A 57,671-nucleotide genomic window follows, 5' to 3' on the forward strand; every position below is an offset into this window, starting at 1 on the left:
CATGCCCGCGGCCCCCGGGTACGCCGTACGCCACTCGGGCATGCGCTCGCGGAGGAAACTCTGCGTCGAAGCGGCAAGCTCCTGGAAGAATTCCGAGCTCGTGCGACCGCACCCTGGGCAACTCGTCACGGTCGGAAGGAAGGAGCGCAGTCCGAGGCTCTGAAGAATCTCCTGAGCGACGACGACCTCTTCCGTGCGGGCCGCACCGGGCGCGGGCGTGAGCGACACGCGAATCGTGTCGCCGATCCCTTCTTCGAGCAAAACGCCGAGAGCCGTGCTCGAAGCGACGATCCCCTTCGAGCCGATCCCCGCTTCGGTGAGCCCGAGATGAAGCGCGTACGAGGAGCGCTTCGCGAGCATGCGGTAAAGGCGCAGGAGTTCCGGCACGGTCGAAACCTTGCAGGAAAGAACGATGCGGTTTGCGGGAAGGCCCAAGGCTTCGGCTCCCTTCGCGCTCGAAAGGGCGCTCTCAACGAGCGCCTCAAGGAGCACTTCCGAAGGATCCGCCGGCTCGGGGCGGGCGTTGTTTTCGTCCATCATCCGCGCCAGGAGTTCCTGGTCGAGCGAGCCGCCGTTCACGCCGATACGCACCGCGGCGCCGTAACGCTTGGCGGTTTCGATCATCACGGCGAAATTTTCCGCCGCGCGGTCGCCTTTGCCGACGTTCCCCGGATTGATGCGGTACTTCGAGAGCGCGGCCGCGCATTCGGGCACTTCGGTGAGAAGCTTGTGGCCGTTGTAGTGGAAGTCCCCCACGAGCGGCACGAAGCATCCCGCCCGATCGAGCTTTTCGCGAATCTCGACGACCGCACGGGCCGCTTCGGGCGTATTGACCGTGAGACGCACGAGTTCGCTCCCGGCACGCGCGAGCGCGAGCACCTGTTCGACCGTCTTCTCCGTATCGGCCGTCGAGGTGTTGGTCATCGACTGAACGACGACGGGACGTCCCCCGCCGATCGTGACCGTGTGATCCTTCCACTTCACCTCGACCGCGTGGGTCGGGTGACGTCGCAAGCCTTCCGTACGAATGGTTGTCATTGTGCTTTTCGAATACGTGAAAAAGGCGGCGCAAACGCTGCGCCGCCGTGGTGAAGTCGGACCGCCGCTTTACTGCAGGGCGAAGCGCGCGACCCCGTTGCGGATCGCGAAGGCGTAGTCGTAGGCCTTGCCGTCGACGGAGAGCGTGAGAGCGCGACCGTTGCCGATCGTAAAGCGCGACCCCGAGGGGACGTCGACCGTGTGCGAGTCGCCCGCCTTCATTTCTCGGGCGACGATGCGCTCGCCCGCAGGGCCCGTCACCTGCACCCAGCAGGAGGCGGTCGTCGCAAGCGTCACGCGGTGCACGACCGGAGCGGCGGGATCGGCCTGCGCGGGTTCTTCCGCCGCGCGGGCGGGCGCGACCGAAGCCGTCGAAGCCGTCTGCGCGGGCTCGGCTGCGGGAGCGGCCGGCGCAGCCGGAGCTGCGGACGAAGCAGGCGCGGCAGGCTGAGCGGCGGTAGCGGCGGGCTGAGAGGCGGGAGCCGGCGTCGGAACGGGCGCGGAAGCAGCCGGAGCCGTCTGAGCCGGGGCGGTTTCGGTCGTGCCGGTCGTGCCGGTCGTGCCCGACGAGCCCGTCGCGGCGGGCGTCTGCACTTCGTTCACGCCCTCTTCGACCTTTTCGGCTTCGCTCAGAACGTTCGAGCCGAAGCGGTCCGTGTAAAGGCCCCAGGCCCCGGCGGCCACGATGAGGATGAAGACGAAAAAGAGGCTCACCTTGAGACCGCGGTGACGCGAATTCGAGCGGATGACCTGTTCTTCGTTCGGGTTCGCAACGGGCACCTGACCGACGTTGCCGCCCGTGCGCCCGTAGCGGGCGTTGTAGTCGGCCTGAAGACGCGCGGGATCGAGACCGAGCTGCTGGGCGTAGCCGCGAATGAAGGCGCGCACGTAGACGGGCTCGGGCAGCTGCGACATGTCTTCGCTTTCGAGCGCTCGAATCTGCATCACCGAGAGACGGCACTTCACGGCCATATCGCCGAGCGAGATGCCCGCGGCTTCGCGGGCCTGCCTCAATTCCTCGCCGAACCCCTGGGTTGCGGCCTTTTCCACGATCGTCGGATCTTCTTTCGTCATGGCGTCCATCTCATCGGTGTGGACGGATTCTCGGGGGGATTCCGTCCTGGTAATTGGTTTGAGGTTCCCTCTGTCGGGGGGTCGGCGCTCAGCGCGTACCGAGGCCCTTTTGCAGGATGACGGCCGCTTCGGCCTTTTGCTGCGCGAGGCGTTCGGCGCGGCGCGTGCGGTCGCGCACTTCGCCCGCAAGCTGCCCGCAGGCGGCGTCGATGTCGTCGCCGCGCGTCTTGCGCACGGTCGTCACGATCCCCGCCTCGTTGAGGCGGCGGCAGAAAGCAAGCACGCGGTCGCGTTCGGGCTTGCGAAGATCCGACTGCGTGAAGGGATTGAAGGGAATCAGGTTGAACTTGCACGGAACGTTTTCGCGCCGCACGAGTTCGATCAGTTTGTCGGCCTCGTCGAGACCGTCGTTGATCCCGCCGAGCATCACGTATTCGAACGTAATGAAGTCGCGCGGCGCCACCTTGAGGTAGCGACGGCACGCGGCCATCAGGTCGGCGAGGGGGTGCTTGCGATTGACGGGCATCAGCTTGTCGCGCAACGCGTCGTCGGCCGCATGCAGACTCACGGCGAGAGCGACCGGAGCCGCTTCGGCGAGCTTGTCCATCTGACGCACGAGGCCCGAGGTCGACACCGTCACGCGGCGTCGCGACAGACCGTAGCCGTTGTCGTCGAGAAAGAGCTTGAGCGCGGGAATCACGTTGTCGAGATTCTGGAGGGGTTCCCCCATGCCCATCAGCACCACGTTGCTGATCACGCGATCGTTGGGATCGGTGATGCCGCGATCGCGTCGCAGTTCGCGTTCGGCCCACCAGAGCTGACCGACGATTTCGCTCGTACGCAGATTGCGATTGAACCCCTGTTTGCCCGTCGAGCAAAAGAGGCACCCCATGGCGCAGCCCGCCTGGGTCGAGATGCAGAGCGTGCCGCGGTCGTCCTCGGGGATGAACACCGATTCGACCGCGTTTCCGTTACCGACATCGAAGAGCCACTTGCGCGTGCCGTCGGCCGATTTCTTTTCGGCAATCGGCTGCGGAGGCTCGATTTTCGCGAGCTCGGCGAGCTTCGCGCGGAAGCTCTTCGCAAGGTTCGTCATCTGCTCGAAATCGCCTTCGACGTGACGATGCAACCACCGCGCGAGCTGCGTCGCGCGGAAGGCTTTTTCGCCGTGCGAGGCGCACCAGGCAGTGAGCCCCTCAAGGTCGAAGTCCAACAGATTGACGCGGTCGTCCTCGCGGACGACCGACGTCGCGGCACCCGCCGCGGCGGGCTCTTCTCGGATGTCGGTCACGGATAGTCCTTTGGCTTGGCCTTTACCGGATTAGCGGCTGTGAACGGCGAGCGTCGGGAAGAAGTAGGCGACTTCGACGGCGGCCGTTTCGGGAGCGTCGGAGCCGTGAACGGCGTTGGCGTCGATGCTTTCGGCGAAGTCGGCGCGGATCGTGCCGGGGGCGGCCTTCTTCGGGTCCGTGGCGCCCATGAGCTCACGGTTCTTGAGGATGGCGCCTTCGCCTTCGAGCACCTGGATCATCACGGGGCCGGACGTCATGAACGCAACGAGGTCCTTGAAGAAGGGACGTTCGCGGTGCACGGCGTAGAAGCCTTCGGCTTCGGCCTGGGAGAGCTGGCGCATCTGGGCGGCGACGATCTTGAGACCGGCGTTTTCGAAACGCGTGTAGATCTGACCGATCACGTTCTTCGCGACGGCGTCGGGCTTGATGATGGAAAGGGTGCGCTCAATAGCCATTTTGTTGACTCGCTTAACTTACGGTTGAGAATTCGACGAGACGGACAACGGGGCGTAAATGGCCCGTTCTCCCAATATTCGGAAGGCATCCGTTCTCAAACGGGGGATTTTATCACGCGCCATTCGGGCTCCCCTCCTCCCTTTGCGCTTTTTTCGCTTTGTTACGGGGGTCCTTTCGGCCGCGTTCGAGCCGATTGCAGGCGTTGCGACGCGCTATTCTTGGTAGCTCCCGAACACGTTTCGCGCCCCGCGCGTCAAAGGAGCAACATGTCGAACGAAAAAAACGTGGGAACCACCTTCGCCGACAATCTCGGCACCGCGCTCGGCGGCTGCGTGCGCGATCAGACCGTCGTGCTTTTCAACCGCGACGTCGCGGCCTCGGCGGGCGTGAAGCTTTGCCCGATTCCGTTTGCAGGCGAAAAGAAAAAGCGCGGCTTCAAGATCCGCTGGGCCGCACTCCTCGCGGGTGCGGGCCTTTGGAGCGCGATCACGGAAATCCCCGAGCTCGGGCGCGAGACGCGTCTACTGAACCGCACCGAGCGCGCCCTTGCGGTCTACGCGGACGAGGCGCTCGAGGGACGCCTCCTCGGCAAAGTTTCCCCCGAAGAGCGCGAAACCTACGAAGCGCTCCGCAAGGCCTTTCTCGCGCTGGCGCGTCGTCCTTCGACGCGCGCCGAAGACTTCGCGAAGGCGTTTCTCGACGCGGTGCGCGCCTGGGACCCCGCAAGTGCCGCAAACCCCGAGCGGGCGCTTCGCGCGACGACCCACCGCGTAACCGAAGCCGCGCACATCTTCTCGCGCCTCGCGCAGAGCCTGCGCGAATCGCCCTACGCCTACGACCCGAACGCCTTTGCCGGGAAGGCGTAAGCGCCCGTGAGGAAACGCACTGCTTCCAACACAAGAGACAGGAAACCCGACGCAAAGAAAAAGCGGTCGCTCGGCGTAGGAGCGGCCGCTTTTTTCATGCGAAGCCCGAAGGCGCTTTAGTCTTCCTCGCTCTCGAGTCGGATCTTCACGTTGTCGTCGCCCTGAGCGGCGATGCGCTTTTCGATCGACTCGGCTTCTTCGGAAAGCTTCTCGGGCTTGGGACCGGGTTCGAGCACCGCGATCGATTCGACGTGGCCCGTGTGCGGGAACATGTTCATGATGCCCGCGGCGCGGATGTGCCAGCCGCCTTCGTGGTGCAGAACCGCGCAGTCGCGCGCGAGCGTCGCCGGGTTGCAGGAGACGTAGACCACACGAGCGGGGCGCACGTCGGTGGCGGCGAGAACGCGCGAGAGCGCGAGCGCCCCTTCGCGCGGCGGGTCGATGAGCACCCGATCGATCCCGCCCATGCGGGCGTTGAGTTCGTTCCAGTCGTCTTCGCACCAGGTAAAGAGGTTGCGGGCGACGAATTCGGTCTTATCCTTCAAGCCGTTGCTCTCCGCCCCGCGGCGCGCGCGGGCGACGAGCCCTTCGGAACCTTCGATGCCGATCACGCGGGCGCTGCGACGCGCGAGCGGCAGCGTGAAGTTGCCGAGACCGCAGAAAAAGTCCGCGACCTTGTGCTCGGGCCGCACGTCGAGAAGGCGCACGGCGCGCCCGACCATCGTCTCGTTAAGGGCGTGGTTGACCTGCGTGAAGTCGGTGGGCTTGAAGGCGATGCGCACGTTGAATTCGGGGAGTTCGAGACCGAGCGCTTCTTCGTTTTCGGGACGAACGGCGTGAGCCGTTTCGGGGCCCTTTGGCTGGAACCAGATGTCGACGCCGTGCGCGTCGCCGAACTCGAGCATCGCCCGGCGGTCGGCTTCGGTCGGTTCCTCAAGAATGCGGAAAACGAGCGCGGTGCGGCCGTCGCCGCCCACGGCCACTTCGATCTGAGGCATGCGCTGACGGATCGAGAGCGAGGCGACGAGTTCGCGCATCGCGGGAAGCATGTCGGAGATTTTCTTCGGAAGAATCCGGCACTCCGTCATGTCGGCGACGTACGAGGAGCTCTTTTCGTGGAAGCCCACGAGGACGCCGCCCTTTTTCGCCACGTCGCGCACCGTCAGGCGCGCGCGGTGACGGTAGTTCCAGGTCGGACCGTAGATCGGCGCAAGAACGCTTTCGGGGCGCACCTTGCCGATATGCCAGAGCGTGTCGAGGAGAACCTTTTCCTTATAAGCGACCTGAGCGAGCGGGTCGAGATGCTGCATCGCGCAGCCGCCGCAGCTCCCGGGGCCGTGACCGAAATTCGGGCAGGCGGGCTTGACACGCTGCACGCTCTCGCGGTGTACCGCCGTCACGCGACCCATTTCGTAGCTCGGCTTATTGCGAATGCGCTCGTAGGTCACGCGTTCGCCGGGCAGCGCGCCCACGATGAAGACGACCTTGCCGTCCCTCTTCGCCACGCCGCGACCTTCCTGGTCGAGGCGCTCCACGTCCACGGTGAAGTATTCCGGGGTTTTCTCCTTCGATCGACGTCCCATGAGTCGGATCTCCTTGCGCTGCGTTTGTGTCGGGCGGTACGGATGCCAAGACAACCGGCGGGCCGCCCGCCCGGTCCGGTTGTCGGAAAAATCGGAGGCGCCATTGTGCCAAAAAAGAACGCCCGCGTGGCGTGCGGGCGCTCTCGGGAAAGACTCAGCGACGGGGCGCGAGGTACTTCATGGGATCGACGGGCTTGCCGTGATCGCGCACCTCGAAGCGCAGGAAAGGCCGCTTCGCATCGGTACCACCGAGCTCTGAAATCTTCTGACCGGCCCTCACCTTGTCGCCCACTTTCACGACGATCTTCGAGTTGTGGCCATAGGCCGTGACGAAGGTTTTCGTGTGCTGCACGATGACGAGCTGCCCGTAACCCTTCACGCCGTCGCCCACGAAGAGGACCGTCCCGTCGGCGGCCGCAACGACCACGTCGCCCACGGTGCCGCCGATATCAAGGCCCATCTTGTTTTGCGTGTAGGTGGCGAGCACCTCGCCGCGGGCGGGCCACAGAAGGCGCGTCCCCGGCACGATCGCGGGCGCCTTTTCGGGCTTCGGCGAGGCGGCCGCAGCGCCGCCTTCGGCGGGCTTCGCGGGCGCGTTCGTGATCGCGGTCGTTTCCTCAACGCTCGAGCTCGGCGTACGCACGACGGTCGAGGGCGTTTCGGCGGTTTCGGGAGCTTTCGCCGCGTCGTCCGTATCGGTCACGCGGTTGACGCGCACCGACGAAGACACTTCGTAGGGACGCGGCTCCGTTACGGACTCGGGCAGGCGCAGGGACTGCCCGATACGCAACTGCGTCGGATCCGTAATGGCGTTGAGACGCGAGAGCTGCCCCGCATCGAGCCCGTAGCGCACGGAAAGGTTGTAGATCGTGTCGCCCGGGGCCACGACGTGCGTGCGGCCCGAATCGCGAACGAGCCCGGGGGCGCTCGAGCCCGCGGACGTGCCCGCGGAATACTGCGAGCGATCCACGACGGGCACGGTGCTCGGATCGATCGTCGAGCAGCCCGTGAGAACGAGCGCGCCGAAGGCCGCAAGCGCCGCGGCGGAAAGTTTCAAGTTGCGGTTCATACACTTCGACGCCCCGGGGTTCCCTTGTTCATTGTGTTCGTTCGGGAACCGGAGCATCACCTCCTTGTTGGAATTCAATCGTTGTCGACTTTTGCAGGAAGTTCGGTCGGGGTCAGTCGCGCTTCGGGCTCAAGTCGCCCGCTAGCCACCGGCCCGTGCGTTCGACCTCGCGGTGCGCGGTGAGGTCGATCTGCAGGGGCGTCACCGACACGTACCCGTGCGCGGTCGCCCAGAAGTCCGTCCCTTCCGCGGCGTCGGCGGGTTTGCCGGCGGCGCCGAGCCAGTAGATCGGGAAGCCCCGCGGGCTCATCTCTTCGATCACGGGTTCGGCGCTCATGCGGCGCCCGAGGCGCGTCGAGCGAATGCCCTTCACCACGTCGTAGGGGAGGTTCGGCATGTTGACGTTGAGAAGCACGGGATCCGTCGTATCGCGCTCTTCAAGATAGCGCTCGACGACCGTCTCGGCAATGCGGGCGGCGGACTCGAGCTCGGCCCAACCCTTGTCGATCTGCGAGAAGGCGATCGAAGGCACCTTGAAGAGGTACCCTTCGATAGCCGCTGCAACCGTACCCGAATACATCGTGTCGTCGCCCATGTTGGCGCCGCAGTTGATCCCCGCAACGACGAGGTCGGGCATCTCGTCGAGGAGCCCCGTCAGCGCCACGTGAACGCAGTCGGACGGAGTGCCCGAAACGACGTAGAGATTTTCGCCCGGCATGTGTTCGACCGTGAGCGGGCGATTGAGCGTGAGCGAATTCGAAGCGCCCGAATGATTGTGGTCGGGCGCCACCACCGTGACGCGCCCGAAGCGGCGCATGGCGCACGCGAGCGCCTGAATGCCGGGGGCTCGGTAACCGTCGTCGTTCGATACGAGAATGTGCATGGCTTTGAACCGTTCGAGAGTGCGGGCCGCGTTCCCTTTTGCATGACAATGCGCCCGAAGTCGGGCCGGGATACGCGGGCGAAGTCTGTGGAAAGTGTCCGTGATTCTAACGGAGCCTGCCCCTCCGGGCGGCGCGCGAAGCCCGACCGTCACGGATCGGTACGATTTTTGACGAAAAAGGCCAGGTTCGGGTTCGAAAAGAAAGCCGCCCGACAACGTGCGTCGGACGGCTTTCGGGGGCTTTCGGCGGCCCGGCCGCGGACTTTCGCATCAAGCCGCGATCAGCAACCGCACTCCGTGCCGAGGAAGTCGAGCGCAACGCGCACGTGCAGAGCGGCGCCCTTCACGAGCACGTCTTCGTCGACCGTGTAGCGGCCGTGGTGCTGCGCCCAGCACGCGCCGCACGCTTCATTGCGAACGCCGAGGAAAACCATCACGCCCGGAGCCTTTTCCTGGTAGCGCGAGAAGTCTTCGCCGCCCATCGTCGGGGGATAGTCGTAGAGGCAGTCGTCGCCCAACACCTTCTGCGCGCTCTTACGGACAAGCGCCGCCATCGCGGGGTCGTTCACCGTGGGGGGCACGAGCTCTTCGTAGGTCACTTCCGCATCGCCGCGCATGCTGCGCGCCGTTTCGCGCGCGATGCGTTCGATCTGTTCGGGGAAACGGGCGCGCACTTCGGGGCTGAAGCAACGGGTCGTACCGATCATTTCGGCCGTGCCCGAAATCACGTTGAATCGCGTGCCCGAATGGAGTTCCCCGATCGTCACGACGGCCGTATCGACGGGCGAGGTTTCGCGGCTCACCACCGTCTGGAGGTTGAGCGCGATCGAAGCGGCCATCACGGTCGCGTCCGCGCAAAGGTGCGGCTGCGCGCCGTGGCCGGCCTTGCCGAGCACCTTGATCGTGAAGCGGTCGCCCGAAGCCATGGTCGGACCTTCGCGCACGGAAATCTTCCCGGCTTCGATGTCGGACCAGACGTGAATGCCGAACGCGGCGTCGACCCCGTCCATGGCACCGTCTTCGACCATCTTCTTCGCGCCGAGACCGATTTCTTCGGCGGGCTGGAAGCAAAGACGCACCGTCCCGCAGAGTTCGGAACGGATGTCGGAGAGCATCTTCGCGGCCGTCAGGAGCATCGAGATGTGGCAATCGTGACCGCATGCGTGCATGAGGCCGGGACGTTCGCTCGCGAACGACAACCCGGTTTCTTCCGTGACGGAAAGCGCGTCGATGTCGCCGCGCAGAAGAATCGTGCGCCCCGGACGCGCGCCCTTGATCGTGGCGAGCGTGCCCGTGGGCATACCGCAGACGCGCCATTCGACGCCCATTTTGTCGAGTTCTTCGCGAATCTTGCGGGCGGTGTCGTGCTCTTCGCCGCTCGCTTCCGGATAACGGTGGAAGTGGCGACGCATTTCAATCTGGTACGACTCGTACTTCTCTTCGAGAGCCTTGAGATCCATGCTGATTTTCCTTTCTTTTCGGTCCGCCCGACGGGTCGGGGCGGCCCCTCTCAAAACAAGAACCCGGGCGGAAGCGTCCGGGTTCGAAAGCGGCGACGCTCTCAGAGCATCTTCGCGAAGATGCCGGCGATCACGACCGACGTGATCGTCACGGTCGCAAAGCCCCCGACGATCATCGGCGGGAAGATCTTCGACATCAGGTATTCGCGTTCGTCCTCGGTGGCGGCCATTTCCGCGCACATCGACTCGGTGATGATGGCGTTGAAGGGGAAGCCGTAGAGGGCCGTCAAGCAGTTGGCGTAGCCGAGCCAGACGGGAATGCCGAGCGCGCGGGCGACGATCCAGGCAACGACCGCCATGCCGAGGATGCCGAAGACGATGAGGGTCACCATCGGGCCGATGATCGCCACGAGCATTTCGGGCGTGCAGTCCTTGAGGCCGTCGAAGATGAACATCATGAGCGCAAAGAGCATGATCTGGTAGGAGTTCGCCTTCGTGAGGATGTTGGGCTCAAGGAAGCCGAGGCGGCAAAAGAGAACGCCCAGGACCAAGCACCAGATCGCGCCCGAAATCCCCGTGACCCCGCCCGCGAGCATCGCGAGCCACGCCACGAAGCCGAGCTTCACGAGCATGACGATCGGGGAATTCCATTCGTCAGGGAGGTGCAGAATCGCGTGCTTCTGCTCTTCGGGAAGCTTCGTCACCGCCTTGATGTCGGTTTCTTCTTCGGCGACGTCGGCCTTGACGCGCCCCGAACGGTATTCGGCGAGAAGACGCGCGCCTTCGCGCTTCAGACACACGGCCGTCAGGGGATAGCCCGCAAAGCCCTGAATGCAGTACATCGAAATCGCAAAGACGGCGGCCGTCGTGAGGCCCGCTTCCTGCGCGGCCTGCTGCATCATCGTCGCCGCGACGATCCCGCCCGTCAGCGGCGGCAACCCCGCGATCACGAGCGCCCGGTCCATGAAGAGGGGGCAGACGAAGTAAGCGACCGCACACATCCCCGCCAGACCGCACACGCAGAGAATCACGGTCTTCCACTGCGCGAGGAGCGCTTCGAGACTGATCATCGTGCCCATATGCGTGATGATGAGGAACATCGCCACGGTGTTCGCAAAGGGCATGAGGTGAGCTTCGGTCACGAGCTCCTTGGGCAGAATCGTCCAATAGCCCAACAGCAAAACGACGGCGGACACAAAGACGGACGGCACCCAGGCGCGCGTGAGTTTCGCCACAACTTCGCCGATGATGACGACGATGCCGCAGATGATGAAGGCTGCCATGAAGTTGTACATGGGGTCTCCCGGGAAAATTGAGGAATCTTTTTTCGACGGGTGCTCGTCGAAGCTACGGAAGGGCTCCAGCAAAAAGACGGCCTTGCGGCCGTCCGTATCCCGTCGTTCATTCGATTGTAGGGGACGAACCTTCCCACCCCCGACCGCCCCTCCTACGACAATTCTTTTAGCGCGGTTGCGTGCCGCCAACTTCGCCCGTTTTGGCGTTGCCGCGCGCCTCGCTTCGCAGGGTTAGCTCCTTGGTTTGCAAAGAAAAAGCCTTGCAAAAGATCGGGTTTTGCAAGGCTCGGTTTCGCTCGGGGACCGTCAGAATTTGCTGAAGGTGCGCGCTTCGGGAAAGCGCATCGAGAAGGTTGACCCTTTGCCCGGCGTCGACTCGATGGCAAGGGTCCCGCCGTTGTGGCGCAGGATGTGCTTGACGATCGCAAGCCCCAGACCCGTGCCGCCCGTGGCGCGCGAGCGCCCTTTGTCGACGCGGTAAAAGCGCTCGGTCAATCGGGGGATGTGCTTTGCGTCGATCCCGATCCCCGTGTCCGTTACGGAAAAGCACGAGCCCGTGCCGTACCGCCCCCATCGCACCGTAATGCTGCCGCCCTCGGGCGTGTAGCGTACGGCGTTCGAGACGAGATTCATCGCGGCGCTGCGCAGTTCGTCGGCGAAGCCCACAAGCGAGACATCCTCGATTTCCACGAGGAAATCGTGCTTGCCCATGGAGAGGGCTTTCCCTTCGCGCACCACGTCTTCGACGAGCTTCGGCATGGCGACGACGTCGGGTTCGTCCGTCGACCCTTCGTCTTCGTTCTCAAGGCGCGAGAGCGTCAGAAGATCGTCGAGAAGCATCCGCATGCGCTTCGTTTGTTCGCGCATGAGCGAGCGGTGGTAGGCGAGCACCTCGCGGTTCGCTCCATCGTCGTCCTTTTCGAGGTCCAAAAACCCGCTGATGACGGTGAGAGGCGTGCGGAGTTCGTGGCTCACGTTCGCGACGAAATCGCGGCGCACCTCTTCGAGGCGTCGCCCTTCGGTGACGTCGCGCGTGACGATCATCGTGTGGCGCGCGTCGGGCGCAACCGCCGCCACTTCGAGGATGAAGTTCGTGCCTTCGGGCTCCGTCACGAAGGGAGCCTTGTAGTCGCGCGTCAGCATCCACTGGCGAAGCCGCTCGTCGTGAAGCACGTCGAAAAGGGGCTTCCCGACCACATCGGGCGTGAAGCCCAGGTGACGAAGCGCCATGTCATTGAGCCACTCGATCTGGTTGTCGTCGCGCAGAATCACGACGCCTTCGGGCAGGAGTGCGAGCGTTTGACGGTAGCGGAAGTCGCGGTCTCGGATGCGTCGGGCTTTTCGTTCGTCTTCGTGCACGAGCTCGCGCCACATCAGGACCGTGAGCAAAAGCAAAATCGTCGTCCCCGCTCCCCAGAGCAGAAGCGCGGCGTCGAGACTGCCCGCAAGGCCAACCGCAATCGCCGCGGCCGCCAAAACGCAAAAGCCCCCGATGAGAGCGAACCCCCGGGAGCGCATGAGTTCGATGTCGACCCTCCGATCGGGCAGGCTCATGCCGTATCCGTTCGGATTGGGTTCCTGTGTCAGATGGCTCACGATCCGTAATCCTTGGCTCGATACCCGACCCCGCGAACGGTCTCGACGAAATCTTCCGCCGACGTACCCGCCAGAATCTTACGGAGTCGCAACATGTGAACGTCCACCGTCCGTTCGTCGACGAAGGCCGTCTGCCACACCGATTCCAGAAGCTGAGCGCGCGAGAAAACGCGACCGGGCTTTTCGGCAAAAAGCTTGAGAAGCTTGAATTCCTTCACGGAGAGACGAACGGGCTTGCCGTCGATCGCAACTTCGAACTTCGATTCGTCGATGCGAATCGGCCCGCAAACGACCGCGGTCTCCCGCGGTTCCGCGCGCCGCTCGGCTCCGTCCTCCGCCTCGTTCGGGCTCGGACGGCGCCGCAGTTGCGTGCGGATGCGCGCGACGAGCTCGCGGGGCAAAAAGGGCTTCACGATGTAGTCGTCCGCCCCCGTCTCCAGGCCGCACACGCGGTCCGCTTCGGCCCCTCGGGCTGTCAGCATGATGACGGGAATCGACGACCAGGCGCGGTCGCTGCGAAGCTCCTTGAGCCAGTCGAGCCCGGACATGTCGGGCAACATCCAGTCGAGGAGGATCAAGTCGGGGCGCGAGGCGGCGAGCGCTGCCCGCGCGGACGCGATATCTTCGGCGCGGTTCACCCGGAACCCTTCGCTCTCGCACACGAAGGCGACGAGTTCGCGGATGGCCGTTTCGTCTTCGACGATCAGAAGTTCAGGCATTTCGGTCGGGGAAAGGTTTTCCAACGACGTCATTCTACGGCCTTTCACGCTTGAGTCGAGGTTTCGTGACGGATGTCGACGCCTTCGCGGATGAAGACGACCGCTTCGGCGACGTTCGTGAGGTGCGCCCCCACGCGTTCGAGCGACTTCGCGATGCGGATGAGTTCGAGTCCGTCGGGAACGTCCGTGCGACCTTCCTTCAGGTGTTCGACGAGTGCCACGACGGCCGCATGCACTTCCGAGACGACGACGGGCTGACGCGCTAGCACCGCGCGGGCCTTTTCGACGTCGAAGTCTTCGACGGCAAGGAGCGCCTCGGTCGTCATGACAAGGAGATGCGCGTGGATCGTAAGGAGCGCGTCGCGCGTCGTGAGAAGCTGCCCTTCGAGGGACGAACTCATCTTGCGCACCCCTTTGGCGGCGTTTCGCACTTCGTCGCCCATGCGCTCGAAGTCGATCGTCATGCGCAGGCACCCGAGCAGCATTCGAAGATCGATCGCCTGGGGCTGACGGCTCGAGAGAATGCATTCGATGAAGGCGTCGAGATCCTTTTCCTGACGGTTGATGTCGACGTCCGCAGCTTCGATTTCACTCGCTTCCCGGTGGTCGAGCTTCAAAAGCACGAGACCGACGGCGTCGAGCTGACGACGCACCGCACGCCCCATTTCGAGCATGTTGTGCCTGAGTTTGTTCAATTCCTCGTCGAAGCGTTTGATGATGTGCTGTTCCATGGTGGTTCTCCAAATCAGCCGAAGCGGCCCGTAATGTAGTCTTCGGTGGCCTTCTGCTGCGGGCGGGTGAAGATCGTGCGCGTGTCGCCGAATTCGACGAGTTCGCCGAGGTACATGAAGGCGGTGTAGTCCGAGATGCGGGCGGCCTGCTGCATACTGTGCGTGACGATGACGACCGTGTAGTCCTTCTTCAGTTCGTCGATGAGCGTTTCGATGCGGGCGGTCGAAATCGGGTCGAGCGCCGAGCAGGGTTCGTCGAGCAGGAGCACTTCGGGCTTTACGGCGATGCCGCGCGCGATGCAAAGACGCTGCTGCTGACCGCCCGAGAGCGACGTTCCGGGCTGTTGGAGCTTGTCCTTCACGTCGTCCCAGAGCGCCGCCTTGTGGAGCGCCCAATGGACGCGCTCTTCCATGTCGGCCTTCGAGAGCTTCTCGCGAAGACGCACGCCGTAGGCGACGTTTTCGAAAATCGACATCGGGAAGGGGGTCGGGCGCTGGAACACCATGCCGATGCGGGCGCGCAGATCCGTCACGTCGATGTCGCGCGAGAGGATGTCGAGGTCGCCCATGTGGAGGTACCCTTCGGCGCGCTGACCGGGATAGAGATCCTGCATCCGGTTGAAGGAGCGCAAAAGCGTCGACTTGCCGCAACCCGAGGGGCCGATGAAGGCGGTAACGCACCCTTCGGGAATCTTCATCGTGATGTTTTTGACGGCGTGAAAGTCCCCGTAGTAGAGGTTCAGGTCACGCATTTCGATCTTGGCCGGCGGCATTTCGCGCGGCGTTGCGGAGTTGGTCGTATCCATTTTTCAACTGAATTTCATTCGGGTGTACGGTCAGCGGGAGCGGCGGCGTTCGCGCAGCCAGATCGCGGCCGAGCTCATGACGAGAACGAGGAGCAGAAGGACGAGAGCCGTGCCGTACTGCAAGGGGCGCGTCGCTTCGATGTTGGTCCCGGAGGTCGCCATGACGTAGATGTGGTAGGGAAGCGCCATCACGGGCTCAAAGAGCGATGCGCCTTCCTTCGGGGTGAAAAAGACGCTGCCCGTGTACATGATCGCGGCCGTTTCACCCGCGGCACGCGAAAGCGCCAGGATCGACCCCGTCAGCACGCCCGGAAGCGCGTTGGGAAGAATCACCTTCGTGATCGTCTCGAAGCGCGAGGCGCCGAGCGCGAGACTCGCTTCGCGCCACTCCTGGGGCACCTGCGAGAGGGCCGCCTCGGTCGTGTTGATGATGATTGGGAGCGACAAGACGGCGAGCGTCAGGATCCCCGAGAGGAGACTCACGCCGAAGCCGCAGAAGACCACGAAAAAGGTGAGGCCGAAGAGGCCGAAAACGATCGAGGGAACGCCAGCGAGGTTCGCGATCGAGAGGCGCGTGAGCGTCACCCAGGCCGAGTCCTTCGCGTACTCGTGCAGATAGACCGCGCTCATGACGCCGAGCGGCAGCGCGATCACCAGAGCCCCCGCCGCAAGGAGGAAGGTCCCGACCAGGCAGGGCCAGATCCCCCCTTCCGTCATCATGTTGCGGGGCGCTTCGGTCAGAAACTCCCACGAGAGCCCCGGCAGGGCTTCGACGACGATCAGACCGATGATCGCAAGGAGCGAACCGATGTTGATGATGGCCGCCGCACGCATGAAGCCGAAGCCCATGCGTTCCGTAATCGTGCGGCTCGTGCGATTCGTCGAAATCATGCTTTGAGACTCATGCGGCGGGTGAAGTACCACGCCATAAGGTTGAAGACAAACGTGAGGAGGAAGAGAACGAGACCCGTCGCATAAAGCGCGTGGTAGTGTTCCCCGCCGACCGCGGCTTCGGCCATTTCGGCCGCGATGCTCGCCGTCATCGGACGCACCGGGTCGAAGATGCTCTCCGGAATGATCCCGGCGCCGCCCGCCACCATGAGCACCACCATCGTTTCGCCGATCACTCGGGAAATACCGAGCATCACGGCGGTGCCGATGCCGCCCATGGCCCAACGGAGTTCAACGCGAACGAGCGTTTCCCAGCGCGTCGCGCCGAGCGCGAGACTCGCTTCGCGCAGACCCGCGGGCACGTTTTTGAGGGCGTCCTCGGAAATCGACGCGATGGTCGGCACGCACATGAAGGCGAGCATCAACGCGGCGTTCGTGAGGTTGAGGCCCGAAGCGAGGTTGAAGGTGTTTTGCAACCAGGGCGCAACCACCACCATCCCGACGAAACCGATCACGACGGAGGGAAGCGCCGCCATCAGTTCGATGAGGGGCTTGGCGATGCGGCGCACGGGTTCGGGCATCCCGCAGTGCATCGCACAGGCGGTGAGCACGCCGAACGGAACCGCGATGAGGGTCGTCAGAACCGCAGCGGCCAAAGAGCCCGTAACGAGGGCGCCGATCCCGAAGACGGGCAGTTCGTCCGTCGGGTACCACTCGGTCGAAAAGAGAAAGTCCGTGAGGGAGACGTCGCGCAGGATCGGGAACGCTTGGGTGCACAAAAAGAGCACGATGGCGGCAAGCGCAATGACGCTTACCGCCGCCGCGGCTCCCAGCATTCCCCGAAAAGCCCGGTCCACCCTAAGCTTTGCGGGAAGAGCCATCCGTTATGCTCCCGAAAATCAGAGCGTGGGAACGAAGCCCGACTTCTGAACGAGGGCCTGACCGTCCTTGCTCATCATGAAGTCGATCACGGCCTTTGCATCGCCCTGAGGTTCGCCCGAGGTGAAGAGGTAGAGGTCGCGCGAGATGGGCCAGGTCTTGTTCTTGGCCGTTTCCATGGCGGGCTTGACGCCGTCGACTTCAAGACCGTGCGTCTGGTTGTCGAGGTAGCCGATGCCGATGTAGCCGATCGCGTTCGGGTTCGAGGTCACGGCCTGAACAACGCCGCCCGAGGAGCTCTGAAGCAGAGCGCGGGGCGAAACGCGGGTCTTGCCCATGACGAGTTCCTGCCAGGATTCGAACGTGCCCGAGGAGGAGTCGCGACCGATCACGACGACAGGAGCGTCGTTGCCGCCGACTTCCTTCCAGCTCTTGATCTTGCCGGCGAAAATGTCGCGGAGCTGATCCTTCGTGAGGCCCTTCACGGGGTTGGCGTTGTTCACGACGGGGATGATGGCGTCGTAAGCCACCGTGAAGCGGACGGCCTTGGCGCCCTTGGCCTCGAGGGCCTTCGCTTCCTTGTCCTTCAGGTCGCGCGAGGACATGGCGATGTCGGTCATCTTGTCCTGAAGCGCCTTGATGCCGTTGCCCGAGCCCGTGCCCGAGATGGTGATCGTCACGTCCTTGTGAGCGGCCATGAAGCTTTCGGCCACCTGCTGCATGGCGGGAAGAACGGTCGTCGAACCGTTGATCGTCACCGTGCCGGCGTACGCCGAACCCATCACCATCATGCCCGCGAGGGCGCCCATCGTCATCAACTTAGCATTCGTCATTTTGACTGTGTCCAATCTGTTCGTTTCATTGGCGGCAACCCCGGCCCCATCGACCGGTTGAGTGCTCTTTGTCGCCGCGAAAGGAAGTATGGAGATGCGGTTTGACGACCCCGTGACGAGTTGATGACGTTTTCGTGACAGGGCGGGGGTCGGATCGGACGCAAAAAAATGAAAGGGGCCGATCCGAAGATCGGCCCCTCTCGAGGAATTCTTGTGGTCGGGGCGGCGGGATTCGAACTCGCGACCCCTTGCACCCCATGCAAGTGCGCTACCAGGCTGCGCTACGCCCCGACAACCAAGGCTGTGAATATTACCTGAGGTCTCGGAAAAAAGCAAGGCGTCGATTCGATCGAGCGCTCGCTTCCGTTCAGCGCTTCGGCTTTTCGTCCCAGGGCCCCGACTGAGGCACGAGATTTTCCGTCACGCGGGCGTTCAAGGTGCCCGAGGGATGGAAGGTGACGACGCGACGCTCCGTGATGATCACGGTTTCGCCCGTCTTCAGGTTGCGCCCGGGGCGCGCCACCTTGTCGCGAACGGAAAAGTTCCCGAGGCCCGGAATCTTGACGGTGTCGCCGCGGACGAGGTGTTCGGAAATCAATTCGAAGAAGCCTTCGACGAAGCCCTTGGCGGTGGGGCGGTCGATGTCGAAGTGCTGCATGAGCACTTCGGCCAACCCCGCCTTGTTGAGCGTGCTGCTGCCCGAGGTCTCGGGCGTATCGTAGTGAAACATGAAGGTTTCCTGGCAAAAAACGACGTGCGGACCGGTCCGCGAAGACCGGTCCGCACATTTTACATAGAAATCAACAGTTAAGAGCGAAGATGTGCACCTTCGCGCTCCAGCACTTCGAGAATCGCCTTCATGGCCGCATCGGCCTCTTCTTCGGTGACGGGCTCTTCGCCGCGCGCGACGAGTTCGACGGCAAAGGCAAGCGACTTCTCACCCGCGGCCTCCGGATCCTTCGGACGGTAGAGGTCGAAGAGTCGGAAGTCCGCCACGGGCGCGAGACGCGGGTCGGCCACCTGCGCGTTGTGCACGGCGCGGTTGAGGCGGGCGACTTCCATGTCGGCGGGCACCACCACGGCGATGTCGCGCGTCATGGGCTGGAACTTCGAGACCGGACGATAGACGGGGAGTTCCGTCGTAAGAAGAGGCTGCACCTCGATGTCGAAGACGATCGGCGCGTGCGGCAGATCGTACGTACGGCAGGTGCGCGGATGCAGTTCGCCGATGAAGCCGATGCGCTTTTCACCGATATAGACGGCGGCGCTGCGGCCGGGATGAAGGCCGGGGAAGCTCGCGCGAACGAAGCGCGCCTTCAGGGGCGCAACGAGCCGCTCAAGGTCGCCCTTCAGGTCGAAGAAGTCGACCGCACGGGCGGGAACGCCCCACTGCGGATTCACCGCAGGACCGTACGCAAGGCCCGCGATGTGAAGCGGCTGACGCACGCCCTTCACGGTCCATTCGCCGTCGTCCACCGCGGGATCGGGCAGGAACACGCGACCGAGTTCGAAGACGCGAACGCGCTCCGCACGACGGTTGAGGTTGTACTTGAGGATGTCGACGAGACCGCCCACGAGCTGCGTGCGCATCACCGAGAGGTGCGAAGCGATCGGGTTGAGGAGCTTGATCGGCGTTTCGTTCGCGGCGAAATCCTTTTCCCAGGCTTCGGGGACGAACGAGAAGTTGATGAGCTCCTGGTAGCCGAGGTTCGCCATCGCGAGACGCAGGGCGTGCGCCGAACGGGAGTTTTCCTTGGGCGACTTCATCGCGGCGGGAGCCATCGGGGGACGATCGGGAAGCTTCTCGTAGCCGTAAAGACGGGCGACCTCTTCGATCAGGTCCTCTTCGATTTCGATGTCGAAGCGGTACGCGGGCGGCGTCACCGTAAAGACGCTGCCGTCGAATTCGTACGCGAACCCGAGACGCTTGAAGGTTTCCTCCATCGATTCGACCGGGATCGGCATGCCGATCACCTTGAGGCAGCGGTCGACGCGCATCGCGACGGGCTTGCGTTCCGGGAGAGCGAGGATCCGATCGTCGACCGGACCCGTCTTCGTTTCAGGCGTGCCGCAGATGTCGAGAACGAGCTTCGTTACGTATTCGAGGTGTTCGGCGGTCGTCGAAAAGTCGACGCCGCGCTCGAACCGGTAGGCCGCATCGGTCGAGAAGTTGAGCTTGCGGCAACGGCCCTGAACGGCTTCCTGCTGCCAGAAGGCCGCTTCGATGAAGAGGTCCGTCGTTTCGTCGGAAATCGAGGTCTTTTCGCCGCCCATGATCCCCGCGAGGCATTCGGGCGTGTCGCCGTCGCAGATGACGCCGTAGTAGTCGTCGATCGCCTTCGTCTGGCCGTTGAGGAGCTTCACCTCTTCGCCTTCGCGACCCCAGCGGACGGTGAGGCTCCCGTTTTCGATCTTCGAGAGGTCGAAGAAGTGGGTCGGACGGCCGAGCTCGAGCATGACGTAGTTCGAGATGTCGACGAGGGCCGAAATCGAGCGCTGGCCCGCCCCTTCGAGGCGTTCCTTCATCCAGGCCGGGGTCTTCGCCTTGGCGTTGACGCCGCGGATGACGCGACCCGAGAAGCGCCCGCAGAGGTCGGACGCTTCGACCGCAACGGGAAGCACTTCGTCCGTCGTCGGTTCGACCTTCACCGTTTCGGGAAGATGGAGGGGCGCCCCCGTCACGGCGTGCAGATCGCGCGCCACGCCGACGAGCGAAAGCGCGTCGCCGCGGTTGGGCGTCAGCTTGATTTCGATGCGCGCGTCGTCGAGCTTCGCGTACTCGCGAATGTCGACGCCGACGGGAGCGTCGTCCGGAAGAATCCAAATGCCGCCGTGTTCGTCGTTGATGCCGAGTTCGCGCGTCGAGCAAAGCATCCCCATCGAGACGACGCCGCGAAGCTTCGACTTCTTGATCTTGAAGTCGCCCGGGAGCACCGCGCCGATCGTGGCGCAGGCGACCTTGATGCCCGCACGCACATTCGGAGCACCGCAGACGATCTGCAGCGTCTCACCCGTGCCGGCGTTCACTTCGCACACGTGGAGGTGATCGGAATTTTCATGGTCGCGGCACGTCAGCACTTCGGCCACGACGACGCCCGTGAAGGCCGGCGCCATGGAGGTGACGTCTTCGACTTCCAAACCCGCCATGGTGAGCGCTTCCGCGAGCTCTTCGGTGCTCAGGTTCGGATTGATGTAGTGGCGCAGCCACGCTTCAGAGAAAAGCATGTCGTAAATCCTTTGAGCGATTAGTTGAACTGACGCAGGAAGCGGAGGTCGCCTTCGAAGAAGAGGCGCAGGTCGTCGATCCCGTAACGGAGCATCGTGAGTCGCTCGAGGCCGGAGCCGAAAGCAAAGCCGATGTGCTTTTCGGGATCGAGCCCGTAGTTGCGAACGACGTTCGGGTGAACTTCGCCCGCGCCGGAAATTTCAAGCCACTTGCCCTTGCGCGGACCGCTCGTGAACATCATGTCGACTTCGACGGAGGGTTCGGTGAAGGGGAAGTACGACGGACGGAAACGCACGACGAGGTCGTTCGTTTCGAAGAAGCAGCGCAGGAAATTGCTGTAGACCCCCTTCAAGTCCGTGAAGCTCACGTTCTCGTCGATCCAGAGGCCTTCGACCTGGTGGAACATCGGCGAGTGCGTCGCGTCGGAGTCGACGCGGTACGTGCGCCCGGGGGCGATCACCTTGATGGGCGCTTCGTGCGTGCGCGCATAGCGCACCTGCATGGGCGAGGTGTGCGGGCGCAGCGGCAACTGGCGGCCTTCGGCGTCGGTGCGGTCGACGTAGAAGGTGTCCTGCATCGAGCGGGCCGGGTGGTTGGGCGGATTGTTGAGCGCCGTGAAGCTGAACCAGTCGCTTTCGATTTCGGGGCCGTCGGCCACGTCGAAGCCGATCGAGCGGAAGATTTCCTCGATGCGCATCCAAGTGCGCATCACGGGGTGAATGCCGCCCGGCGTGCGGCCGCGCCCCGGCAGCGTCACGTCGATCGCTTCGCTTTCGAGCTTCTTGCGAAGTTCTTCTTCGGCGAGCGCTTCGCGACGCGCGTTGAGCGCGGCTTCGATCGCGGCCTTGGCGCGATTGATTTCCTGGCCGCGGCTGCGGCGTTCCTCGGGCGCGAGTTGGCCGAGCGCCTTCATGAGGACCGTAATCTGACCGGTCTTGCCGATGTAGCGGGCCTTGGCGTCTTCCAACGCGGCGGGCTGCTCGGCGGCGGCGAAGTCCTTGCGGGCCGACTCGATGAGTTCGGAAAGGTCTTGCATGTCTACAAATCCCGAAAACCTATGAACGGCGTCCGCCCGAGCGCAAGCTCGACGGAGAATCGCCGCCGACCGATCGGCTCGCCCCGAGGGCGCGCGATGCGGTCCGAAAAAATCCTGCACGCCCGAGCGCGGCGGGGCCGCGTGCACGGAGCGTCAAGCATTGAATTTTATCGAACTTCCCGTCCCCCGTTCGCCGGGCGCCCTTCGTAAAACCCGAAGGTTCGGCGGGTTCGGGGCGGGACCGACATGAAAAAAGACCCCCGGCGATTACCGAGGGTCTTTTCAAAGCTCGGGGACGAAAAAAACGACCGGCTTCACGCGGAAATCGGCGTCGTCCTCAAAAGAAGCTTTATCAGGCGGCCTTCACCTGGGCGACGAGGGCGGCAAAGCCTTCCTTGTCGAAGATGGCCATATCGGAGAGGACCTTGCGGTCGAGGGCGATACCGGCCTTCTTGAGCCCGTTCATGAAAACGGAGTAGGTCATGCCGTTGGCGCGCGTACCGGCGTTGATACGGGCGATCCAGAGACGGCGGAAGACGCGCTTCTTGTTGCGGCGGTCACGGTAGGCGTACTGACCGGCACGCATGACGGCCTGCTTGGCAACGCGGTAGACGTTGTTGCGGCGCAGACGGAAACCCTTGGAAAGGGCGAAAACTTTCTTATGACGGGCACGAGCCGTCACACCACGCTTAACTCGGGGCATCTTTTACTCCTTCTCAATTAGGCGTACGGAAGCATGCGGCGAACCGAAGCCATATCCGAATCATGAACGTTCGTCATGCCGCGGAGCTGGCGCTTGTTCTTCGTCGTACGCTTGGTGAGAATGTGACGCTTCGTAGCGTGGGCGCGCTTGATCGAGCCGCTGGCGCGCGGCTTGAAACGCTTGGCGGCGGCGCGCTTGGTCTTCATCTTCGGCATTTGCCGTTACCTCATTTATTAGATGGACAAGGGGCGCCCCGTTCCAAAAAACGGGAACTTCCTTGAGCCTCAGGTCCACTTGGAATTCGGAAGACCGGGCGGCGAACCGCTCGGTCTTCCACGAAAGGATCGGATTCTAACTCAAAATTTCGAGTAGGGTCCGTCGAGAAGCGATTTTTTTTAACGCTTCTTCTTGGGAGCGAGCACCATGATCATCTGGCGCCCTTCGAGCTTCGGCGCGTGTTCGACCTGAGCGATCTCGTCGAGCTCCGTGCGGATACGGTCCATCAGTTCCATGCCGAAATGCTGATGGGCCATTTCGCGACCGCGGAAGCGCAGCGTGACCTTGGCCTTGTCGCCGTCGCCGAGGAAGCGAACGAGGCTGCGCAGCTTCGTCTGGAAGTCGTTTTCGTCCGTGGCCGGACGGAACTTGACTTCCTTCACCTGCACGACCTTCTGCTTCGCCTTGGCTTCCTGAGCCTTCTTCTGCTCCTGATAGCGGAACTTGCCGTAGTCCATCAGGCGGCAGACGGGCGGCGTCGCATTGGGCGCAACCTCGACGAGGTCCACGTCGGCGTCTTCCGCCATGCGCAGAGCCTCGACCGTACGAACAATCCCGATCTGGGCGCCGTCGACGCCGGTCAGTCGGACCTCGGGGACTCGGATCTCACCATTGATCCGATGCTTGCGATCTTGTGCTATGACAATCTCCCAAAAGTTGAATCAGCTTCGCCTCAGGCGAGCGTCATCGCTCGCTCGGCGACTTCGCGGCGCACGAGAGCGAGGAAGTCGTCGAACGTCATGACGCCCAAATCCTTGCCGCCGCGCACGCGCACGGAAACCGTACCCGCCTGCTTTTCCTTCTCGCCTACGACGAGGATGTACGGAATCTTTTGCAGGCTAAGCTCGCGAATTTTATAGTTAATTTTCTCGCCGCGCAAATCCGTTTGAACCCGAATATCGGCTTCGTGGAGCTTCTTGGCGAGTTCCTTGACGTAGTCCGCCTGACCGTCGGTAATGTTGGCAACGGCCACCTGAACCGGAGCGAGCCAGAGCGGGAAAGCGCCCGCGAATTCTTCGATCAGCATGCCGATCCAGCGTTCGAGCGAACCGAGAATGGCGCGGTGCAGCATGACGGGCACCTTGCGGGTGTTGTCTTCGGCCACGTATTCGGCGCCGAGGCGGCCCGGCATCTGGAAGTCGACCTGGATCGTGCCGCACTGCCAGGAGCGGCCGAGGCAGTCCTTCAAGTGGTATTCGATCTTGGGACCGTAGAAGGCGCCTTCGCCTTCGAGCACTTCGTACTTAATGCCGAGGGCGTCGAAGCTCTGCATCAGAGCGGATTCGGCCTTGTCCCAGACGGCGTCTTCGCCGATGCGCATTTCCGGACGGGTCGCCACCTTGTAGGCGATTTCCGTGAAGCCGAAGTCCTTGTAGACCTTCTGAACGAGGCGCGTATAGTCTTCGCATTCCTTGAGGATCTGGTCTTCGGTACAGAAGATGTGACCGTCGTCCTGCGTGAAGCCGCGAACGCGCATCATGCCGTGCAGCGACCCCGAGGGTTCGTTGCGGTGGCACTGACCGAATTCGCCGATGCGAAGCGGCAGATCGCGGTAGCTGCGCAGGGCCGAATTGAAGATCTGGATGTGACCCGGGCAGTTCATCGGCTTGAGCGCGTAGTAGCGGTTCTCCGATTCGGTCGTGAACATGTTGTCACGGTACTTCGCCCAGTGGCCGGAGCGCTCCCAGAGGCTGCGGTCGAGGAGCTGCGGGGCCTTCACTTCCTGGTAGCCGTTGTCCTGATAGACGCGGCGCATGTACTGTTCGACCACCTGCCAGAGGGCCCAGCCCTTGGCGTGCCAGAAGATCATGCCGGGGGCTTCGTCCTGGATGTGGAAGAGGTCGAGTTCGCGACCGAGGCGACGGTGGTCGCGCTTTTCGGCTTCTTCGAGCATGTGGAGATACGCGGCCTGTTCGTCCTTCGTCGCCCAGGCGGTGCCGTAGATGCGCTGCAGCATTTCGTTCTTGCTGTCGCCGCGCCAGTAGGCACCCGCCACCTTCATGAGCTTGTGCACCTTGAGCTTGCCCGTCGACGGCACGTGGGGGCCGCGGCAGAGGTCGACGAAGTCGCCCTGGCGGTAGAGCGAAATCACTTCGCCTTCGGGAATCGCTTCGATGATTTCGGCCTTGTAGTGTTCGCCGAGACCCTTGAAGAATTCGACGGCGGCCGTACGGTCCATTTCTTCGCGAACGACCGGGATGTCCTTCTTTGCGAGTTCGTCCATGCGCGCTTCGATCTTTTCGAGGTCTTCGGGCGTGAAGGGACGGCTGTAGGAGAAGTCGTAGTAGAAGCCGTTTTCGATCGACGGCCCGATCGTCACCTGAGCGTCGGGATAGAGTTCCTTGACGGCCTGCGCCATGAGGTGCGCGGTCGAATGGCGGATGATTTCAAGCCCTTCGGGGTCGCGACCCGTCACGATGGAAACGTCGGCGTCCGCGTCGATCACATGGGAAAGGTCGACGAGGCGGCCGTTGACACGCCCGGCAAGGGCAGCCTTGGCCAAACCGGCGCCGATCGAGGCGGCAAGTTCCGCCACGGTCACGGGACCTTCGAATTCACGCTTGGACCCGTCGGGAAGAGTAATCGCAACCATTTTTTGAAAACCTCAAAATGCAGGGACGAAAAAAAAGTGCGGACATGAGCCGCACTTTTTTGGTCAGGAAATCGTTGCCGACACTTCGCTCACGCCCTCGTCTTTCGAGCCGAGGGTGTTGTCGCACGAAGAGCCTGGCTATTCGACATCGTCAACGTTTCCCAATAAGAATTCTGGTAGGCACAATTGGATTCGAACCAACGACCCCCACCATGTCAAGGTGATGCTCTAACCAACTGAGCTATGTGCCTGTGAGGTTTTTAATTGTACGTAAGAGTTTTCACTCTCGCCATACCACATACGTGGTATTTGGTACCGCCGGCCTCCGCCGCCGTCACACTGCCCGAAAAGAATTGGTAGGCACAATTGGATTCGAACCAACGACCCCCACCATGTCAAGGTGATGCTCTAACCAACTGAGCTATGTGCCTGTTCGTTTCAAGCTGTGTGAGGCATGAATTATACGGACAAATTTAAAATGCGCAAGAGGCTCCTATGTAACAGTTTGTATCCGTACGATTTTCACCCTCTTTCGCTCAAGCCTTCTCGAGCCCCCTCACACGCGCCGGGCGGAGAGCACCCCCGATACTTCGCGCAGCGCCGCGAGCGTACGCTTCAGGCCGTCGGCCGAGTGGATTTCAATCTGAAAGTACATGTGCTGGTCGCCCCTCACGGACTGGGTGTTCATGCCCGTGACGCGCTCCTTTTCGCGCATGAAGACTTCGGAGATGTCTTTGAGCAGCCCCATCCGATCCTGAGCGACGACGAGGACTTCGGCCGGATAGACGGCATCGCCCACGGCGCTCCCCCAGCTCACCTCGATGAGGCGTTCGTGATCCTGCTCGGCCATGTTCCTCACGTTCGGGCAGTCCGCGCGATGGATCATGACGCCGCGTCCGCGCGAGACGTAGCCCACGATCTCGTCGGGCGGCACCGGGTGGCAGCAGCGGGCGAGCTGGGTCAGAAGCGAATCGACCCCCACGACGAGGACGCGCCCCTTTTTGTCCTTCTGCGCCTGATGAAGCACCACCTCGGGCTCGACTTCTTTCACGGGCTTCGGCGGTTGCACGGCGGTGGCAATCGCGGTCGCCGTGATTTCTTCCTTCGCGAAGGCGACGCACACGTCGTCGACCGAGTCGTAGCCGAGGCGCTTGGCGAGGTCCTCAAGCTTGACGGCGGTCTTCCCGAGGCGCGCGAGCTCCTTGTCGAGACGTTCGCGCCCGCTCGAGAGGAGTTCGGCCGTTTGCTGTGCGTTGAACCACTGACGAACCTTGTTGCGCGTGCGGGCGCTTGCGGCGTAACCCAAGTCGGGATTGAGCCAGTCGCGGCTCGGCTGCCCGGTTTTCCCGGCGATGATTTCCACCGTCTCCCCGGTATGGAGGTGCGTGTTGAGGGGCACCATGACACCGTTCACCTTGGCGCCGCGCATGCGGTGACCGAGTTCGGTGTGTACCTGGTATGCAAAGTCGACGGGCGTGGCGCCCTGCGGGAGCTCCACGACGCGTCCCGCGGGCGTGAGGCAATAGACGTGGTCGTCCTCGACCGCGTGCTGGTCGTGTTCGGGGGAGCCGCCCACGTCGCTGCGCCACGCAAGAAGCTGCCGCAACCAGGCGACGCGCTGCTCTTCCGCGCTCGACATCCCGTTCGAATTGCCCGCTTCCTTGTAGCGCCAGTGCGCGGCAACGCCGAGCTCGGCGAATTCGTGCATCGCGCGCGTGCGGATTTGGATTTCGATGGGACGGCCCGCCTTGTCGGTCACCACCGTATGCAGGGACTGGTAGCCGTTGGGTTTCGGTTTCGCGATGTAGTCGTCGTACTCCTTCGAGAGCACGGGAAAGCTTTCGTGCACGATCGAAAGCACTTCGTAGCACTGCTCGATCGTCTCGACGATGATGCGCACGGCGCGCACGTCGAAGAGCTGATCGAACCGCAGGTGCTTGCGCTGCATCTTTTTCCAGATGGAGTAGATGTGCTTCGGGCGCCCCGACACTTCGGCTTCGATGCGGTGCTCCGAAAGAAGCTCCCGAATGCGGCGCACGGCGCCCTGCATGAATTCGAGGCGCTCTTCGCGCGACTCGTCGAGTTCGCGGGCGATCTCGTGGTATTCGTCGGGACGCGTGAAGCGAAGCGACAGGTCTTCGAGCTCCCACTTGATCTGCCAGATCCCGAGGCGGTTCGCAAGCGGCGCGTAAAGCGCCAACGTTTCCTCGCCGAAGGAGGCCGCCCCTTCGTTTTTGGAGCTTGCAAACCAGCGCAGCGTCTGCAGGCGGCTCGCGAGCTTCAAGAGCACCACGCGCAGGTCCTTGCACATCGCAAGGAGCATCTTTCGGAGCGCCTCGGCCTGCCGCGACGTGTTGGCTTCCGCATTGTCGGAGCGCGCCCGCATCGAGAGGTCGTTGATCTGGCCGAGCTCCTGAACGAGACCGTTCACGGTCGTGCCGAAACTCTTTTCGATCCACTCGCTCGAATTCTTCTGGATGACCGTCGGTACGCAGAAAAGATAGGCGGCCGCAATCAGATCCGGATCGTTGCGAATGCTTCGGATGATGCCGGCCACGCCGTCGGCATGCGCCATGAGCGCTTCGCCCGTCGAAAGTCGAAGTCCGCGGTAGAGGGGATCGACCATGCTGCGGGCGAGCGCGGGATCCGCCGTCGGACGGCTTTCGTTGTCTGCCATGTTCTTTGAGCCTCCCTCTCTCTGTTGTCCGTCGCCCAGCCGCGTCGTCCGTACGTCCGTACGTTCGGGCGCTTTTGCGCATTCGGTTTTCTCGGAGGAAAACGCGGGCGCTCGGACTCGTCGGGCGGCGAAGTCGCGGCGAAGATTTTAAAGAGTCTCCACATTTCGCGCCGCGGGCTTTGACGACTCTCCGGAAGCACACTCTAAAAAAGGCGCGGCCGAAAGCCGCGCCCCGTCGGGGATTTTTGCCTTTTCTTACGAATCGGTCGTCAGTCGATCAGAGCACGTACCCGTACCGAATCCCGATCGTCTTCGCGTCAAAGCCGTCGACGCCCCGGTCGATCGCGCCCCAAATGCCGAGCGTCGAATCGCGCCACGCAAGCCCCGCGCCGAGCTTCGCGCTCACGCTCGCGGTTTCGGGGCCGTCGACCTCAAAGCGGGCGCTGCCCGCGTACTCGGCGGCGACGTTCACCGTGCGCACCGAAAGCGTCACGTCCGTGTCGCCCGCAAGCGCGTAGCCCGAAAGGCTCCCCCAAACGTGCCAGCTGCGAGGCAAAACCGCGGCCGTCCAGCGGCTCCAGGCTTCGGTTTCCCCTTCGTCGTTCGCTTCGTTGAAGCTCGTGAAGGCGCCCTCGCCCGTGAAGGAAGCCGTGAGCGACGCTTCGCCGAAGGTGCGCGTGCCGTAGTCCGTTGCGAGAATCGTTTCGGCGCCCGCGGCGAGCTCGCCTCCCGAACCCTCGATGCGATAGCCCCGAAGGCCCGCGCCGAACCGTCCCGACCAGCGACTCGAGCCGCCGGCCGTCGTCCAGGCGGGACTCGTCCAACCGAGCCCCGCGGACCAGAACGTGCGCTCGATGTCGTTCGAAACGAGCATCGTGCCGTACGTGGGCATTGTCGTCGAATCGTCGGCGCTCGCCCAGAGAAGGTCCGCCGAGAAGTACCCGTACGCGGTCGGCACGGCGCCGAAGATCGAAACCGTCACGACGTTGCTTTCGCCCGAGAAGCGGTTCTGCGTCACGACGTCGGTGTCGACGTCCGCTGTCGACCAGCCCGCGCGAATCCCCCAGAGGAGGTCGGGAAGACCGAAGGGCTTCTCAAGGCGTCCGTAGAAGGTCGCACCGATTTCGTCTTCGTCGCGATCGAGCGTCCAGTCGTCGCCCGGCCGCACCGTCGTGTCGTCGCGCATCGTCGTGCGGGAGACGTCGACGACGATCGGGAGATTCGGGTGCGAGAGCTTCGCCAAGCCGTCCGCCTTCGACTTCAAGCTTTCTTCGCCCTCGGCGGCTTCCCCGGCTTTTTGCTCGCGAAGGGCGACTTCCTTTTCGCGCTCCGCGGCGCACGCGGTCGCGTGCTCCAACGCCCGAAGCGCTTCGTCGGGATCGAAGGCGTGGGCGCGCACGCTTCGAATCACCGCGTTTTCGGTCCCCGTCTGCACGCCGACCTCGACCCAGGAGGCGCTGTTTTGGGAGAGAGCCTCAACGTCGTTTTTCGCAAAGGCCGTGCGCCAGAAGGCGGGAATACCGACCGAGTTCTCCATCACCCCTTCGAAAAGGCGGCTCACGACGGGTGCCATGGGGCCGCGAGCCGTGACGGGGCTGCCGACGAAGACGAAATTCCCGCCCGCGTCGATTTCAAGATGCCCGCGCTCCTGGTAGGCGCCGCCCTGAGCGCTCGTATTGACGAGCACGCCGAGGTTGCCGAGACCCGAAACGTTCGAGGCGCTCGTCCGAAGACGAAGCCGCTCGCCGAGTTCCTCGACTTCGTCCCCCTCCAGAACGAGAAGGCTCCCCGGTTCGAACCGCACGGTCGAGCCCCGCGCAAAGAGAATCCGACCGGCGTCGTCGCCTTTCCCGTACGCGAGCACGCCGCCCTGCCCCAAAACGAAATTCGTTCCGTCCTCAACGACATCCCCCACGTACACGTACGTGTCGGAGCGGACCACGAAGTCGCCCGCCAATTCGAGCACCGCATCCCGCTCGTTCGTTCGGTATTCGACGAGGTTCCCGAAGTCCGCGGCGTAGCCCGAAGGCTGAATGCGCATGGCGGCGCCTCGGGAAATCGAAATTTTCAGCGCACCCCGACCGTCGTCGGCGGCCGCCCCGCCGTTTCTCTCGACCGCGTCGACGTCGTCGCCCGCGTTCCACCACATCTGCGACTGCAGATACATCCCGTCGACGGGCTTTTCGGCTCGGTTTTCGACGCGGATCGTCAAGTCGCCCGGGCCGCGCTCGACCGAGTCGAGCATCAGAAGGGTGAGCCCGGCGCCCGCCCCGTCGTGCGCGACCACGACTTCATCGGCAGCACCCGACGCTCCGAACGTTACCGTACCCGCGACAACCCCGGCGTTCGCGTCGCCCGACGCTTCGACGGCAAAACGCGCCCCTTCGAGGGCGAGCGACTCGATCTGCGCCTCTCCCGCCTCGCCGTCGCTCCGTAAAGTGAGTGACGCGCCCGAAGCGATTTCGAGCGTATCCCAATACTCCCCGACGATCGACGCGACCGTGTCTTCCGTGACGCGGTGAGCCTCAACGGGCGTCGCCGCCACCGCGGCCGCAACGGCAACCGCCGCCGCGACGGCCGTCACCGCGGGAAGTCCGAGCGTGTAAACGCTCCGTTCGATCGATCTCAACGGATGGAGAGCTCGAACATCAAGCTCTCCGAACATATGTCCTTGCATGAAAATGCCTCGGAAAAACAAAACCGTCTCCGTCGGGATTGGCGGAGGCGAAAGGTATTTTCCCGATGCGCAAGGAAGTTTATGAAATCCGCTTTGAGGTCTTTTGATTGACCTCAACGTTACGTTCGACGGGTGCCGGTCGGTTTACTTTCGGTTGTCGGACGATGCCGCTTCGTGATCCGAAAGCGGGCGACGGGCCTCGCCGTAACGCTCACCGAGCGGCAAAGGCTTCCGGGTGCGCAAGCGCCGCGCGCAGACGCGGGAAGGCTTCGAGTGCGGCTTCGCGCGAAACCCGCGCGACGTGTTCGACCGTAGTCCCCCGGAGGTTCGCAACGATTTCCGCGGTCCGCACGATGTCGGCGGGCTCCGTGAGCGGCTCCCTGCCGAGCTGCGCGGCCGCGTCGCGCCGTTCGGCCCCGGGCATGTCGGGGGCGTCCGTTTCAAGGACCCAGCTGCCGTCGGAGAGCTCCGCGGCATGACGTCGGATCCGAAGGCTTCCGTCGTACGTGACCGCGCCGCCGAAGCCGAGCTTAAGCCCAAGCGCGAGAAACTGCGCGCGTTCGACGTCCGAGCCGTTGAAGGCGTGAAGGGCGCCGCCCGCGGGCGGAATGCGTCGCAACCCGTAGAGCACTCGGGAGGCGCTCTTTCGCACGTGAAGCGACACGGGAAGCTTCAAGTCGCGTGCCGCCTTAAGGTAGGCCGCAAACACCGCTTCCGCGTGCGCGTCTCCCGCCCCGGGCACCGTGCCGTCCAAGCCGATCTCCCCGACGCCGACGAAAAAGGGGTCGGCGCACGCCGCGGCGAGCTCGTCCTTGAGGTCGGTCAAGTCGTCGGCCGTCGTTTCCGCCGCAAAGAGCGGATGAATGCCGAGCGTGTAGGGGAGGCCGTACCGGCGGGCGACTTCGCGCACGCGAGCCCAGTCGCCGCGCGAACCCGCGCAGATCACGATCGATTCGACGCCCGAGCGACGCGCGACGACGAGGAGCTCGTCGAGTCGCCCCTCGAGCTCCGCGGCTTGCAGATGACTGTGCGTGTCGATGAATCCCACGGTGCGTCTCCGGTTCTTCTCAACGCTCGACGATGCGACCGTCCTTCAGTTCGACCGTGCGGTCGCAGAGCGCCGCGATTTCCCGATCGTGCGTCACGATCAGGACGGCCGTCCCTTCGTCGCGCGCGACCCGAATGAAGAGGCCGAAGACGGCAAGCGCCGTCTCGTGGTCGAGATTCCCCGTAGGTTCGTCGGCGAGAACGCACGCGGGACGCGTCACGAGGGCGCGCGCGATCGCCACGCGCTGCCGCTCGCCCCCGGAGAGTTCCGACGGGAGGTGCGCGGTGCGCGCGCCGAGCCCGACCGCCTCCAGAAACTTCGTCGCTTCGGCCCGGGCAACCGCGCGGTCCGTGCGGCGGATCATGAGGGGCATCGCCACGTTGTCCAAGGCCGAGAACTCGGGAAGGAGGTGATGAAACTGATAAACGAAGCCGAGCGAAGCGTTTCTCAGGCGTCCGAGTTCGCTTTCCTTTAGCGTCGAGAGGCGTTTCCCCGCCACTTCCACTTCGCCCGAATCCCAGCCGTCGAGCCCCCCGAGTACGTGCAGAAGCGTCGACTTCCCCGAGCCCGAAGCCCCGAGAATCGCCACGGTTTCGCCCGCGCGCACGGTGAGATTCACCCCTTTCAGAATCGGAATCGCCCCTTCGCCCTCGCGGTAGCTTTTCATGAGGTTCACGACCCGCAGGGCTTCGGCGGACGTCGTTCGGTTCGTTACGTCATTCATAGCGCAGAGCCTCCGCGGGATGGGTCTTCGCCGCGCGCCAGCTCGGGTAGAGCGTGGCCGCAAGGCTCAGAAGAAAGGAACAGAGTGCGATCGGCACGATGTCGGAAAGACGCGGGTCGGAGGGCATGTTGCTGATGAAGTAAATCTCCTTCGGGAGGAACGCAACGCCGAAGGCCGCCTCAATCGTCGAAACGATGGCGTCGACGTTGTAGGCAACGAGAAGCCCACCAGCAACGCCCGCCGCCACGCCCACGAAACCCACGATCGCCCCCTGCAGGACGAAAATCGCGAGGATCGACCGCGGCGAGGCGCCGAGCGTACGCAGAATCGCGATGTCGGACTGCTTTTCGGTCACGGTCATCACGAGCGAGGAAACGAGCCCGAAGGCGCCGACGAGCACGATCAAAAAGAGGATGATCCCCATCATGCGCTTTTCGACCTGCACGGCCGCAAACCACGTGCGGTTCTGCTTCGACCAGTCGGTGACGTAGCAGTTGTCGGGAAGGTCGAAGCGCAATTCGGAGGCGATCTCGGGCGCGCGCTCCATGTCGTTCACCTTGAGGCGCAGCCCCTTGGGGCCGCCCGTTCGAAAGAGCGCTGCGGCGTCCTTGATATGAACGAGCGCCATCGTGCTGTCGTACTCGTAGTGGCCGCTCGAAAGCAAACCCGTCACGCGGAACTGCTTCACGCGCGGCACGATCCCCGCGGGCGTCATGTTGCCTTCGGGAACGAGCAAAGCCACCTTGTCTCCCACCCGCACGCGCAGCATCGCGGCGAGGTCGCGCCCGAGAATCACGCCGAATTCGCCGGGCTTCAATACTTCAAGCGAGTCGGCTCCGAGAATGTGCGTGTTGAGTTCGCTCACCGACGGCTCGTACGCGGGATCGATCCCTTTGACGAGCGCGCCGCGCACGACGTTGCCGGAATTGAAAAGCCCCTGCCCCTGAACGTACGGAGCGGCCGCAACGACGTCCGAACGGGCCGTAAGGTGCTTCGCGAGCCCCTCCCAATCGTCAAGGGGCCCCGCGGCGCTCGTCACCTCGACGTGCGCGATGACGGAGAGCATTCGGTCGCGCACCTCTTTCTGAAAGCCGTTCATGACGGAGAGCACGATGATGAGAGCCGCGACGCCGAGGGCGATCGACGTGACGGACATCGCCGAAATAAAGGATAGGAAACCGTCCCGACGGCGGCCCCGTCGACCCGCACGCGTATAGGTGAGGCCGATTACGAGTTCGAAAGGTGTCTTCACGCGTTGAATCCTGCGCAGAAAAAGTCGGTGAAATCCCGAGAACGGTAGCACAAGTCGCACCGAACCTCGCGTCCGAACGGGAAACCGAGACAAGTCCTTACCGAGAAGCGCGGTCGGCGGGACGCGGTCCCGTTAAAATTTGCCCGCTATGTCTTCCGCCTATTTCCTTATTCCGGGCGCGCGTCTTGCGGCGCCCCTCGCACGCGAACTCCTTGAAACCGCAACGCGCGAAGAGCGCGACGCGCTCCTCATAATCGGTGCGAAATCCGAAAACCCCGTCATGCAGGCGATCGCCCCTTGCCCCTTCGAGCGCACCCCGCACTACGCGTGGCTCTGGCGCGTGCTCGCGCGCAAGCCCCGGCTTCCCGCCTCGGCGCCCGCGCTCTGGGTGCAGTCGGGAGGACCGAGCCAGGACGTGCAGTTCTGGACCCTCTCGGCGCTCGGCCTCGATGCCGATGGCGCCGTGTCGGGCGAAGTCGAAATCGACGACGAACGGATGTTCTTCGAAATCACGATGGCGCTCGCCCGCGAGCTCGATCGCAACCGCGTCGAAGGGCTGCGCCTTCAAACGTCGGGCCACACCTGGTTCGTGACGCGCCGCGCCGACTGGGATGCGGCGGCCGCTCCGGCGCGCGCACTCGTGGGCGTCCGTCCGGATTCGACGCACCTGTGCGGCCCCGACGCGCAGGCAGTGCTCGACTTGGAGGCGCGCCTCGACGCGCTCCTCGCGGGGGCGCTCTCGGACGTGAACGAAGCGCTGCGCCGCGCGGGTCGCACGCCGATCGGCGCCTTCTGGCTTCACGGGGGCGGCCGCGACGCGCGCTTTTTCCCGCCGACCACCATCCGCTCGGTCGCGGCCGACGATCCGGTCGCGCTCGGTTGGGCGAACGCCGCGGGGATTCTTCGCGACCGACTCGGCTCGACCCGTTCGCGCCGCGAAACCCTCTGGCCCGAGGCGCCCGAGGGGGACCTGATCGTCCTTTTCGACGAACTCTACGAACCCTGGCTGCGCGGGGATCTTGCCGCCTGGCGAAAGGCCCTGCCCGAAGTCGCCTCGCGCCTCACTCTCTGGCGCGACGCCGCCCGCGCGCGCCACGCCGAAGATCACGTGACCGTCCTTTTCGGCACGGGCACCTCCGCCACACTCACCCCGAAGAAGGCGGGACTTCTTTCGCTTTTGCAGCGCTCTAAGTCGGTCGATCCGGCCCTGTGGCTCTCGGACGACGCCCCGCACGAAGATTCCGCTCTAGGAGAGCACGCATGACCAAACTCGTTTCCCGTCCCTACGACGTTCGCGCCGCCGAGCGCCTCGCCGCTTCGGGGATTCTCGCGCCCGTCGCCCGGGCGCTCGCGGCCCGCGGCATCGAGGAGCCTTCGGACCTCGTTCAGGAGTGGTCCGGGATGCTCCCGCCCAATACGCTCTCGGGAACGCGCGCCGCCGCCGAGCGCCTCGCCCTTGCGCGCGATCGGGGCGAGCACGTCACGATCGTCGCCGACTACGACTGCGACGGCGCCACGGCCTGCTCCGTCGGGATCCGGGGGCTTCGCATGCTCGGGCTTTCGGTCGACTACTTCGTACCCGACCGCGTGATCCACGGCTACGGCCTCACGGATCGCGTGGTCGACATCGTCGCCGCCCGCAAGCCCCGGCCCGACGTCATTCTGACGGTCGACAACGGGATTTCCTCTGTGAAAGCGGTCGAGCACGCCCGCTCGCTCGGGATCGAAGTGATCGTCACGGACCACCATCTTCCGGGGCCCCTCGTTCCCGAATGCGCCTGCATCGTGAACCCGAACCTCGCGGGGTGCGACTTCCCGTCGAAGGCGCTCGCGGGCGTGGGTGTCATCTACTACGTGCTTCTAGCCCTGCGCGCTCTTTTGCGCGAACGGGGCGACTTCACGGCGCAGACGCAGCCGCGCCTCGACACGCTTGTCGACTTGGTGGCGCTCGGCACCGTCGCCGACGTCGTGAAGCTCGACAAGAACAACCGCATTCTCGTCGCGCAGGGCCTTAAGCGCATCCGCTCGGGCCGCACCCACCCGGGGATCGCCGCCCTCTTTTCGATCGCGGGCAAGGACATGCTGCGCGCGAGCGTGCGCGACTTCGGCTTTGCGATCGGTCCGCGCATCAACGCGGCGGGTCGCCTCGGCACGATGGAAAACGGGATCGAATGTCTCCTCGCGGACGACCCCGAAGAGGCCCTTCGCTACGCGCGAAGCCTCAACGAAATCAATACGGAGCGGCGCGAACTTGAGGGCGAAATGCAGGCTGCGGCCGAAACCGCGCTCGAAGCCATCGACCTCGAAAATGCCGCGGCCGTGTCGCTCTTCAACCCGACCTTCAACGAGGGCGTCGTGGGGCTCGTCGCCTCGCGCATCAAGGAGCGCATCAACCGGCCGGTGATCGCCTTCGCGCCCACCGACTCGGGGCGCCTCAAAGGGTCGGGCCGCTCGATTCCAGGCATTCACCTGCGCGACATGCTCGATCTCGTCGCGAAAGAACTCCCCGACGTCGTCAAGACCTTCGGCGGGCACGCCATGGCCGCGGGTCTCACGATCGAGCGCGACGGGTTCGAGGACTTCTCGCGCGCCTTCGAGCGCACGGTGCGCGCGCACTGCACGCCCGAAACGTTCGAGAAAATCGTCCTTACCGACGGGGGCCTTGCGCCCGACGAGATTTCCGAGCGACTCTGTCGCGAGGTCGAGCATCAGATCTGGGGCCAGGGGTTCGAGGCACCCCTTTTTGCGAACGAATTCACGGTCCTCTCGCAGACGCTCGTCAAGGACGCGCACCTCAAGATGAAGCTCGGCCTCGGCGGCGCCGTCTACGACGCGATCTTTTTCCGCCACACCGAGGCGCTCGTCGGCACGCCCAAACTCGCCTACCGCCCCGACATCAACGAGTTTCGGGGACGGCGCACCGTGCAGCTCGTCGTCGAAGCGGCGGACGACCCTGCCTGAAGGCCCGACCCCTACCCGAAACCCCCGCGTTCCGCCCCTTCGAGGGGCGGGACTTTTCCTGCAATTTCAGAGGGAAAGACGCCTTTCCGATCGGCGGGGGCGCTGTTTTCCGTATAATGAACGCTTTGCCCGAGGCGCCCCGAGGGGGCACCCCGGACGGGCGCTCATTCTTTATTTTGCGAGCTTGAACAATGGAAGTCGAACGCATCAACCAAATTCAGAACCTCATCAGCGACCTCGAGCGTCGTCTGATCGACTTACGGGGGTATCTTTGACGTCGATCGCAAAGCGCGCCGACTCGAAGAAGTGAATCGCGAGGTCGAAAATCCCGACCTCTGGAACGACCCCAAACACGCCCAGGAAATCAGCAAGGAAAAGAAGATGCTCGACGACATCGTCGGCAGCTTCCGTCGTCTGACCGCGGGCGTCAACGATGCGTCCGAGCTTTTCGAACTTTCCATGGCCGAAGAGGACTGGGAAACGGTCGAAGCCGTGGGTCAGGACGTCGATGCGATCGACCGTGAGGTCGGTCAGCTCGAATTCAAGCGCATGTTCAACCAGCCGATGGACTCGGCCAACTGCTACCTCGAAATTCAGGCGGGTGCGGGCGGCACGGAAGCCCAGGACTGGGCGAGCATGCTCGAACGCATGTACATGCGCTACGCCGAACGCAAGGGCTTCAAGGTCACCCTGGAAGAAGAAAGCGCGGGCGACGTCGCGGGCATCAAGTCCGCCACGCTCTACATCGAAGGCGAATGGGCCTACGGGACGCTGCGCACCGAAACGGGCATTCACCGTCTCGTTCGCAAGAGCCCCTTCGACTCGAACGCCCGTCGTCACACGTCCTTCACGTCCGTCTACGTCTATCCGGAAGTCGACGACTCGATCGAAATCGAGATCAATCCCGCCGACCTCAAGATCGACGTCTTCCGCGCTTCGGGCGCGGGCGGCCAGCACATTCAGAAGACGGAATCGGCCGTTCGAATCCACCACGTTCCGACCGGGATCATCACGATCTGTCAGGACGACCGCTCGCAGCACCGCAACCGCGAAAAGGCGATGCAGCAGTTGAAGGCGAAGCTCTACGAACTCGAAATGCGCAAGCGCATGGAAGAGCAGACGAAGCTCGAAGAATCGAAGTCCGACATCGGCTGGGGTCATCAGATCCGCAGCTACGTGCTCGACCAGTCGCGCGTGAAGGACCTTCGCACGAACGTCGAAACCGGCAACACCGGCGCCGTTCTCGACGGCGACCTCGACGACTTCATCGAGGCTTCGCTCAAGCTCGGCATCTCCGCCCAGGCGAACTAATCGAACCGCGTCCACCGAGGCGACGGCTGCCCCCGAGCGACCGTCGCCCTCCCAGGGAAACAACGATCATGGCTGACATTGACTCTCAGAATGCCGTCCGCGAAGCGGCGGAAGAAGAAAACCACATCATCGCCGAGCGTCGCGCGAAGCTCGCGAAGCTGCGCGAATCGGGCGTTGCCTATCCGAACGACTTCGTTCGCACGGACCTCTTCGGCGACCTGCGCGCCGCCTACGGCGACAAGACCGCCGAAGAACTCGAAGCGCTCGCTCCCGAAGTCTCCTGCTCGGGCCGCATGATGCTCAAGCGCGTCATGGGGAAGGCAAGCTTTGCCACCGTGCGCGACTTCACGGGCGAAATGCAGTACTTCGTTCAGAAGAACGAAGTGGGCGAAGAAGCCTACGCCGACTTCAAGACGTTCGACCTCGGCGACATCGTGGCCGTGAAGGGCGTGCTCTTCCGCACGAAGTCGGGCGAACTCTCGATCCGCGCGCGCGAAATCCGTCTCATGACGAAGAACATCCGCCCGCTGCCCGACAAGCACAAGGGCTTGGTCGACACCGAGCTCTGCTACCGCCAGCGCTACGTCGACCTCATCATGAACGAAGAGTCGCGCAACCGCTTCCTCGTGCGCTCCAAGGCGATTGCGGCCATTCGCGCCTACATGCTCAAGAACCGCTTCCTCGAAGTCGAAACGCCGATGCTCCACCCGATTCCGGGCGGCGCCAACGCCAAGCCCTTCGTGACGCACCACAACGCGCTCGACATGGACATGTACCTGCGCATCGCGCCCGAGCTCTATCTCAAGCGCCTCGTTGTGGGCGGCTTCGAGCGCGTCTTCGAAATCAACCGCAACTTCCGCAACGAAGGCGTCTCGGTCCGTCACAATCCCGAATTCACGATGATGGAGTTCTACGCGACCTACTGGACGTATCGTGATCAGATGGACTTCACCGAAGGGCTCCTGCGCGAAGTCGCCCTCGAAGCGACCGGCACCGCGGTGCTCCACTACCAGGGCCAGGAAATCGACCTCTCGAAGCCCTTCGCGCGCCTGACGCCCATTGAAGCGGTGAAGAAGTACTGCCCGCACTACAAGGCCGAAGACCTCGAAAATCCCGAGTTCCTCCGCGCCGAACTCGAACGCCTCAAGGCGGAGATCCCCGTCGACGCCGGTCTCGGCGCGCTGCAGATCGCCCTCTTTGAAGAAACGGCCGAGTCGAAGCTGATCGAGCCCACCTTCATCATCAACCACCCGACGGAAATCTCGCCGCTCGCGCGTGCCTCGGATGAAAACCCCGAGATCACGGAACGTTTCGAGCTCTACATCGCCGGTCGCGAAACCTGCAACGGCTTCTCGGAACTCAACGACCCCGACGATCAGGCCGCGCGCTTCCGCGCTCAGGTCGAAAAGAAGAGCCACGGCGACGACGAAGCCATGTACTTCGACGCCGACTACATCCGCGCGCTCGAATACGGCCTCCCGCCCACCGCGGGCTGCGGCATCGGGATCGACCGCTTCGTGATGCTCCTCACGGACGCGCCCACGATCCGCGACGTGCTCCTCTTCCCGCACATGCGTCCCGAAAACTGAGATGCTTGATGCGGCGATGCGAAGGGCCTTAGCGGCCCTTCCCGCCCGAGAAGAACGCCCCGCCGAGTACGGGGCGTTCTTTTTGGGAGACCACCCCGTCGGAGCGGTTCCGCCCGAAGTTGCCGAGCGACTTCTCAAGGAGCCCGACGCGAGCACCCGGGGCGAGCGGATCGTTCTCGAAGACCCCGGGAGCGACGAGGCGCGCGACGCGCGCTGGGCGGCGCTTGCGCGCGACCTGCGGCGCGAATCGGGCCTCATTCCGCCTCTTGCCTGGCGCAACGAACTCCTCGACGTCAAAGACCTCGATTTCGCGTCCGACCGTCGCGAAGGCCCCTCGCTCGGGCGCTGCGAGCGGGCGCTCTTTCGGCTTCTCGGCATGCGAACGGCGGCCGTGCACCTCATCGCCCGCCCCGTCGAGGGCGAGGGCTTTTTGCTCTCCAAGCGCTCTTTGACAAAGGCGGTGGGCCCGGGGCTCTGGGATACGCTTTCCGCGGGGATGGTGGCGGCGGGGGAAACCCCGCTTGCCGCGATGCTGCGCGAAGCCCACGAAGAGGCGGGGCTGAGGCTCAACCCCGAAAGCCTTCGGCCGCTCGGTGTCGGTCGGGCCGTGCGTCGCGTGGAAACGGGCTGGATGGACGAAGTGAACTTCTACTTCGACGTGCGGCTTCCCGAAGGAACGGTCTTTCGAAATCTCGACGGCGAAGCGGACGACTTCCGGTGCTTTTCGCCCGAGGAGACGCTCGCGGCTCTTACCGAAGGGCGCCTCATGTGGGAAGCGGGCACGGGCATTCTCCTTGCGCTCGGCGTGCTCGGTTCGCTCGACGGGACGCGCTGAAGGCGCTGAAAGCAACTCGAAAAATCAAAAGGGACGCATTCCGTCAAGGAAGCGTCCCTTTTTCGTTTGCCTCCGGGGAGGTCCCCCAGGCGTCGGCGGGCTCGGTCCCGCTCAGTCTCGCTCGTCAAGCCAGGCCGAAAGCACGGCTTCGAGGATGCGTTCGTTCGAAGCTTCGGGATCGTCGTCGAAATCTTCGAGCGCGCAGATCATCGCGTGCAGTTGCACGAACCCGATCGTGAGCGGATCGAGTTCCGGATCGGCATCGTAGAGCGCTTCGGCGATCGCGCGACTGTCCGTCCACTTGAGACCCATGATCAGTCCTCCTCTTTCGCGTGGTTGCGCGAGTACTTCGGGATTTCGATCGTCAGGTCTTCGGAGCCGACCGTCGTCTGGCAGGAAAGACGCGAGTACATCCCGGCGCCCCAGGCCGTATCGAGATGGTCGAGCTCGTTGTCGGACGGTTCGTTGAGGCTATCCAGACCTTCGCGCACGATCACGTGGCAGGTGGCGCAGGCACAGGAGAATTCGCAAGCGTGTTCGATCTTGACGCCGTGCGCGAGCAGCGTGCGGGCGAGGTTTTCGCCGGGCGCGGCCTGGAAGCTGAGACCTTCGGGGCAGAGCGTTTCGTGGGGCAGAACGGTAATGGTGGGCATGGTGTGCTCCTCAATGGATATACGGTTCGTTCAGGCAAGCGGATCGTCGTCGCCCGAAGAGAAAATGACGTCGTCGACGGACTTCCCGGCCAAGGCCGAGCGGATCGAACGGTCCATGCGGCGTTCCGCAAAGAGTTCGGTCCCCTTCGTGAGCGCGGCCAGGGCCGCCTTCACGCGTTCGACGTCGGTGCCCGTGAGCGTCGCGCCGAGTTCGGAGGCAAGGCGATCGATTTCGGCGCGCTCCGTTTCGTTCAGAAGGTCGCCGTCCGAGGCGAGAGCGCTCGCGGTCGATTCGAGCAGGCGGCGCGCCTCGACCTGCTGCTCGCGCAATTCGCGCGCGCGCATGTCGTCCGCTGCCTGGACGTTCCCGTCCTTCAACATCCGGACGATTTCTTCGTCCGTGAGGCCGTAGGAGGGCTTCACCGTGATGCTCGCTTCGACGCCCGTCTTCGTTTCGCGGGCGGAAACGGAGAGCAACCCGTCGGCATCGATCTGGAAGGTGACGCGAATGCGGGCCGCACCCGCCGCCATCGGGGGGATGCCGCGCAACTCGAAGCGCGCGAGCGACCGACACGCGTCGACCACTTCGCGTTCGCCCTGCACGACGTGAATCGCCATGGCGGTCTGACCGTCCTTAAAGGTCGTGAAGTCCTGCGCCATCGCGACGGGAATCGAGCTGTTGCGCGGAATCACCTTTTCGACGAGTCCGCCCATCGTTTCAAGACCGAGCGAAAGGGGCGTCACGTCGAGGAGGAGCCAATCGTCCTCGGCCGAGGTGTTGCCCGCGAGCTTGTTCGCCTGCATGGCGGCACCCACCGCAACGACGCGATCGGGATCGATGTCGGCGAGCGGTTCGCGCCCGAAGCGTTCGCGCACGGCCGCACGCACGGCGGGCATGCGGGTCGAGCCGCCGACCAACACGATGCCGCGCACGTCGTCCTTTTCGACCTTCGCGTCGGCGAGCACCCGCTCGACCGCGCAGAGCGTCTTGCGAACGAGGTGTGCGGTGAGTCGGTCGAAGGTTTCGCGCGTCACGACCTCGTCGATCTTCGCGCCCGTCGAGAGCGTGAGTTCGATTCGGGTTTCGTCCGCGTCGGTGAGCGCTTCCTTCGCGCGGCGTGCGGCGTCGAGGAGGTGACGCTTGTCGTCGGCCTCGAGAATCCCAAGCTCGTGATGCTGCTCCAGAACGTGGCAGAAGAGTCGGTGGTCGAAGTCGTCCCCGCCGAGGGCGGCGTTGCCGCCCGTGGCGAGCACTTCGAAGACGCCCTTCGTGAGCTTCAGAAGCGAAACGTCGAACGTGCCGCCCCCGAGGTCGTAGACCATGTAGACACCTTCCGCCCCGTTGTCGAGCCCGTAGGCCAGGGCCGCCGCCGTCGGTTCGTTGAGCAGGCGCAGGACGTTGAGGTTGGCAAGGCGCGCCGCGTCCTTCGTCGCCTGACGCTGCGCGTCATCGAAGTACGCGGGCACGGTCACGACCGCCCCGACGAGTTCGCCCCCGAGGCGCTCTTCGGCGCGCGCGACGAGCGTCTTCAGAATCTCGGCGCTCACTTCGACGGGGCTTTTGAGCCCCTGAACGGTGCGGATCATCACCATCGAGCGCTCGTCGACGAGGTCGTAGGGGAGATTGGCCGCATCCGTCAAATCGGCCTTCTTGCGACCGATCAGGCGCTTGGCGCTCGCGATCGTGTTTTTCGAGTCGAAACGGGCCGACTCCAGCGCGGCGCGGCCCACTTCGACCGTGCCGTCGGGCATGTAGCGCACGACCGAGGGCAAAAGCGCCCGTCCGTCGTGATCGACGATCACCTCGGGCGAGCCGCTCACCACCGCGGCGACGAGCGAATTGGTGGTCCCGAGGTCGATCCCGACCGCAAGACGATGTTCGTGGGGCGCGGCCGAAAGGCCGGGTTCCGCAATCTGAAAAAGGGCCATGTGAACGTTCCTCGCGTCTGACGACGCCGGCGTGACAACTTACGAAGGACTCAATCGGCGAGACGCTCGGCCTTGCGGGCCGCGTCGGCTTCCGTGAGAAAGCGCTCGACGAAAAGGAGCCGGCGCGTGAGATCCACGGCGCGCGCCCAATTCGCTTCGTCGTCGATCGCGCGGCCGAGCCCCTCCAGGAGCTCCGTACGGGTGCCTTCGGCGCGCTCGCGCGCTTGCGCACCGCGCCCTGCTTCGAGCGCTTCGCGCCACTCGATTTGCTCCATCAGGAAGTCCGCGGGCATCGAGGTGTTGGTTTCGGCTTCGATCGGGTGACCCGCCGCGGCGCAGAGCCAGGCGGCGCGCTTCGAGGGGGACCCGAGCGTTTCGAACGCTTCGTTGATGCGGCTCGTCCACTGTTCGGCCACGCGCCGTTCGGCGGCCGGCCGGTCGGCGAAGCGATCCGGATGCACTTTCATGATCGCCTGTCGGTAGGCGGCCTCAAGCTTCTCGCCGTTGATGCGGAAGCGAGGCTGAGCGCCGAAAATCGCAAAGGGCGTCAGTTCCTGAGCCATGTCACACCATTTGTTGGAAATGCGGCTCCGGCCCATGAAAGACCGGAGCGTGAAAAGAAAGGAAGGCGCGGACGAGCCGGGGGGCTCCCGCGCCTCGGACGGGGTAAGGGCGAACGACCTCAGACGTGGAACGATTCGCCGCAACCGCAACGACTCGTTTCGTTGGGGTTGTGGAACTTGAACCCTTCCTGGAGACCTTCGCGCGTGTAGTCGAGTTCGGTCCCGTCGATGTAGGGAAGGCTCTTTTCGTCGACGATCACCTTCACGCCGAAGCTCTCGTAGACCTGATCGTCCTCGTTCACCGCATCGGCGAATTCGAGCTTGTAGGCCATCCCGGAGCAGCCCGACGTCTTCACGCCGAGACGAAGACCGATCCCCTTGCCGCGGCGGTCGATGTACTTCTGCACGTGGCGGGCGGCGGCTTCCGTAAGCGTAACGGCCATGATCCTTACTCCTTCTTCTGCTTGGCGCGGTAGTCGTCGATGGCGGCCTTGATGGCGTCTTCGGCGAGAATCGAGCAGTGGATCTTGACGGGCGGAAGGGCGAGTTCTTCGGCGATCTGCGCGTTCGTGAGCGCGCCCGCTTCGTCGAGGGTCTTCCCCTTCACCCACTCGGTCACGAGCGAGGACGAAGCGATGGCGGAGCCGCACCCGTAGGTCTTGAACTTGGCGTCTTCGATGACGCCTTCGTCGTTGACGCGGATCTGCAGGCGCATGACGTCGCCGCAGGCGGGCGCGCCCACCATGCCGGTGCCGACGTCCTGAGCGTCCTTGTCAAGCGTGCCGACGTTGCGGGGATGTTCGTAATGATCGATGAGTTTTTCGCTGTAGGCCATGTTCGGTCTCCTCTGCACGGAGGGATCGGGCTCGTGTCGGACACCCGAGGGCTCCCTCCGAAGCGGACAAATTCGGGGTTAGTGGTTCTGCCACTGGATCGTCGAAAGGTCGATCCCCTGCTGGTGCATTTCCCACAAGGGGCTCATTTCGCGCAGCTTCGTCACCTTTTCGACGAGGGTCTTCACGACGAAGTCGATTTCTTCTTCCGTCGTGAAGCGCCCGATCGTAAAGCGGATCGAGCTGTGGGCGAGTTCGTCGTCGCGACCGAGCGCGCGCAGAACGTACGAGGGTTCGAGCGACGCCGAGGTGCAGGCCGAGCCCGACGAGACGGCGATGTCCTTCATCGCCATCATGAGGCTTTCGCCTTCGATGAAGGCAAAGCTGACGTTCAAGTTGTGGGGCGAACGACGTTCCCAGTCGCCGTTCAGATAGACCTCGGGAATGTTGTTGCGGATGCCGTCCCAGAGGCGGTCGCGCAGGGCCTTCAGGCGCGGCACTTCGGTCGCCATTTCTTCCTTGGCGAGACGATAGGCTTCGCCCATGCCGACGATCTGGTGCGAGGCGAGGGTGCCCGAGCGCATGCCGCGCTCGTGCCCGCCCCCGTGAATCTGGCATTCGATGCGGACGCGGGGCTTGCGACGGACGTAGAGGGCGCCGATCCCCTTGGGGCCGTACACCTTGTGGCCCGAAAGGGACATGAGGTCCACCTTCAGGCGGTTGACGTCAAGGTCCATCTTGCCCGCGGCCTGCGTGGCATCGCAGTGAAAGAGGATTCCCTTTTCGCGGCAGAGCGTGCCGATCCCTTCGAGGTCCTGAATGACGCCGATTTCGTTGTTGATCGCCATCACGGAAATGAGGATCGTGTCGGGACGCACGGCGGCGCGCAGCGCCTCCATGTCGATGAGACCGTTTTCGAGCACGTCGAGGTACGTCACCTCGTAGCCTTCGCTCTCCAGGTGGCGCATCGAGTCGAGCACCGCCTTGTGTTCGGTCTTCACCGTGATCAAGTGACGGCCCTTTTCCTTGTAGAAGTGAGCCGCCCCCTTGATCGCGAGGTTGTCGCTCTCGGTCGCCCCCGAGGTCCAAACGATTTCCCGGGGATCCGCGCCGATCAGCGCCGCCACGTGGCCGCGCGCCTCTTCAACGGCCTTCTCCGCTTCCCAGCCGTAGCTGTGGCTGTGCGAAGCGGGATTGCCGAACTTTTCGTACAGGTACGGAACCATCTTGTCGACGACGCGGGGATCGCACGGCGTGGTGGCGGAGTAGTCGAGATAAACCGGAAGCTTCATTTTTCGAGTTCCTTATTGCCTTGGGGTTCGCGTCGGGCGCTTGGAGCCTCGGGCGAGGCGTCCGACTGAGTTTTCGTGCGGCTCACGCCGATCACGGCGGCGACGGTCTGCTGGCCGTGACGCGCTTCGTGCTGATCGACGAGGGACGCGAGCGAAATGCCGGCCAAAAACCGTTCGATGACACCGTTGAGGTCGAGCCAGAGATGATGCGTGAGGCAGGCCGCGCCGCCGAGGCACGTGCCTTCCCCGCCGCACTGCGACGTGTCCATGTTCTCGTCGACCGCCTTGATGATGCGGTCGATCGTGATGGCTTCGGGGCGATCCGCGAGGCGGTAGCCGCCCCCCGGACCGCGAACGCTCTCGACGAGCCCCGCACGACGCAGCCGGCAAAAAATCTGTTCGAGATAGGGAAGCGAAATCTGCTGTCGCTCGGACACTTGAGCAATCGAGATCGGTCGGCCGGCTTCGGCCGCGTGCATGGCGATGTCCAACATCGCCGTAACGGCAAATCGGCCCTTCGTGGTGAGCTTCACGGCTTCGCTCCTATTCTTGAGGTTTTCAGTCAGCTATTACGAGCTCGAATGTTACTCGATAATACCTGACCAATCAAGTCATCTTTGTTGCGTACCACCGTTTCCGAGGATCTAACCCTTACGGAGTACGTGAGGAGGCCGTGCTTCAAGCGGGATGGAAAAAGGGAGCCGTTTCGGTGCGACTCCCTTCAAAGGGTACGGGTTCGGACGCGGATCAGGCGGTCGTCGCCTCGTCGGCGCGAGCGGCCTGGCGGGCGCGCTGCTCCTTTTGCATCGCGCGGGCGCGACGTTCGAGTGTTTCGAGGAGCCCCTCGCACGCGTCGTTGCAGTATTCGAGCACGAGATTGAACCCCTCGTTCAACCCGTAGTACGGGTCGGGCACCACCGCCGCATCGTTGTCGTTCGCGTAGCGCATGAGGAGCTGAATCTTGTGGCGGTACTGCGGGGGCGAGCGGTGCTGCAGTTCCGTAAGGTTCTCCCAGTCCATGACGAGGATCAGATCCGCCGTCACGAAGTCTTCGGGCGTGATGACCTTGGCGCGGTGCTGCTGAACGTCGAGACCGCGCTTGCGGCACGCGAGCTGCGCGCGCATGTCGATCGGTTCCCCGACGTGGTAGTCGCTCGTGCCGGCGCTCGCCGCCACGATGACGTCGTCGAGCCCCGCCTCGCGCACCTTCTTGCGGAAGATCGCTTCCGCGGTCGGGCTGCGGCAGACGTTTCCGGTACAGACAAACAAAACTTTGATCACTTTCTTATTTCCACGTCGACGGAACGGGCGGGCCGCTCGCAAAGAGAGAAATTTTACCCTGTCGCAGGCAAAGGAAGGTAAAGGGCGGACGCACCGACCCCTCACTATCCTACTCTAGAGGGTGCGAATTTCCTAGAGTCTTTTTCCCGGGCCCCGTTTTTTGTCCGTCCTCACGCCTCGACCGACGCCCCGAAGACCTTCGCTCGCAGCGCCTTCCAGGCTTCGCGCACCTGCGCGGCCTTTTCGAAGTCGAGGTTCTTCGCGTGCTCGGCCATTTTCGCTTCGAGCTCCTTGAGGCGTGCCGCCGCGGTCTTTTCGTCGAGCACCTCGTCCGTGGCCGCAACGGTCGACGTACCCGCCGCGGGCGCGTCGGGCCCGCGGTAGACCCCGTCGATGATCTCGCGGATTTCCTTTTTGACGCCGCGCGGCACGATCCCGTGCGCCTCGTTGTAGGCCGTTTGCTTTTCGCGGCGGCGGTTCGTTTCTTTGAGCGCGCGTGCCATCGAGTCGGTCATGCGGTCGGCGTAAAGGATCGCGCGCCCGTGCAAGTTGCGCGCCGCACGCCCGATCGTCTGGATGAGCGACCGTTCGCTACGCAGGAACCCCTCCTTGTCGGCGTCGAGAATCGCAACGAGAGAGACTTCCGGAATGTCGAGGCCTTCGCGCAGGAGGTTGATGCCGACCAAGACGTCGAAGACCCCCTGACGCAGGTCGCGAATGATTTCCACGCGCTCGACCGTGTCGATGTCGGAGTGCAGGTACCGAACCCGAACGCCGTGCTCGGAGAGAAAGTCCGTGAGGTCTTCGGCCATGCGCTTCGTAAGGGTCGTGACAAGGACGCGCTCGCCTCGCGTCGTCGTATCTCGGATTTCGGAAAGGAGATCGTCGACCTGCGTGACGGCCGGGCGCACCTCGACCTCGGGGTCGACGAGTCCGGTCGGGCGCACGACCTGCTCGACCACTTCGCCGTCGCTCTTATCGAGTTCGTAGTCGGAGGGGGTCGCCGAGACGAAGACCGAGCGGCGCATCTTGCGTTCGAACTCGTCGAAGCGAAGCGGCCGGTTATCCAAGGCCGACGGAAGGCGGAAGCCGTAATTGACGAGCGTTTCCTTGCGGGCGCGGTCCCCGCGGTACATCCCGCCCAACTGCCCCATCATCACGTGACTTTCGTCGAAGAACATGATCGCGTCCGGGGGGAGATAGTCGATGAGGCACGGCGGCGCCACGCCCGGGGCGAGCCCCGTCAAGTGCCGCGAATAGTTTTCGATCCCCTTGCAAAAGCCCACCTGGTCGAGCATCTCCAGATCGAAAAGCGTTCGTTGCTCCAGCCGCTGCGCTTCGACGATACGGCCCTCGGCAAGTAGCTCCGCCTTGCGTTCTTTCAACTCCTTTCGGATCGACGTCATCGCGCGCACGACCTCTTCGCGCGGCGTCACGTAGTGGCTCGCCGGATAGACGACGAAGCGCGGCACGTTCTGCTCGACCTTCCCCGTAATGGGGTCGAAAAGGAGCACCGCCTCCACCTCGTCGTCGAAGAGCTCGATCCGAACGGCGCTCTCCGCGTGTTCCGCCGGAAAAACGTCGATCGTGTCGCCGCGCACGCGGAAGGTGCCGCGCACGAACTCCATGTCGCTGCGGCGGTACTGCATCTTGACGAGCTGCCCGATCAGCTGCCGCTGCGTGCGCTTGTCGCCGCGGCGCAGGATGCAGCGCATCTCGGTGTAGCTTTCGGGCGCGCCGATACCGTAGATCGACGATACGGTCGCCACGATGATCGTGTCGCGGCGCTCGAGAATCGACTTCGTTGCGGCGAGCCGCATCTGCTCGATGTGCTCGTTCACGGCCGCGTCCTTTTCGATGAAGAGGTCCCGCGCGGGCACGTAGGCTTCGGGCTGATAAAAGTCGTAGTAGGAGACGAAGTATTCGACCGCGTTCTCCGGGAAGAATTCCCGCATCTCCGAGTACGTTTGCGCGGCGAGCGTTTTGTTGGGCGCCATGATGATTGCGGGCACGCCCTCGCGCGCGATCACGTTCGCCATCGTGTAGGTCTTCCCAGACCCCGTCACCCCGAGGAGCGTCTGAAACATGACGCCCGACTCGAGCCCTTCGCAAAGACGATCGATCGCCTGCGGCTGGTCGCCCGCAGGCTCGAAAGGTTGATAGAGCACGAACGGAGAACCGGGATAGGTGACTTTCTTCACGAAGCGGACCCTCGAAGCATTGGAAAACGTGGGGCTATTCTAGGGCGCGCCGCCGCCCTCCACCGCATCGAAGGACGCCCCTTCGTGCGCGGTTACATTTTGTTACTTCGAGGGACTTGCCAAAATCGAGAAGGAGGCTATATACTTTAAATCCTTGATTCCCCGATAGCTCAGTCGGTAGAGCGACGGACTGTTAATCCGCAGGTCGCTGGTTCGAGCCCAGCTCGGGGAGCCAAGATTACCGATCGAAGATGACCGACATCTTCGAAAGTACTCCCCGATAGCTCAGTCGGTAGAGCGACGGACTGTTAATCCGCAGGTCGCTGGTTCGAGCCCAGCTCGGGGAGCCAAAGATTCGAAAACGAGGACGATGCAAATCGTCCTCGTTTTTTTTCGTCCGGGCGTATCGCTTTTCGCCCGAACGCCCTCTCCCGCACCCGAAGGCGCGATTCTTTGTTCGGGCTCACGGCCGCCTAAGGCATTCGGAGGGCGGCACGCGCCGCGCGTGCTCGTAGCATGGATCGGGTATCCCTCTCACCAAGGAGCCCCCATGCGCTACTCGAAAGAATTCCTGCGTGCCGTCGCGCAACGCTTCCTCACCGCCACGGGAAGCGACGAAGCCGAAGCCCGGATCGTCGCCGACCATATGGTACTCGCGAACCTGCGCGGTCACGACAGTCACGGCATCGGCATGATCGCCATGTACGCCGACTACTTGAAGACGGGGCGTCTGCGCCCCAATACGCCGCCCACCGTCCTCAAAGACACGGGAGCCCTTCTGCAGCTCCAAGGCAACCTCGGCTACGGTCAGCGTGCGGGCTACGAAGCGACCGAAATGGCAATCGAGCGCGCCCGCAAGCACGGTCTCTGCATGTACACGATCGCCAACTGCTGCCACCTCGGTCGCATCGGCACGTACGGCGAACAGGCGGCCGCCGCGGGCATGGTGTCGGTTCACTTTGTGAACGTCAATCAGTTCCGTCCGCTCGTTGCGCCCTATTGCGGCTCCGAAGCCCGCTTCGGCACGAACCCCTTCTGCTGCGCGCTTCCCGACGTCGACGGACGCGGCCCCTTCGTGCTCGACTTCGCCACGTCGATCGTCGCCATGGGGAAGACGCGTGTCGCGATGCTCGCCGGGAAAACCTTCGACGAACCCGTCATCCTCACGCCTGAGGGACAGCCGACCGCGGATCCCCGCTACATGTGGCAGGAACCCACGGGCGCCCTCATGGCCTTTGCGAAGCACAAGGGATCGGGCCTTTGCTGGGCCTGCGAACTCATGGCGGGCATCCTTTCGGGCGGGGGCACGATTCAGCCCGAACACGAACGCGACGGCTCGATCGTCAACAACATGACGGCCTTCGTGATCGACCCCAAGGCGCTTTGCAACCCCGAATGGATGGCGCACGAAATCGCCGCCCTCAACGACTACGTGAAGAGCAGCCCCGCACCCGATCCGGAAAACCATCCGGTCCTGATGCCGGGCGAAATCGAGCGCCTTCGCACCGCCGACCGCTCCGCCCACGGCGTTGAAATCTCCGACGGCGAAATGGCGGCCGTTCGTCGCGTCTGCCTCGATGCGGGCATCCCCGCGAGCGAGCTCGAACCCTGATCCCAACCCCGAAGGCGTCTCCGGCCGCCCTACGACCCCAGGGACGCCTTCCGCTCCATCCTAGGCCCTCCAAGGTCCTCCGAGGCCCTCCGAGGCGCTCTCCCCTTCCGGGAGCCCTCAGGGCCTTCCAAGCCCACATCAAACCCTCGTCAAGCCCTCTCCTCGACCTCTCTCTCACAACGGAGTTGAGGCCGCCCTCCCCAGCCTCCTCAAGCGACATCAAAAACCCGCCACGGTACCGCCTTGAAGAGCGTGCCTCTCGGACGAAGCGAGAAAAGGCACCACCCGGAACGCACCGAGAACGTGCACCGGCGGCTCTACGGCCTCAAGAGCGTCTACCGCGGGCGGCAGCGGGCTCACCACGCGCACCACGCTCACGACAAGCTTCCACGGAACGCTGTGGCGCCTCAGGGACACAACACCGAGTCGCAAGCCGTCGGCGTTGCGAGAGCCCCTCCCATCGCGCATGGGTCGGGCGGAGAAGAAACTCCGGAGCCGGAAAAACAAAAACCCCCGGCACCGAAGCACCGGGGGTTCTTGAATGGGGAGTCTGGCGATGTTCTACTTTCACCGGAAATACAACCGACTATCATCGACGCTAAGGCGTTTCACTGTCCTGTTCGGAATGGGAAGGAGTGGGGCCACCTTGCTATGGTCGCCAGACAAAACTTTGAATTTTGTACGGAATCGAAATGAAGCGGGCTGTGTTGCCCATCGATTTCTGAAGTTCTCTCCGACAGGAGAAAAGCTTCACGGTTATAGGATCAAGCTGCACGAGCAATTAGTATTGGTTAGCTCAACGCCTCACAGCGCTTACACACCCAACCTATCAACGTCCTGGTCTCGAACGACTCTTTAGGGAGGTCAAGCCTCCAGGAAGACTTATCTTCAGGCAAGTTTCCCGCTTAGATGCTTTCAGCGGTTATCTCTTCCCGACATAGCTACCCGGCGATGCCACTGGCGTGACAACCGGTACACCAGAGGTCAGTCCACTCCGGTCCTCTCGTACTAGGAGCAGCCCCCGTCAATCTTCCAACGCCCACGGCAGATAGGGACAAAACTGTCTCACGACGTTTTAAACCCAGCTCACGTACCTCTTTAAATGGCGAACAGCCATACCCTTGGGACCGGCTACAGCCCCAGGATGAGATGAGCCGACATCGAGGTGCCAAACACCGCCGTCGATATGAACTCTTGGGCGGTATCAGCCTGTTATCCCCAGAGTACCTTTTATCCGTTGAGCGATGGCCCTTCCATACAGAGCCACCGGATCACTATGACCTACTTTCGTATCTGCTCGACTTGTCGGTCTCGCAGTCAAGCACGCTTTTGCCATTGCACTATCAGCACGATTTCCGACCGTACCTAGCGTACCTTCGCACTCCTCCGTTACCCTTTAGGAGGAGACCGCCCCAGTCAAACTGCCTACCATGCACGGTCCCCGATCAGGATGACTGACCTAGGTTAGAACCTCAAACAAATCAGGGCGGTATTTCAAGGACGACTCCGCGAGAACTGGCGTCCTCGCTTCACAGTCTCCCGCCTATCCTACACAGATCGGTTCAAAGTCCAATGCAAAGCTACAGTAAAGGTTCATGGGGTCTTTCCGTCTAGCCGCGGGGAGATTGCATCATCACAAACACTTCAACTTCACTGAGTCTCAGGAGGAGACAGTGTGGCCATCGTTATGCCATTCGTGCAGGTCGGAACTTGCCCGACAAGGAATTTCGCTACCTTAGGACCGTTATAGTTACGGCCGCCGTTTACTGGGACTTCGATCAGGAGCTTGCACCCCATCAATTAATCTTCCAGCACCGGGCAGGCATCACACCCTATACGTCGACTTTCGTCTTTGCAGAGTGCTGTGTTTTTAGTAAACAGTCGCAGCCACCGATTCTCTGAGACCTCTTCACGCTCCGGGTGTTTCTCCCTTCACGCTACCAAGGCACACCTTATCCCGAAGTTACGGTGTCAATTTGCCGAGTTCCTTCTCCTGAGTTCTCTCAAGCGCCTGAGCATATTCAGCTCGCCCACCAGTGTCGGTTTGCGGTACGGTCCCGCCAAGCTGGAGCTTAGAGGCTTTTCCTGGAAGCACATCCAATCACTTCGGTTCCGTAGAACCTCGATCCTTCGCCTCGGAAATTCGTCGACGGATTTGCCTGTCGACTTCCTACGCTCGGAAACCGGGACTTCCAACACCCGGATGATCTTCAATACTCCGTCCCCCCTTCGCACTTGGCGGCGGTCAAGGAATATTAACCTTGTTCCCATCAGCTACGCTTCTCAGCCTCGCCTTAGGGGCCGACTCACCCTGCTCCGATGAACGTAGAGCAGGAAACCTTGGGCTTACGGCGAGCGGGCTTTTCACCCGCTTTAACGTTACTCATGTCAGCATTCGCACTTCCGATACCTCCAGCAACCTTTGCAAGTCACCTTCGCAGGCTTACGGAACGCTCCCCTACCACGCACATTGCTGTGCATCCGCGGCTTCGGTTATTGACTTAGCCCCGTTACATCTTCCGCGCAGGAAGACTCGATCAGTGAGCTATTACGCTTTCTTTGAAGGATGGCTGCTTCTAAGCCAACTTCCTGACTGTCTTAGCCTTCCCACTTCGTTTTCCACTTAGTCAATATTAGGGACCTTAGCCGGCGGTCTGGGTTGTTTCCCTTTTGAGTCCGGACGTTAGCACCCGGTGCTCTGTCTCCCGTGCTCAAACTTCCAAGTATTCGGAGTTTGCCATGGTTTGGTAAGACGCCATGTCCCCCTAGCCATAACAGTGCTCTACCCCCTGGAGTCATACACGAGGCACTACCTCAATAGTTTTCGGGGAGAACCAGCTATCTCCAGATTTGTTTAGCCTTTCACCCCTATCCACAGCTCATCCGCTAATTTTGCAACACTAGTCGGTTCGGTCCTCCAGTGTGTGTTACCACACCTTCAACCTGGCCATGGATAGATCATCTGGTTTCGGGTCTACGCCCAACGACTGAATCGCTCTGTTCGAACTCGCTTTCGCTGCGCCTCCCCTATACGGTTAAGCTTGCCATTGAACGTAAGTCGCTGACCCATTATGCAAAAGGTACGCAGTCACCCCTTACGAGGCTCCTACTGTTTGTATGTATGCGGTTTCAGGATCTATTTCACTCCCCTCCCGGGGTTCTTTTTACCTTTCCTTCACAGTACTGGTTCACTATCGGTCGATCACGAGTATTTAGCCTTGGAGGATGGTCCCCCCGTCTTCAGACAGGATGTCACGTGTCCCGCCTTACTTGTCGTGTTCTTAGTACCATGACTGCGATTTCCCGTACGGGGCTGTCACCCTCTATAGCCGAACTTTCCAGATCGTTCCGGTATCGAAGTCATTATCAAACACAGGGCTTCTCCGATTTCGCTCGCCGCTACTTTCGGAATCTCGGTTGATTTCTTTTCCTGCGGTTACTTAGATGTTTCAGTTCACCGCGTTCGCCTTCATAACCTATGTATTCAGTTATGAATACCTGTAAAACAGGTGAGTTTCCTCATTCGGAGACCTGTGGATCAAAGCTTATTTGCCAGCTCCCCACAGCTTTTCGCAGGCTGTCACGTCCTTCATCGCCTGTGATCGCCAAGGCATCCACCACATACACTTAGTCACTTGATCCTATAACTCTGAAGCCTTTTGCCTTCAAAGCTACAAGCAACCTGTAACGTGTTTCGCTGTTTCTCTGATTTATGTCGGTTCTTGAGAACTTCATGAAATCAAATGAATGCAATCACAACCCTCAACTGCTGCATCTCCGACCCTCTCATCAAGAGCCGGCGCATTCAGTTGAACGCTTCATTTCTTTTCCAAATTTTTAAAGAGCATGCGCTTCTCGGAGAGAGGCGCCGTACGAAAGAAGTCGATTTCAACATCTTTCGTACGGCGTCTTTGAATGGTGGGTCTGGATGGTCTCGAACCATCGACCCCCGCCTTATCAAGACGGTGCTCTAACCAACTGAGCTACAGACCCATTCCTTGCTTGCGCAAATCGTTCAACGAAACGATAAGTGTGAACACCGTGAAGAGCGGCAGGCCGTTCGGACTTGCTCTCTTTAAAGGAGGTGATCCAGCCGCACCTTCCGGTACGGCTACCTTGTTACGACTTCACCCCAGTCATGAAGCCCACCGTGGACGCCGTCCTCCTTGCGGTTAAACAAACGTCTTCTGGTGAACCCCACTCCCATGGTGTGACGGGCGGTGTGTACAAGACCCGGGAACGTATTCACCGCGGCATGCTGATCCGCGATTACTAGCGATTCCGACTTCATGCAGTCGAGTTGCAGACTGCAATCCGGACTACGATCGGTTTTCTGGGATTTGCTCCGCCTCGCGGCTTCGCTGCCCTCTGTTCCGACCATTGTATGACGTGTGAGGCCCTAGCCATAAGGGCCATGAGGACTTGACGTCATCCCCACCTTCCTCCGGTTTGTCACCGGCAGTCTCACTAGAGTGCCCTTTCGTAGCAACTAGTGACAAGGGTTGCGCTCGTTGCGGGACTTAACCCAACATCTCACGACACGAGCTGACGACAGCCATGCAGCACCTGTGTCCAGATTCCCTTGCGGGCACTCCCAAATCTCTTCGGGATTCCTGGCATGTCAAGGCTAGGTAAGGTTTTTCGCGTTGCATCGAATTAATCCACATCATCCACCGCTTGTGCGGGTCCCCGTCAATTCCTTTGAGTTTTAATCTTGCGACCGTACTCCCCAGGCGGTCTACTTCACGCGTTAGCTTCGTTACCAAGGAAATGAATCCCCAACAACCAGTAGACATCGTTTAGGGCGTGGACTACCAGGGTATCTAATCCTGTTTGCTCCCCACGCTTTCGTGCATGAGCGTCAGTCGTATCCCAGGGGGCTGCCTTCGCCATTGGTGTTCTTCCAAATATCTACGCATTTCACTGCTACACTTGGAATTCCACCCCCCTCTGATAAACTCCAGTCCCGCAGTCATAAATGCAATTCCCAGGTTAAGCCCGGGGATTTCACATCTATCTTACGGAACCGCCTGCGCACGCTTTACGCCCAGTAATTCCGATTAACGCTTGCACCCTACGTATTACCGCGGCTGCTGGCACGTAGTTAGCCGGTGCTTATTCTTCAGGTACCGTCAGCAGTTCCGGGTATTAACCGAAACCTTTTCGTCCCTGACAAAAGCAGTTTACAATCCGAAGACCTTCATCCTGCACGCGGCATGGCTGGATCAGGGTTTCCCCCATTGTCCAAAATTCCCCACTGCTGCCTCCCGTAGGAGTCTGGGCCGTGTCTCAGTCCCAGTGTGGCTGGTCGTCCTCTCAGACCAGCTACCGATCGTCGCCTTGGTGAGCCTTTACCTCACCAACTAGCTAATCGGGCATCGGCCGCTCCCCTTGCGCGAGGTCTTGCGATCCCCCGCTTTCACCCTCAGGTCTCATGCGGTATTAGCAACCCTTTCGGGTTGTTATCCCCCACAAGAGGACACGTTCCGATGTATTACTCACCCGTGCGCCACTCGCCACCCGGGAGCAAGCTCCCCGTGCTGCCGTTCGACTTGCATGTGTAAAGCATGCCGCCAGCGTTCAATCTGAGCCAGGATCAAACTCTTCAGTTCAATCTCTGTTTTTCGCTCTCTCGCCGGAATTGAAAGAGGAAGGAATTAACCTTCGTCTTTCTATCAGACAAGTGCGAACTTCGTAAAATTTTTGAGCCGTGCCCGTGAGGACACGTTGTCGTTTGAACGACCTCTCGCTTTCCGATGTTCACACTTATCGGTTCGTTGAATCTGATTTTTAAAGAGCACTGCGCTTCGTGAAGCGCAGGATTGAAATCATACAGCGTTGATTTCGATTTGTCAAGAGCTTTTTTGCTCTCATTCGATCGGGATCGGATGACCGCCTCTCGAATGAAGGTTGCATTATAGACCTTTTCAGAAATTTGTCAAGGCCTCGTCCAAAGTTCGAACGCGGGGTCCGCTTCGGCCGCACGAACGTCTTCGCGGCTGTTGAGGTTGGCAAGCCGGCGCTCGTCCCCTTCATAGGGAAGCACGGTGAGGCCGGAGCGACGCAAAAACTCCCCGAGCCGATGTCCGCCCTCGTCGAGGAACGCTCCGGCGTCCGAGAGCACGGTCCAGGAAAAAAGCGCGAAGGCGCTCTGCGGTCGACCTTGCGCGTCCCGCGGGAAAGCGCCGCTTGCTCCCGCACGCCGTGCCGCCTCATCCAATTCGAACGGAAGCGTCTCCGGAAAAAAGGGCGCGTCGCACGGACACGTGAAGACCCGTTCGGTCGGCGTGAGTTCGGAGTGGGCCAACGCCTCCAGAGCGGCGAGCGCTCCGGGGAAGTCCTTTCGGAGGTCGGGAAGCACCGTGACGCCGAGCGCCTCGAAGCGTTCCGCGTCGCGGTTCGCGGAAACAACGATGCGGGCCACCCCGATCGAACGCAGTCGCTCGACGACGTGCTCGATCATGGGCTTTCCGAAAACGGGAACGAACGCCTTGTTGACGCCCCCCATGCGGCTCGCGAGTCCGCCCGCATAAACGAGAGCGGTCGTGTTGCCGGGAAACGTGCTTGATGAGAACGAAGTGTGCGGAAGGTTCACGGAAGTACCCATAAAGTTCGCCGAAAGGAGAATGCCCGCGAAGCGGGGCTTTGGCTATTCTATGGGACATCCAACCGTACTTAGCTCTTGGAGCCCGTCATGACCACCCCCTTTCTTTCCTGCGACGACGTCCTGCTCGCCCTCGATCGGTTTATCCGCGCGGAGCTTCCGAGCGAAACCGTTCCGCTCGAAGCGGCGCTCGGCCGGTGCCTCGCCGAACCCGTTCGCAGCCCCGTCGACGTGCCCCTCTTTTCGAATTCCGCCATGGACGGGTTCGCGTTCCGAAGCGAACTCCTGAAGGCAGGCGGCCGTCTGCGTCTTCCCGTCACGGGT

47 protein-coding genes, 6 tRNA genes and 3 rRNA genes (2 of these 56 cut by a window edge) are annotated in these 57,671 nt (G+C 62.6%); 10 read left to right on the forward strand and 46 right to left on the reverse strand.

What is annotated here, in order from left to right; genetic code table 11:
* The 4 genes from ispG to ndk all read right to left on the reverse strand — a co-directional run.
* Positions 1–1,038, reverse strand: partial view of a flavodoxin-dependent (E)-4-hydroxy-3-methylbut-2-enyl-diphosphate synthase gene (gene ispG / locus S6FBBBH3_RS10105; RefSeq protein ID WP_120177614.1) — the 5' portion only. 207 nt of this gene lie to the left of the window's left edge; 1,038 of the gene's 1,245 nt are visible here — the first part of the coding sequence; it begins with the start codon at positions 1,036–1,038; its stop codon lies beyond the left edge, outside the window.
* Between the two features lie 69 nt (positions 1,039–1,107).
* A complete protein-coding gene (locus S6FBBBH3_RS10110) occupies positions 1,108–2,112 on the reverse strand; it encodes a helix-turn-helix domain-containing protein (protein ID WP_170143912.1) in 1,005 nt (334 codons plus the stop codon).
* 88 nt (positions 2,113–2,200) lie between these two features.
* Entirely contained in the window at positions 2,201–3,394 is a 1,194-nt protein-coding gene (gene rlmN, locus S6FBBBH3_RS10115; RefSeq protein ID WP_170143930.1) for a 23S rRNA (adenine(2503)-C(2))-methyltransferase RlmN, read from the reverse strand.
* A 39-nt stretch (positions 3,395–3,433) separates the two neighbouring features.
* The gene (gene ndk / locus S6FBBBH3_RS10120; protein WP_120177617.1) at positions 3,434–3,859 is read right to left on the reverse strand and encodes a nucleoside-diphosphate kinase; all 426 of its coding nucleotides are present in this window, start codon (positions 3,857–3,859) and stop codon (positions 3,434–3,436) included.
* 267 nt (positions 3,860–4,126) lie between these two features.
* Between ndk and S6FBBBH3_RS10125 the strand changes: the two genes are divergently transcribed.
* Positions 4,127–4,726 (forward strand): hypothetical protein, encoded by a 600-nt coding sequence (locus S6FBBBH3_RS10125; protein WP_120177618.1) that lies wholly within the window; start codon positions 4,127–4,129, stop codon positions 4,724–4,726.
* Positions 4,727–4,842: 116 nt separating this feature from the next.
* Here the strand turns inward: S6FBBBH3_RS10125 and rlmD are convergent, their stop codons facing one another.
* From rlmD to S6FBBBH3_RS10260, 27 genes are all read right to left on the reverse strand, one after another.
* The gene (gene rlmD / locus S6FBBBH3_RS10130; RefSeq protein WP_120177619.1) at positions 4,843–6,309 is read right to left on the reverse strand and encodes a 23S rRNA (uracil(1939)-C(5))-methyltransferase RlmD; all 1,467 of its coding nucleotides are present in this window, start codon (positions 6,307–6,309) and stop codon (positions 4,843–4,845) included.
* Between the two features lie 154 nt (positions 6,310–6,463).
* Entirely contained in the window at positions 6,464–7,378 is a 915-nt protein-coding gene (locus S6FBBBH3_RS10135; protein WP_120177896.1) for a M23 family metallopeptidase, read from the reverse strand.
* 112 nt (positions 7,379–7,490) lie between these two features.
* On the reverse strand, positions 7,491–8,261 hold the full coding sequence (gene surE, locus S6FBBBH3_RS10140; protein WP_120177620.1) for a 5'/3'-nucleotidase SurE: 771 nt from the start codon (positions 8,259–8,261) through the stop codon (positions 7,491–7,493).
* Positions 8,262–8,542: 281 nt separating this feature from the next.
* Entirely contained in the window at positions 8,543–9,721 is a 1,179-nt protein-coding gene (locus S6FBBBH3_RS10145; protein WP_120177621.1) for an amidohydrolase, read from the reverse strand.
* A gap of 101 nt (positions 9,722–9,822) precedes the next feature.
* The gene (locus tag S6FBBBH3_RS10150; RefSeq protein ID WP_120177622.1) at positions 9,823–11,016 is read right to left on the reverse strand and encodes a hypothetical protein; all 1,194 of its coding nucleotides are present in this window, start codon (positions 11,014–11,016) and stop codon (positions 9,823–9,825) included.
* Between the two features lie 306 nt (positions 11,017–11,322).
* Entirely contained in the window at positions 11,323–12,612 is a 1,290-nt protein-coding gene (gene phoR, locus S6FBBBH3_RS10155; protein ID WP_232008785.1) for a phosphate regulon sensor histidine kinase PhoR, read from the reverse strand.
* A complete protein-coding gene (locus S6FBBBH3_RS10160; protein WP_232008786.1) occupies positions 12,609–13,364 on the reverse strand; it encodes a response regulator in 756 nt (251 codons plus the stop codon). The genes phoR and S6FBBBH3_RS10160 overlap by 4 nt, the downstream gene beginning before the upstream one ends.
* An 11-nt stretch (positions 13,365–13,375) precedes the next feature.
* The gene (gene phoU, locus S6FBBBH3_RS10165) at positions 13,376–14,062 is read right to left on the reverse strand and encodes a phosphate signaling complex protein PhoU (protein ID WP_120177624.1); all 687 of its coding nucleotides are present in this window, start codon (positions 14,060–14,062) and stop codon (positions 13,376–13,378) included.
* A gap of 14 nt (positions 14,063–14,076) precedes the next feature.
* Positions 14,077–14,868 carry a phosphate ABC transporter ATP-binding protein PstB gene (pstB, locus tag S6FBBBH3_RS10170; protein WP_120177625.1) on the reverse strand — a complete coding sequence of 264 codons (792 nt, stop codon included), beginning with the start codon at positions 14,866–14,868 and terminating at the stop codon, positions 14,077–14,079.
* A 30-nt stretch (positions 14,869–14,898) separates the two neighbouring features.
* Entirely contained in the window at positions 14,899–15,759 is an 861-nt protein-coding gene (gene pstA / locus S6FBBBH3_RS10175) for a phosphate ABC transporter permease PstA (protein WP_170143913.1), read from the reverse strand.
* A complete protein-coding gene (pstC, locus tag S6FBBBH3_RS10180) occupies positions 15,756–16,640 on the reverse strand; it encodes a phosphate ABC transporter permease subunit PstC (protein WP_120177626.1) in 885 nt (294 codons plus the stop codon). The genes pstA and pstC overlap by 4 nt, the downstream gene beginning before the upstream one ends.
* An 18-nt stretch (positions 16,641–16,658) precedes the next feature.
* A complete protein-coding gene (locus S6FBBBH3_RS10185) occupies positions 16,659–17,471 on the reverse strand; it encodes a PstS family phosphate ABC transporter substrate-binding protein (protein WP_120177627.1) in 813 nt (270 codons plus the stop codon).
* A gap of 214 nt (positions 17,472–17,685) precedes the next feature.
* Positions 17,686–17,762 (reverse strand) — tRNA-Pro (locus S6FBBBH3_RS10190).
* Positions 17,763–17,838: 76 nt separating this feature from the next.
* Positions 17,839–18,201, reverse strand: coding sequence for an integration host factor subunit alpha (locus S6FBBBH3_RS10195; protein ID WP_120177628.1), 363 nt, complete (start codon positions 18,199–18,201; stop codon positions 17,839–17,841).
* A gap of 77 nt (positions 18,202–18,278) precedes the next feature.
* Entirely contained in the window at positions 18,279–20,696 is a 2,418-nt protein-coding gene (gene pheT, locus S6FBBBH3_RS10200; protein WP_120177629.1) for a phenylalanine--tRNA ligase subunit beta, read from the reverse strand.
* 20 nt (positions 20,697–20,716) lie between these two features.
* The gene (pheS, locus tag S6FBBBH3_RS10205) at positions 20,717–21,733 is read right to left on the reverse strand and encodes a phenylalanine--tRNA ligase subunit alpha (protein ID WP_120177630.1); all 1,017 of its coding nucleotides are present in this window, start codon (positions 21,731–21,733) and stop codon (positions 20,717–20,719) included.
* Between the two features lie 352 nt (positions 21,734–22,085).
* Complete coding sequence (rplT, locus tag S6FBBBH3_RS10210) at positions 22,086–22,436, reverse strand: 50S ribosomal protein L20 (RefSeq protein ID WP_120177631.1); 351 nt, start codon at positions 22,434–22,436, stop codon at positions 22,086–22,088.
* Between the two features lie 17 nt (positions 22,437–22,453).
* A complete protein-coding gene (gene rpmI, locus S6FBBBH3_RS10215) occupies positions 22,454–22,651 on the reverse strand; it encodes a 50S ribosomal protein L35 (RefSeq protein ID WP_120177632.1) in 198 nt (65 codons plus the stop codon).
* 180 nt (positions 22,652–22,831) lie between these two features.
* Positions 22,832–23,353, reverse strand: a complete 522-nt coding sequence (gene infC / locus S6FBBBH3_RS10220) for a translation initiation factor IF-3 (protein WP_120177633.1) — start codon at positions 23,351–23,353, stop codon at positions 22,832–22,834.
* Between the two features lie 32 nt (positions 23,354–23,385).
* Positions 23,386–25,305, reverse strand: coding sequence for a threonine--tRNA ligase (thrS, locus tag S6FBBBH3_RS10225; protein WP_120177634.1), 1,920 nt, complete (start codon positions 25,303–25,305; stop codon positions 23,386–23,388).
* A gap of 174 nt (positions 25,306–25,479) precedes the next feature.
* A tRNA-Val gene (locus S6FBBBH3_RS10230) sits at positions 25,480–25,556 on the reverse strand.
* 103 nt (positions 25,557–25,659) lie between these two features.
* A tRNA-Val gene (locus tag S6FBBBH3_RS10235) sits at positions 25,660–25,736 on the reverse strand.
* 125 nt (positions 25,737–25,861) lie between these two features.
* Positions 25,862–27,982 (reverse strand): RelA/SpoT family protein, encoded by a 2,121-nt coding sequence (locus S6FBBBH3_RS10240; protein WP_120177635.1) that lies wholly within the window; start codon positions 27,980–27,982, stop codon positions 25,862–25,864.
* A gap of 277 nt (positions 27,983–28,259) precedes the next feature.
* The gene (locus S6FBBBH3_RS10245; protein ID WP_123957695.1) at positions 28,260–30,659 is read right to left on the reverse strand and encodes a hypothetical protein; all 2,400 of its coding nucleotides are present in this window, start codon (positions 30,657–30,659) and stop codon (positions 28,260–28,262) included.
* 211 nt (positions 30,660–30,870) lie between these two features.
* Complete coding sequence (locus S6FBBBH3_RS10250; protein WP_120177637.1) at positions 30,871–31,707, reverse strand: TatD family hydrolase; 837 nt, start codon at positions 31,705–31,707, stop codon at positions 30,871–30,873.
* A 19-nt stretch (positions 31,708–31,726) separates the two neighbouring features.
* Complete coding sequence (locus S6FBBBH3_RS10255) at positions 31,727–32,431, reverse strand: ABC transporter ATP-binding protein (RefSeq protein ID WP_120177638.1); 705 nt, start codon at positions 32,429–32,431, stop codon at positions 31,727–31,729.
* Positions 32,424–33,683 carry a lipoprotein-releasing ABC transporter permease subunit gene (locus S6FBBBH3_RS10260; RefSeq protein WP_120177639.1) on the reverse strand — a complete coding sequence of 420 codons (1,260 nt, stop codon included), beginning with the start codon at positions 33,681–33,683 and terminating at the stop codon, positions 32,424–32,426. The genes S6FBBBH3_RS10255 and S6FBBBH3_RS10260 overlap by 8 nt, the downstream gene beginning before the upstream one ends.
* 148 nt (positions 33,684–33,831) lie before the next feature.
* Here S6FBBBH3_RS10260 and S6FBBBH3_RS10265 point away from each other — a divergent pair, with 148 nt between their 5' ends.
* From S6FBBBH3_RS10265 to S6FBBBH3_RS10285, 5 genes are all read left to right on the forward strand, one after another.
* Positions 33,832–34,947, forward strand: coding sequence for a hypothetical protein (locus tag S6FBBBH3_RS10265; protein WP_120177640.1), 1,116 nt, complete (start codon positions 33,832–33,834; stop codon positions 34,945–34,947).
* Positions 34,944–36,644 (forward strand): single-stranded-DNA-specific exonuclease RecJ, encoded by a 1,701-nt coding sequence (gene recJ, locus S6FBBBH3_RS10270; RefSeq protein WP_120177641.1) that lies wholly within the window; start codon positions 34,944–34,946, stop codon positions 36,642–36,644. The genes S6FBBBH3_RS10265 and recJ overlap by 4 nt, the downstream gene beginning before the upstream one ends.
* 191 nt (positions 36,645–36,835) lie before the next feature.
* Positions 36,836–37,955 (forward strand): peptide chain release factor 2 gene (prfB, locus tag S6FBBBH3_RS10275; protein ID WP_120177642.1). Its coding sequence is split into 2 segments (ribosomal slippage): positions 36,836–36,916 and positions 36,918–37,955, totalling 1,119 coding nucleotides; the frame shifts between segments, so codons are not numbered across the junction.
* Positions 37,956–38,023: 68 nt separating this feature from the next.
* A complete protein-coding gene (lysS, locus tag S6FBBBH3_RS10280) occupies positions 38,024–39,544 on the forward strand; it encodes a lysine--tRNA ligase (protein WP_120177643.1) in 1,521 nt (506 codons plus the stop codon).
* A 16-nt stretch (positions 39,545–39,560) separates the two neighbouring features.
* A complete protein-coding gene (locus tag S6FBBBH3_RS10285; protein ID WP_170143914.1) occupies positions 39,561–40,379 on the forward strand; it encodes an NUDIX domain-containing protein in 819 nt (272 codons plus the stop codon).
* A 111-nt stretch (positions 40,380–40,490) separates the two neighbouring features.
* Here S6FBBBH3_RS10285 and iscX read toward each other — a convergent pair whose 3' ends face one another.
* From iscX to uvrB, 10 genes are all read right to left on the reverse strand, one after another.
* Positions 40,491–40,691, reverse strand: a complete 201-nt coding sequence (iscX, locus tag S6FBBBH3_RS10290; RefSeq protein WP_120177645.1) for a Fe-S cluster assembly protein IscX — start codon at positions 40,689–40,691, stop codon at positions 40,491–40,493.
* 2 nt (positions 40,692–40,693) lie between these two features.
* A complete protein-coding gene (fdx, locus tag S6FBBBH3_RS10295; RefSeq protein WP_120177646.1) occupies positions 40,694–41,032 on the reverse strand; it encodes an ISC system 2Fe-2S type ferredoxin in 339 nt (112 codons plus the stop codon).
* A 30-nt stretch (positions 41,033–41,062) separates the two neighbouring features.
* Positions 41,063–42,961, reverse strand: coding sequence for a Fe-S protein assembly chaperone HscA (gene hscA, locus S6FBBBH3_RS10300; protein ID WP_120177647.1), 1,899 nt, complete (start codon positions 42,959–42,961; stop codon positions 41,063–41,065).
* A 50-nt stretch (positions 42,962–43,011) separates the two neighbouring features.
* On the reverse strand, positions 43,012–43,524 hold the full coding sequence (hscB, locus tag S6FBBBH3_RS10305; RefSeq protein ID WP_120177648.1) for a Fe-S protein assembly co-chaperone HscB: 513 nt from the start codon (positions 43,522–43,524) through the stop codon (positions 43,012–43,014).
* A gap of 119 nt (positions 43,525–43,643) precedes the next feature.
* Entirely contained in the window at positions 43,644–43,967 is a 324-nt protein-coding gene (iscA, locus tag S6FBBBH3_RS10310) for an iron-sulfur cluster assembly protein IscA (RefSeq protein WP_120177649.1), read from the reverse strand.
* Between the two features lie 5 nt (positions 43,968–43,972).
* Positions 43,973–44,359: a Fe-S cluster assembly scaffold IscU gene (gene iscU, locus S6FBBBH3_RS10315; RefSeq protein WP_120177650.1), complete on the reverse strand. Its 387-nt coding sequence runs from the start codon at positions 44,357–44,359 to the stop codon at positions 43,973–43,975.
* Between the two features lie 78 nt (positions 44,360–44,437).
* On the reverse strand, positions 44,438–45,649 hold the full coding sequence (locus tag S6FBBBH3_RS10320) for an IscS subfamily cysteine desulfurase (RefSeq protein ID WP_120177651.1): 1,212 nt from the start codon (positions 45,647–45,649) through the stop codon (positions 44,438–44,440).
* Complete coding sequence (locus S6FBBBH3_RS10325) at positions 45,646–46,182, reverse strand: Rrf2 family transcriptional regulator (RefSeq protein WP_120177652.1); 537 nt, start codon at positions 46,180–46,182, stop codon at positions 45,646–45,648. The genes S6FBBBH3_RS10320 and S6FBBBH3_RS10325 overlap by 4 nt, the downstream gene beginning before the upstream one ends.
* Before the next feature lie 214 nt (positions 46,183–46,396).
* Positions 46,397–46,930 (reverse strand): low molecular weight protein-tyrosine-phosphatase, encoded by a 534-nt coding sequence (locus tag S6FBBBH3_RS10330; protein WP_120177653.1) that lies wholly within the window; start codon positions 46,928–46,930, stop codon positions 46,397–46,399.
* A gap of 170 nt (positions 46,931–47,100) precedes the next feature.
* A complete protein-coding gene (gene uvrB / locus S6FBBBH3_RS10335) occupies positions 47,101–49,131 on the reverse strand; it encodes an excinuclease ABC subunit UvrB (RefSeq protein ID WP_120177654.1) in 2,031 nt (676 codons plus the stop codon).
* A gap of 159 nt (positions 49,132–49,290) precedes the next feature.
* On the opposite strand from uvrB, the gene S6FBBBH3_RS10340 reads away from it, so the two are divergent.
* The 3 genes from S6FBBBH3_RS10340 (at position 49,291) to S6FBBBH3_RS10350 (ending at position 50,743) form a co-directional block, all read left to right on the forward strand.
* Positions 49,291–49,366, forward strand: a tRNA-Asn gene (locus tag S6FBBBH3_RS10340).
* A 39-nt stretch (positions 49,367–49,405) separates the two neighbouring features.
* A tRNA-Asn gene (locus tag S6FBBBH3_RS10345) sits at positions 49,406–49,481 on the forward strand.
* Positions 49,482–49,681: 200 nt separating this feature from the next.
* Complete coding sequence (locus S6FBBBH3_RS10350; protein WP_170143915.1) at positions 49,682–50,743, forward strand: malate/lactate/ureidoglycolate dehydrogenase; 1,062 nt, start codon at positions 49,682–49,684, stop codon at positions 50,741–50,743.
* 548 nt (positions 50,744–51,291) lie between these two features.
* On the opposite strand, the gene rrf is transcribed toward S6FBBBH3_RS10350, so the two are convergent.
* The 5 genes from rrf to S6FBBBH3_RS10375 all read right to left on the reverse strand — a co-directional run bounded on the left by rrf (position 51,292) and on the right by S6FBBBH3_RS10375 (position 57,350).
* Positions 51,292–51,406: ribosomal RNA gene (rrf, locus tag S6FBBBH3_RS10355) — 5S ribosomal RNA — on the reverse strand.
* A 97-nt stretch (positions 51,407–51,503) separates the two neighbouring features.
* Positions 51,504–54,384: ribosomal RNA gene (locus S6FBBBH3_RS10360) — 23S ribosomal RNA — on the reverse strand.
* 275 nt (positions 54,385–54,659) lie between these two features.
* Positions 54,660–54,736, reverse strand: a tRNA-Ile gene (locus S6FBBBH3_RS10365).
* An 84-nt stretch (positions 54,737–54,820) separates the two neighbouring features.
* Positions 54,821–56,355 (reverse strand): 16S ribosomal RNA (locus tag S6FBBBH3_RS10370).
* The 16S, 23S and 5S rRNA genes sit together here with 1 tRNA gene alongside, the layout of an rRNA operon.
* Before the next feature lie 326 nt (positions 56,356–56,681).
* On the reverse strand, positions 56,682–57,350 hold the full coding sequence (locus tag S6FBBBH3_RS10375) for an NTP transferase domain-containing protein (RefSeq protein ID WP_120177656.1): 669 nt from the start codon (positions 57,348–57,350) through the stop codon (positions 56,682–56,684).
* An 87-nt stretch (positions 57,351–57,437) separates the two neighbouring features.
* Here S6FBBBH3_RS10375 and S6FBBBH3_RS10380 point away from each other — a divergent pair, with 87 nt between their 5' ends.
* A protein-coding gene (locus tag S6FBBBH3_RS10380) for a molybdopterin molybdotransferase MoeA (RefSeq protein ID WP_120177657.1) crosses the window boundary here: on the forward strand, positions 57,438–57,671 show its 5' end (the start). The gene runs 969 nt beyond the window's last position; only the first 234 of its 1,203 coding nucleotides appear in the window; the start codon lies at positions 57,438–57,440; the stop codon falls past the right edge of the window.

This window comes from Sutterella megalosphaeroides, from assembly GCF_003609995.1.
In the GTDB taxonomy this organism is placed as follows: domain Bacteria; phylum Pseudomonadota; class Gammaproteobacteria; order Burkholderiales; family Burkholderiaceae_F; genus Sutterella; species Sutterella megalosphaeroides.

Bases quoted from the DNA above. Each gene is read 5' to 3' on its own strand.
- pstB (WP_120177625.1), bottom strand. From the start codon at position 14,868: ATGGATACGACCAACTCCGCAACGCCGCGCGAAATGCCGCCGGCCAAG.
- S6FBBBH3_RS10160 (WP_232008786.1), bottom strand. From the start codon at position 13,364: ATGACGTCGTTGGAAAACCTTTCCCCGACCGAAATGCCTGAACTTCTG.
- S6FBBBH3_RS10265 (WP_120177640.1), top strand. From the start codon at position 33,832: ATGTCTTCCGCCTATTTCCTTATTCCGGGCGCGCGTCTTGCGGCGCCC.
- S6FBBBH3_RS10375 (WP_120177656.1), bottom strand. From the start codon at position 57,350: ATGGGTACTTCCGTGAACCTTCCGCACACTTCGTTCTCATCAAGCACG.
- phoU (WP_120177624.1), bottom strand. From the start codon at position 14,062: ATGGAACAGCACATCATCAAACGCTTCGACGAGGAATTGAACAAACTC.
- surE (WP_120177620.1), bottom strand. From the start codon at position 8,261: ATGCACATTCTCGTATCGAACGACGACGGTTACCGAGCCCCCGGCATT.
- pheS (WP_120177630.1), bottom strand. From the start codon at position 21,733: ATGCAAGACCTTTCCGAACTCATCGAGTCGGCCCGCAAGGACTTCGCC.
- S6FBBBH3_RS10350 (WP_170143915.1), top strand. From the start codon at position 49,682: ATGCGCTACTCGAAAGAATTCCTGCGTGCCGTCGCGCAACGCTTCCTC.
- iscX (WP_120177645.1), bottom strand. From the start codon at position 40,691: ATGGGTCTCAAGTGGACGGACAGTCGCGCGATCGCCGAAGCGCTCTAC.
- S6FBBBH3_RS10240 (WP_120177635.1), bottom strand. From the start codon at position 27,982: ATGGCAGACAACGAAAGCCGTCCGACGGCGGATCCCGCGCTCGCCCGC.
- S6FBBBH3_RS10110 (WP_170143912.1), bottom strand. From the start codon at position 2,112: ATGACGAAAGAAGATCCGACGATCGTGGAAAAGGCCGCAACCCAGGGG.
- ndk (WP_120177617.1), bottom strand. From the start codon at position 3,859: ATGGCTATTGAGCGCACCCTTTCCATCATCAAGCCCGACGCCGTCGCG.
- S6FBBBH3_RS10320 (WP_120177651.1), bottom strand. From the start codon at position 45,649: ATGAAGCTTCCGGTTTATCTCGACTACTCCGCCACCACGCCGTGCGAT.
- rlmD (WP_120177619.1), bottom strand. From the start codon at position 6,309: ATGGGACGTCGATCGAAGGAGAAAACCCCGGAATACTTCACCGTGGAC.
- S6FBBBH3_RS10135 (WP_120177896.1), bottom strand. From the start codon at position 7,378: ATGAACCGCAACTTGAAACTTTCCGCCGCGGCGCTTGCGGCCTTCGGC.
- pstA (WP_170143913.1), bottom strand. From the start codon at position 15,759: ATGATTTCGACGAATCGCACGAGCCGCACGATTACGGAACGCATGGGC.
- thrS (WP_120177634.1), bottom strand. From the start codon at position 25,305: ATGGTTGCGATTACTCTTCCCGACGGGTCCAAGCGTGAATTCGAAGGT.
- S6FBBBH3_RS10285 (WP_170143914.1), top strand. From the start codon at position 39,561: ATGCGAAGGGCCTTAGCGGCCCTTCCCGCCCGAGAAGAACGCCCCGCC.
- S6FBBBH3_RS10245 (WP_123957695.1), bottom strand. From the start codon at position 30,659: ATGCAAGGACATATGTTCGGAGAGCTTGATGTTCGAGCTCTCCATCCG.
- pheT (WP_120177629.1), bottom strand. From the start codon at position 20,696: ATGCTTTTCTCTGAAGCGTGGCTGCGCCACTACATCAATCCGAACCTG.
- pstC (WP_120177626.1), bottom strand. From the start codon at position 16,640: ATGGCTCTTCCCGCAAAGCTTAGGGTGGACCGGGCTTTTCGGGGAATG.
- rpmI (WP_120177632.1), bottom strand. From the start codon at position 22,651: ATGCCGAAGATGAAGACCAAGCGCGCCGCCGCCAAGCGTTTCAAGCCG.
- S6FBBBH3_RS10185 (WP_120177627.1), bottom strand. From the start codon at position 17,471: ATGACGAATGCTAAGTTGATGACGATGGGCGCCCTCGCGGGCATGATG.
- fdx (WP_120177646.1), bottom strand. From the start codon at position 41,032: ATGCCCACCATTACCGTTCTGCCCCACGAAACGCTCTGCCCCGAAGGT.
- recJ (WP_120177641.1), top strand. From the start codon at position 34,944: ATGACCAAACTCGTTTCCCGTCCCTACGACGTTCGCGCCGCCGAGCGC.
- hscA (WP_120177647.1), bottom strand. From the start codon at position 42,961: ATGGCCCTTTTTCAGATTGCGGAACCCGGCCTTTCGGCCGCGCCCCAC.
- rplT (WP_120177631.1), bottom strand. From the start codon at position 22,436: ATGCCCCGAGTTAAGCGTGGTGTGACGGCTCGTGCCCGTCATAAGAAA.
- iscU (WP_120177650.1), bottom strand. From the start codon at position 44,359: ATGGCCTACAGCGAAAAACTCATCGATCATTACGAACATCCCCGCAAC.
- S6FBBBH3_RS10195 (WP_120177628.1), bottom strand. From the start codon at position 18,201: ATGTTTCACTACGATACGCCCGAGACCTCGGGCAGCAGCACGCTCAAC.
- S6FBBBH3_RS10145 (WP_120177621.1), bottom strand. From the start codon at position 9,721: ATGGATCTCAAGGCTCTCGAAGAGAAGTACGAGTCGTACCAGATTGAA.
- hscB (WP_120177648.1), bottom strand. From the start codon at position 43,524: ATGGCTCAGGAACTGACGCCCTTTGCGATTTTCGGCGCTCAGCCTCGC.
- iscA (WP_120177649.1), bottom strand. From the start codon at position 43,967: ATGGCCGTTACGCTTACGGAAGCCGCCGCCCGCCACGTGCAGAAGTAC.
- S6FBBBH3_RS10150 (WP_120177622.1), bottom strand. From the start codon at position 11,016: ATGTACAACTTCATGGCAGCCTTCATCATCTGCGGCATCGTCGTCATC.
- S6FBBBH3_RS10125 (WP_120177618.1), top strand. From the start codon at position 4,127: ATGTCGAACGAAAAAAACGTGGGAACCACCTTCGCCGACAATCTCGGC.
- lysS (WP_120177643.1), top strand. From the start codon at position 38,024: ATGGCTGACATTGACTCTCAGAATGCCGTCCGCGAAGCGGCGGAAGAA.
- S6FBBBH3_RS10255 (WP_120177638.1), bottom strand. From the start codon at position 32,431: ATGAATGACGTAACGAACCGAACGACGTCCGCCGAAGCCCTGCGGGTC.